Raw genomic sequence first — 57671 nt, 5'->3', positions numbered from 1 at the left:
TCCTGCTTGAACGGGATGGTGATGTTCAGGCCTTTGCCTTCACCTTGTAGAAAGTTATCCACAGCCTCAGGAAACCCGCCTTCCTCCACGCAGATCGCGTCGTAGCTCAACGCTTGTGTGGTCTGCGCGGCGAACGCGGTGTGGATCTGCGGTGATTTTGAATGCTTGATCGGGTTGCCGAATACCGCGTAGCGGTCGCTCATCTTAAACCTCCAGCCAGTTACGTGGCTTCAGGTAGCGCGCGTACAGCACCGCCTCTTCAGACCCTTCTTCCGGCTGCCAGTCGTAGCTCCAGCGTACTTCCGGCGGCAGGGACATCAGGATCGATTCGGTACGGCCACCGGACTGCAGGCCAAACAGGGTGCCACGGTCGAAGACCAGGTTGAATTCCACGTAGCGGCCGCGGCGGTGCAGCTGGAAATCACGCTGGCGTTCGCCATATTCGGTGTCTTTACGTTTTTCGATGATCGGAACAATTGCCGGCACGTACGCGTCACCAATCGAACGCATCAGGGCAAAGCTGTCGTCGAAGCCCAGTTCGTTCAGGTCGTCGAAGAACAGGCCGCCAATACCACGGGGCTCGTCACGGTGTTTGAGGTAGAAATAGTCGTCACACCACTGCTTGAAGCGCGGGTAGATCTCTTCGCCGAACGGGTCACACGCATCTTTTGCCACCTGGTGCCAGTGACGGCAATCCTCGTCATTGCCGTAGTACGGGGTCAGGTCGAAACCGCCACCGAACCACCACACCGGATCTTCACCTTCTTTCTCGGCGATAAAGAAACGCACATTGGCATGGGAGGTTGGCACGTACGGGTTGCGCGGGTGAATGACCAGGGACACACCCATCGCCTGAAAGCTGCGGCCCGCCAGTTCCGGCCGGTGTGCCGTCGCAGACCCCGGCAATTTATCGCCAAATACATGGGAGAAGTTTACGCCGCCTTTTTCGATCACCGCACCGTCGGTGATCACGCGGGTGCGGCCACCGCCTCCGGCAGCACGGTCCCAGGAGTCTTCAACAAAACGGGCTTTGCCGTCTGCCTGCTCTAACGCCTGACAAATATTGTCCTGCAGAGACATGAGGTATTCTTTTACAGCTCCAATGTCAGGTGCTGACATGGCAAACTCCTTGGGTCCTAGGATTAAAATCAGGTTCGGATCACGGATTCCGTGATCAGGTCACGAATCTGGGTTGGCTGTGCCAGTTTGCCGACATGGCCCGGCATCACCGCATCGATTCGATTCGCGAAGTAAAGATTCACTCGCAGCATATCTCTCGCAGGCTGGGCACCCGCCGGATTTGCTGAGGTAGAGACGATCGGTCCGCCAAAGCGTTTACACAACGCCTGCACCACCGGGTGATCTGACACCCGCACGGCAACACTGTTGTGCTTGCCTTTGATCCACTCGGGCACCAGATGATCGGGGTCTGGCAGCAACCAGGTCACCGGCCCCGGCCAGGTGGCTTCCACTTTCTGGCGCTGTTCCGGCTCCAAGCGGGCCAAGAGGGGTTCAATCTGGTCCAGTGAACCTGCCGCCAGGATCACCCCCTTATGGCGCGGCCGGCTTTTCAGGTGCAGCAGACGTTCCAAGGCGTCTTCGTTGAAGGGATCACAACCCACGCCCCAAACTGCCTCGGTCGGATAGGCGATCACTCCACCCTGTTGCATCGCACGGACACACTGATCAACGTGCCACGGATTTATATACTGATTGCTCGCCATTACTCTGCCGTCCCAACACTGCGTGTACCAACGTCCTGTCCACCTGTCTAAATGAGGGGCAGCCTTGAACAGCTTGGGTATCAACTCTCGGACGGTGTTTGGATAACACCGGAGATCACCGGCTACCTCTTATCAGGCCTGGACGCTGAACGGAACACTAAACGTTCAACGCACAGCTTGCAAGCCCGCTTCCGGCCAGTGCCGCAGGCTTGCTCAGGCCAGAGCAACCGGCTCCTCTACCCGTTTATGGAGCGGGTTTTCAGGTTTTGCCAATGTCAGATCCGGCAGTAACCATCACCGCTGTTTTCGATCAGGCCTTTCAGCTCCAGCGAAATCAACATTACATTGAGGTCCGCCACACCGATCCCGGTAAGGGATACCAACTGATCCATCGACACCTGCTCAAATCCCAGCGCCTGCAACAGGTTATGCTCCTGCGCCGACAGATCCACTGGCAGCGCCTTCTCTTCGACCTGCGGGGATTCGTAAGCGCCCAGCATCGGCGCCAGCTGTTCCAGAATATGGTCAACGGTTGAAACCAATTGACCACCTTCGCGGATCAATGCATGACAGCCCTGACTCAGCGGGTTATTGAGAGATCCCGGCAGGGCAAACACTTCCCGTCCCTGCTCCAGAGCCTGGCGGGCCGTAATCAACGAACCACTGCGCGGCGCAGCCTCCACCACCAGCACGCCGGCACTCAGCCCACTGATAATGCGGTTACGGCGTGGGAAGTTGTGTCCCAACGGGCCGGTTCCCGGTGGCAGTTCACTCACCCAGGCACCACCGGTCTCCAGGATCTGTGCCGCCAGCACGCTGTGCCGTGCCGGATAGAGCACATCCGCGCCGGTGCCAAACACGGCAACCGTGGGTTTATTCAGCTTAACGGCTGCCAGGTGTGCAGCACCATCGATGCCGTGGGCCATACCCGAGGTCACAATCAGCCCCGTCTTACTCAAGGCCGTGGCAAATTCACCGGAATGCATTACACCCGCGCGGCTGGCGTTACGACTGCCCACCATCGCGATCTGGGGCAGGTGCAGGACATCGACATCACCACGCACATACAGAATCGGTGGCGGATCGGTGATCTGTTTCAGCAGGGCAGGGTAGTCAGGGCTATCAAGAGTCAGCAGTTGGGTATCCGGGGTACGCAGCCACTCCCGCACCTGCAACTGCAGCTCCCGCATCGGACCGCGGTTCTGCTGGTACTGCTGCAGGTTCTGGCGTGCCAGGAAATTGAAGCCCAACCACTCCCAATCGGCGTCACTGGCCTTGAGTACCCGCTCAGGCGTCCAGCCTTCGTCCAGCAAACGTTTGATTGTCGCCGCCCCCACACGTGGCAGGGCAGATAGGGCGACCCACTCCATCGGATCACTTTGCATAATGCCTTCCTTGTTAATCGCTTGGAGCCGCTTACAGTGCGGCTCCAATCTTGTTTATTTCGTTAAGTATTCAGGGTTCTCGGATCTCGTCGCCCACGGACACCACATTGGTACTCATCATCACCAGACCGTAAGACACCTTCTCGAAGGTCTTGAATACCATCAACACCCCGGAGCGCTCAGCCGGTAGCGAGATCTTCTCCTTGGTGACCGGGTCCACCACAGTTTCCCCAGTACGGTAGATCGCAAACACATGACCGGCCTCCATCCCCTCGCGGACACCCCGGTTCAGGGCCACCACATCAAACTGGCCACCGTCATTCACCGCTCCCAGCACGGAGAGGATTTTACCGGTCAGCGCTTCCGGCGACGGTTTAGGATAGAACACAGACTGGATACGTTCCTCATCTGCCGGAATAACCCGGTCGAGGGTACGGGTTTCCAGAATAGAGCGGTTCACGTTCAGGCTGATCACATCATCATTTTCCGCTATCACGGTCACGTCGGAAACCTTGGTCAGCTCATAACCCAGCGCCTCTTCGGTATCCGGATCCACGTATTCATTGGTCGCGCGGTACACCGCCTGGCGAGGCAATTCTTCCAGCAACTCACCGCGCGCGTAGATGCGATCTCCGGCACCGGCGATCAGTCGCTGGTTCTTGCCTGCCAGTACATAAGGCGCCTGTTCGAAACGCTCGCGGTCGATGACACGGGTCTCTTCCAGGAAGCTGAGGATATCTTTCAGCGGAATCGCCGGGATGGCACGATCCAGCGGCTCAGCACGGGCGGTCGGGCTGAGCTTGCGCATACCACGACGCACTTTCAGCTTCGGTTTGCCGTTTTCCCAGACCAGGTAGATGATATCGCCAGGATAGATCAGATGCGGGTTGTGGATCTCCACATTCATATCCCAGACTTCCGGCCAGCGCCACGGACTTTCCAGAAAACGGGCAGAGATATCCCAGAGGGTATCGCCCTTCACCACCACATATTCCTGCGGCCTGTCTTCCCTGAGTTGTAATACATCCTTTCGGGCATTGGCGTGTGCTGGTGTACTTACCAGCAGCCATACAGCGGCCAGAGCGCAGAGAAACTTTTTCATTTCCGTGTCCTTTGATGTCGTGCAGCGGAAACCCGATTCACAAGATCGGGTCAAACAGCGTAACGACAATGCATTGAGCGTCGCAATCGGTATAATATGTAGCTAGTAGGTTACTAGCCGTTCACGTCTCTTTTGTGTATCGGCCGCAACCATCCCAATTTGATGATTTACGGCTATTACGAATCACTAAAATAGTAACAACCGTATCAACCCGAAGAAACGATGGCAAAACTTAACATTCTAGAATTTCCGGACCCACGTCTACGCACGGTGGCTGAACCGGTGACCGAGGTCAACGATGAGATCCGCAAGATCGTCGATGACATGTTCGAAACCATGTACGACGCACCGGGAATTGGCCTTGCCGCAACCCAGGTGGATATCCACCAGCGCATCGTTACCATGGACCTGTCGGAAGATCAGAGCGATCCGATCGTCATGATCAACCCATCCTTTGAGGTCCTGGACGACACGCCATACAAGTACCAGGAAGGTTGTCTCTCCGTACCGGGATACTACGAAGACGTGGTGCGCCCACAGCACATCCGTGTAACGGCCCTGAACCGCGACGGTGAAGAGTATAGCTTCGAAGCAGAGGATCTGCTGGCAGTCTGTGTTCAGCACGAATTGGATCACCTCAACGGTAAACTGTTCGTAGACCATATCTCTGCCCTTAAGCGCAACCGCATCCGCGGCAAGCTGGAAAAGAAACACCGTCAGGAAGCGCACGCCTAAGCGTGTTCTCTGAACTGCCCGACAACAGGTTTGCCGGACAGCTGCATATCCATGCGCAGCTGCCGTGACAAACCTGTTTTGGTTTCAGGAGTTGATAGATGTCCAAGCCACTTCGTATTGTCTTTGCCGGTACGCCGGATTTTGCTGCCTCGAGCCTGCAGGCCCTGCTTACCTCCGAGCATGAGGTGATTGCTGTGTATACCCAGCCGGACCGTCCGGCGGGTCGCGGCCGCAAGCTCACCCCAAGCCCGGTCAAGAAACTGGCCCTGGAACACGAGATTCCGGTGTACCAGCCGTTGAGCCTGAAAGGGGAAGCAGAGCAGGCCGAACTGGCAGCGCTGGACGCGGACATCATGGTGGTTGTGGCCTACGGCCTGCTGCTGCCCAAAGCGGTGTTGGATACGCCACGCCTGGGTTGTATCAACGTACACGGTTCGCTGTTGCCGCGCTGGCGTGGTGCAGCGCCGATCCACCGCGCGGTACTGGCGGGTGACGAGCTGACCGGCATCACGATCATGCAGATGGATGTAGGCCTGGATACCGGCGACATGCTGTACAAGACCGAGATGCCGATTGCTGCAGACGACACCAGCGGTGCCTTGCACGACCGCCTGGCTGAGCAGGGCGCCGAAGCCCTCGTCGCAGCCCTCGCCCTGATTAGCGAAGGCAAAGCAGAACCCGAGAAGCAGGATGACAGCCTGGCCAACTACGCCCACAAGCTGGAGAAGCAGGAGGGCGAGATCAACTGGTCCCGTTCTGCCGTAGAGATCGAGCGCCAGATCCGTGGCCTCTCTCCATGGCCGGTGGCCTACTGCGGCCTCGACGGCAAAACCCTACGTATCTGGGGTGCCAAGGCGTCCGCCGAAACCTGCGACCAGCCAGCGGGCACCGTTGCGGAAGTGACCAAGAAAACCTTGCGTATCGCCTGTGGCAAAGGCAGCCTGCTGCTGACCAAGGTACAGCTGCCGGGTGGCAAACCGCTGGATACCGCGGCTGTCCTGAACGCCAAGCGCGATCTGTTCCCTGTCGGTAAGCAACTGGACTAAGCGATGAACGTAAGACAACTGGCCGCCGAAACCCTCGAGCCACTGCTGCGCCACCAGGGTTCGCTCAATGCCATCATGCCGGCAGCGGTTACCCGCTGCCCGGAACGCGACCGCGGCCTGCTGCGCCAGCTCTGCTACGGCACAATGCGCGACATTACCCAGCTCAACCTGATCACCGCCAAACTGCTGAAGCACCCGTTCAAACCCGCAGACTTCGATATTCGTGCACTGCTGTTAGTGGGTATTTACCAACTACGTAGTCTGCGTGTACCAGCACATGCCGCGATCAACGAAACCGTTGAAGCCGCTCACGGCCTGAACAAGTCCTGGTCGGCGAAGGTCATCAACGGCGTGTTGCGCAGCTATCAGCGCCAGCAGGAATCGCTGGAGCAGATGGTCGAAAAGAGCGAGGCTGGACGCTACAACCACCCGGAGTGGTTTATCGGCAAGGTGAAGAACAACTGGCCTGATCACTGGCAGCTGATCATCGACGGCAACAACGACGATGAAGCGCCGCTGACGTTGCGCGTAAACCAGCGCAGGATCAGCCGCGACGAATTTCTGGCTATGCTGGACAAAGAGGGGATCGGTGCCAGCGCCACCCCGTTCAGCAGCCATGGCGTCATCCTGAATGAACCGTTCGACGTGGTTTCCCTACCGGGATACAGCGACGGCCTGTTCAGCGTGCAGGATGAAGCGGCCCAGCTTTCCGGTGAACTGCTCGATCTGCAGCCGGGACAGCGTGTGCTGGATGCCTGTGCGGCACCGGGCGGTAAGCTGTGCCATATCCTGGAGCAGGAACCTAATCTGGCCCATGTGGATGCCGTCGAGTTGGAAGAGCGCCGTTGTGCGCGTATCCACGACAACCTGCAACGTCTACAGCTCGAAGCAACGCTGCATATCGCCGACGCCAGCAGTGATGCTTGGTGGAGTGGCGAGGCCTATGACCGCATCCTGCTGGACGCTCCATGCTCCGCTACCGGTGTTATTCGTCGCAACCCGGATATAAAATACCTTCGCAAAGGTGAGGATATCGCCGCTCAGGCCGATATCCAGTTAAAGATATTGCAGAATCTCTGGCGGATGTTAGCGCCGGGCGGCAAGTTGCTCTACGCCACCTGCTCAATCTTCCCGCAGGAGAATGAACGCCTGATTAAACGGTTCCTTACCCAGCAGAGCGATGCACAGCATCTGCCGCTGAGCGCAGAGTGGGGTGTCAGCCGACCTTACGGCCGGCAACTGTTCCCGCAGCCTCAGGGGCACGACGGTTTCTACTATGCGCTGCTGACCAAAACAGCTAATCAGGCAGTGAGTGAATAAAGTCAGATCATGAAGATCATTATCCTCGGAGCAGGGCAGGTAGGCGGCACACTGGCAGAGAACTTGGCCAGCGAAGCCAACGATATCACCATTGTCGACACAGACACTGCCCGCCTGCGTGAACTGCAGGACCGTCTTGATATCCGTACCGTTGAGGGCAAGGCCTCGTACCCAACTGTCCTGGCCCAGTCCGGCGCCCAGGATGCCGACATGCTGATCGCGGTGACCAACTCCGACGAGGTCAACATGATCGCCTGTCAGATCAGCCAGACCCTGTTCAACACTCCCACCAAGATCGCCCGCGTACGTGAGCACGACTACCTGCAGAAGAACCACTCCATCTTCAGCCCGAAAGGGATTCCGGTAGACGTACTCATAAGTCCGGAACAGCTGGTAACGCGCCACGTCAAGCGACTGATCCAGCACCCGGGTGCTCTGCAGGTACTGGATTTTGCCGATGGCAAGGCCCAGCTGGTGGCGGTAAAAGCCTACTACGGGGGCCCGCTGGTGGGCCGCGAGATCTCCTTCCTTCGCGCCCATATGCCATCGGTGGATACCCGTGTAGCGGCAATCTTCCGTCGCGGCAGCCCGATCATCCCCAAGGGTGACACGGTTATCGAAGCGGACGACGAGGTGTTTTTCATCGCTGCCAAGCGTGATATCCGCGCAGTGATGAGTGAATTGCGTCGACTGGACCGCCCGTACAAACGAATCATGATCGCCGGTGGCGGCAACATCGGTGCCCGCCTGGCGGAGAGCATCGAAGACAGCTTCCAGGTGAAGATCATCGAGCGTAACATTCAGCGCTGCAACCAACTGGCACGCAGCCTTAACAACACCATCGTGCTGCAGGGCAGCGCCTCCGACCGCGACCTGCTGCTGGAGGAAAACATCGAGGATACCGACGTTTTCTGCGCCCTGACCAACGATGATGAGGCCAATATCATGGCCTCCATGCTGGCCAAGCGCTTGGGCGCACGTACGGTGATGACGCTGATCAACAACCCGGCCTACGTAGATCTGGTGCAGGGCGGCGCAATCGATATCGCCATCTCGCCACAGCAGACCACCATCGGTGCGTTGCTGACCCACGTGCGCCGTGGTGATGTGGCCGCGGTACACAGTCTGCGCCGCGGCGCGGCGGAAGCGCTTGAGGCCGTAGCTCACGGTGACAAACGCTCGTCCAAGGTGGTGGGGCGCACCATCGAGGAGATAAACCTGCCTCCGGGCACCACCATCGGTGCGATCGTGCGTGACGAAGAGGTGTTGATCGCCCACGACGACGTGATGGTGGAAAACGGCGACCACGTGATCCTGTTCCTGGTCGACAAGAAACGGATCGGGGAAGTCGAGCGACTCTTCCAGGTTGGCCTAGCATTCTTCTGATCAGGACGTACTGATGCACTACAAGGTGATCCTTCGCATACTTGGCATCCTGCTGATGATCTTCAGCTTTACCATGCTGCCGCCGATGCTGGTTTCCATGTACTACGAGGACAACGCCTTCATGGCGTTTGGTGCCGGTTTTGCCATCACCCTTATCACCGGCTTTCTGCTCTGGATACCGGTGTATCGGGTACGGCAGGACCTGCGAACCCGTGACGGCTTCCTGATCACCGTGCTGTTCTGGGCGGTTCTGGGTCTGTTCGGTTCGCTGCCGCTGATGCTGGCGGACAATCCGCATCTATCCTTTGTGGATGCCCTGTTTGAGTCCCTCTCAGGCCTGACCACCACCGGTGCCACGGTGATGACCGGCATCGATAACCTGCCCGAATCGATCCTCTGGTACCGCCAGCAGCTGCAATGGCTGGGAGGCATGGGGATCATCGTACTGGCCGTGGCAATTCTGCCGATGCTCGGTATCGGTGGTATGCAGCTGTACCGTGCGGAAACGCCGGGACCGGTCAAGGATTCCAAGCTGACCCCTCGAATTACCGAGACCGCCAAGGCGCTTTGGTACATCTACCTGTCACTGACCATCCTCTGTGCCTTGGGGTACTGGGCTGCAGGCATGGAGCTGTTTGACGCGGTCGGTCACAGCTTCTCCACTGTGGCGATTGGAGGCTTCTCCACCCACGACGCCAGTATCGGCTATTACGATTCCTCGATGATTGAGGCGATCGCGATCGTCTTTATGGTGCTGTCCGGCATCAACTTCAGCCTGCACTTTTTTGCCTGGAAACACCGTAGCCTGAAGCACTATTTCACCGATCCGGAGTTCCAGTTCTATCTGTCGATCCTGGCTGCGATCATCGCGCTTTCCTTTGTCGCACTGGTGGTGACCAACACCTATTCACCGGAAGATTCGCTGCGCAAGTCCGCCTTTATGGTGGTCTCCATCGCCACGACCACCGGTTTTGCTACCGCCGACTTTGCCCACTGGCCAACCATGCTGCCGTTTCTGCTGTTTGTCGCGGCCTTTGCCGGTGGCTGCGCAGGCTCCACCGGCGGTGGCATGAAAGTGATCCGTATCCTGCTGATCCTCAAGCAGGGCTACCGCGAGATCAAACGTCTGGTACACCCTAACGCGGTAATCCCGGTGAAACTGGGTAACGCGCCGATCTCCGACCGGGTACTGGAAGCGGTCTGGGGGTTCTTCTCGGTCTACCTGATTGTGTTTGTAGTCATGTTGATCGTCCTGCTGGCCACCGGCCTGGATCAGGTCACCGCCTGGTCTGCCGTGGGCGCCACCCTCAACAACCTGGGTCCGGGCCTCGGTGATGTCTCGGCCCATTATGGGGATATCAACGATACCGCCAAGTGGGTGCTGTGCTTTGCCATGCTGCTGGGCCGCCTGGAGGTATTTACTCTGCTGGTCCTGTTTACACCAACCTTCTGGCGCCGCTAACAAAGCCCCCATTGCGTTACCATGTCGGCGGGGGATCACCCGGTTTAATTCCGCGCCGGATTCAGACTAAGAGCTGAACCCGGCACGGCCCGTTGTATCCGACAACAGGCACATCCGAGCCCACAGGTTTCAGCATTCGGGAACGTTTTCATATGCCGGTCGGGGCGAGCGGTTGACTGCGCCGCCCGAGATGCGATGCTTATCCTTTTCACGTGCAGCGACGGCTCTGAATTATGGAAACTAACCCCGCTGCCAGTGCCCAATGAATATCAACTCTCTCTGAGCCAGGTCGTTCATCCGGATTAGATGGATCACCTGACCAAATTCTGGAGCTTTAACATGCGTTACACCCTCTATCTTTCCGGTGAAATTCACACAGACTGGCGCGATCAGATCAAGCGTGCCGTAGAGATGAACGGTCTGCCGGTCGAGATCCTGACTCCAAATACCGATCACGATTCCAGCGACAACTGCGGCGACGAGCTGCTGGGGGGCGAGGAGAACGCATTCTGGAAAGACCACAAGGCAGCGAAGATCAATACCATCCGCCACATGACCGCCCTGAAACGTGCGGACATCGTTGTGGTACGTTTTGGTGAGAAGTACCGTCAGTGGAACGCCGCGTTCGATGCCGGCATCGCAGTCGCCCTGGGTAAGTCTCTGATCGTAGAGCACGCCCCGGAGCTGACCCACCCGCTGAAAGAGATCGATGCAGCAGCACACGCCGTGGCCGAGAACACCGAGCAGGTAATCGAAACGCTGAAGTACCTCTGCCAGGATTACTGATCCCGCAAAAACAGGGCGGGACGCGGTAAGAGCAACACGGCAATCCGGAACGGTCTCCCGGATTGCGGTCAGCATTGTTCACGAAACGAACAGCATTGTTTCCAAATCGCACCTTGCCCTGTATGATCCCCTCGTATATTGTTGACGTAACGTCATTTAAAACTCAGTTACCGGGTCTATGAGTCCTAGATATATTGACGATGCCACGCGCGAAGCGCGTGAAGAAGAGATGATGCAGGCGGCACTGGATATTATCGCCCGGGATGGCGTGTCTGGCCTGACCATCGATAAGGTGGTGGCGCTGGTGCCGTACTCCAAAGGCACCGTGTACAACACCTTCAGCTGTAAGGAAGACCTACTGACAGCACTCTGCAACCGCAGTGTGACACACCTGTCGGACGTATTCTTCCGTGCGGTCTCCTTCGAAGGCAACAGCCGCGAGAAGATGCTGGCAATTGGAATCGGCTACATGCTCCATTCCCAGCTTAATCCAACGGAATTTATGCTGGTGATCTCTGCCAAGACGCCGTCGGTGACCGAGAAGAGCTCACAGAAACGGCAAGAGGAGCACCAAGAACTAGAAACCCAGCTGCTGGGCAAACTACTGGGTGTTATTGCCGAGGGTTTGGCTACAGGCGATCTGCAACTGGCGCCCCACCTAAGCCCGGGACAGGTCGCGTTCTCCCTCTGGGCAATGAGCTTTGGCACCATCGCGTTGCTGCAGGAGAATGTGGAACGCTGTGGCGTACGCCAGCAGATGTCCCTGGAGAAGGAGCTGTTGAACCATGTCAACCTGGTCTTGGATGGGCATCAATGGAAGCCGTATACACCCGAGCACGACTGGCATGCATCCATACAACGGATGAAAAAAACCGTCTTTGCCAAAGAGATGGCTGCACTGGAAGCACGCTGGAACGCGCTGGCTTAACAGATTTGCACAATGGAAAACGGTGGTAACGCCGTTTTTTTCACGCTGTTAAATGACGATTCGTCATCTAACAAACCTAAATTTAAAACCTAAGTTGCCATCAGAGCGACCAACCCAACAACCCCCTACGGATAGGGGACCTGGAGAAGGAAAATGAGAGACCGGCTTTTCCGCTTCGTACTGAATCATCCCGTATGGGTGATTCTGTTCACACTGATCCTGGTTTTCGGCGCTGCCAGCGGTGCCCAAAATCTGGTATTCAAGAGTGACTATCGTGTGTTCTTCAGTAAGGAGAACCCACAACTGACGGCTTTCGAGTCGATGCAGAACATCTACAGTAAAAGTGACAACGTTGCTTTTATCATCTCGCCACCTGACGGCAAGGTGTTCACCCCACGCACGCTGGGTGCGATCTACGGGCTGACCGATGAAGCCTGGCAGATCCCGTACTCCACCCGCGTTGATTCGATCACCAACTTCCAGCACACCTGGTCCGAAGAGGACGACATGATCGTCGAGGACCTGGTGCTCGATCCAGACACACTGACCGAAGCGGACATGCCACGCTTGCAGGCAATCGCCCTCGACGAGCCAAACCTGCTTAACAAACTGGTCTCACCAGACGCACACGTGACCATCGTCAACGTGACGGTTCAGTTACCGGGTAAAAACCCAGTCGTCGAAGTACCCGAGATCGTTTCCAAAGTACGCGAAATGCGTGCGCAGTTCCTGGAGCAATATCCGGATATGGAGGTACGTCTCTCCGGCATGGTGATGATGAACAACACCTTTGCCGAGTCCTCCCTGAACGATAACGCCTCTCTGGTTCCGATCATGTTTGGTGTGGTGATCGCCAGCATGATTTTCCTGCTGCGCACCTTCAGTGGGACCTTCGCCACCGTAGTCGTGATCCTGTTCTCCATTGCAGGCACCATGGGTATCGCCGGATGGAGCGGATTCTTCCTCACGGGACCGTCTGCCAGTACGCCCATCATGGTTCTGACGCTGGCTGTCGCCGATTGTGTGCACATCCTGACGACCATGTTCTACGAGATGCGTCAGGGCGTGGACAAGCGTAAGGCGATCGAGGACAGCCTGCGCATCAACTTCCAGCCAATCTTCCTGACCAGTGTAACCACCGCAGTGGGCTTCCTGAGCCTGAACTTCTCCGACTCACCACCGTTCCGCGACTTGGGCAATATGGTGGCGATGGGTGTGATGCTGGCGTTTGTATTCTCCGTAACCATCTTCCCCGCGATGCTGAAACTTCTGCCGATTAAGGTTGCGCCGATGAGTGACGAAGAACGCAACGACCTGATGCACAAACTGGGTACGTTCGTTATCCATAACCGTAAGGTACTGCTGCCGGGTATGGCAGTGGTTATGGCGGGCCTGGTGACCTTTACACCACAGAACGAACTCAACGACGATTTCGTTAAGTACTTTGATACCAGCGTGCCGTTCCGTGAGGCGACGGATTACATGCAGGACAACCTGTCGGGCATGACCACGATGGAGATCTCTATCGACAGTGAAGAGGCCAGCGGTATCAATAAACCGGCGTTCCTGAAAGCAGTAGGGGGCCTGACCGATTGGTTGCGTGCGCAGCCGGAAACCGATCACGTCAACTCCATCACCGATACGATCAAACGTCTGAACAAAAACATGCACAGCGATGACCCCAGCTATTACACATTGCCGGACGAACAGGAGCTGTCTGCCCAGTACCTGCTGCTGTACGAGATGTCATTGCCGTACGGTCTGGACCTGAACAACCAGCTGAACGTGGATAAATCCTCCACCCGCGTGATCAGCACGTTCCGCAACCTGACCAGTAACGAGCAGATCGAGATGGAAGCAAAGATCTATGCCTGGTTCGCGAAAAACGCGCCACAGTACAAAGTGGACGTTGCCAGCACCAGTCTGATGTTTGCCCATATTGGTCAACGCAACATCTACAGCATGCTGTTCGGTACGTCGGTCGCGCTGATCCTGATCTCTGTGATGCTGGGTCTGGCACTGCGCTCGGTCCGCTATGGGTTTATCAGCCTGATCCCGAACCTGGCGCCGGCCGCAATGGGCTTTGGCCTGTGGTTCGTGGTTGACGGCCAGGTGGGTCTGGCACTGTCCGTGGTTGCCGGTATGACCCTGGGTATCGTGGTGGATGACACCGTGCACTTCCTCAGCAAATACCTGTACGCCCGTCGCGAACGCGGTAAAGACAGTCAGGCTGCCGTACGTTATGCCTTTAACAGCGTGGGTCGTGCCCTGTGGGTGACCACCCTGGTCCTGGTAGCCGGCTTTATGGTGCTGGCGCAATCCAGCTTCAAGCTCAACGCCGACATGGGTCTCTTGACCGCACTGACCATCCTGATCGCACTGGTCGTCGACTTCCTGTTCCTGCCACCGCTGCTGATGAAACTGGATAACGGCGACAACGCGACTGCAACAACTGAAGACACTGATGCTGACGCCAGCACTATCACCGAAAAAAAGGGAGACACCCATGAACCTGCTAACCAACCCGTTTAAGTCTCTGCTGATCGCAACACTGGTTGCCACTCCGGTAGCAGCGCTTGCCGAAACCCCGGAAGAGAAGGGGCTGTCCATTTCGGTTGCCGCCAAGCAAAGCGACCTGGGCTGGCTGGATATGCAGGCGCAGATGAATATGGTCCTGCGCAACAAACAGGGCCAGGAGAGTGTGCGTGAGATCCGCATGAAGTCCCTGGAGGTTGAAGACGACGGCGACAAGAGCCTGTCCGTGTTCGACAAGCCACGTGATGTAAAAGGCACCGCGTTCCTGAGTTTCTCCCACCCGGTCGGTGCCGACGATCAGTGGCTGTACCTGCCCGCGTTGAAGCGCGTAAAACGTATCGCGTCGCGCAACAAATCCGGCCCGTTTATGGGGTCCGAGTTTGCGTATGAGGACCTGTCCTCCTTTGAGGTGGAGAAGTACACCTATAAGTTCCTGCGCGACGAGGCCTGTGAAGGGGGTACCTGCTACGTGGTCGAGCAGTACCCGGTCGACAAGAACTCCGGTTACACCCGGCGTGTCGTCTGGCTGGATCACGACGAGTACCGCGTCTGGAAAATCGACTTCTACGACCGCAAGGACGCACCATTGAAGACGCTGACTTACCACGGTTACAGCGAATACCTGGGTAAGCACTGGCGTCCGGATATGATGAAGATGGTCAACCACCAGACCGGCAAAAGTACGGACCTGAGCTATAACAGTTATGAGTTCAAAACCGGCCTGACCGATAAGGATTTCAACAAGAACACGCTGAAACGGGCCCGTTAATCATGGCAGATCAGAGAGTACTGCTTTCAGCACTCGTAGCAGCCGGGCTGGCAACAGCCCCGCCGCTGCAGGCTGAAACCCACTTCGAGATGTCCGGAAAGGTTGCCGCAGAGTTGCGTGGCTTCACCCAGGATGCGCAGTTTGCCGATCAGGATCACAACAGCAACCTGTCCCTGATCGCCGAACCGGAGTTTTACTGGGAGTGGAACGAGGGTATCGACAGCCTGACCTTCACACCGTACCTGCGCATGGACGAGAACGACAGCGAACGCACCCACGGTGATATTCGCGAGCTGAGCTGGGTCCACGTGGATGACGACTGGGAACTGCGTACCGGTATCCGCAAGGTCTTCTGGGGCGTGACCGAGTTCCAGCACCTGGTCGATGTGATCAACCAGACCGACGGTGTCGATGACTTCGACGGTGAGGATAAACTCGGCCAACCGATGATCAACCTGTCCCTGGTGCGTGACTGGGGTATCGTTGACCTGTTCGTCCTGCCCGGTTTCCGCGAACGTACCTTCGCCGGTCGGGAAGGGCGCCTGCGTGGTGGCCTGATCGTTGATACCGACGCTGCTGAATACGAATCCAGCGCCGAAGATAAACATATCGATACGGCGATTCGCTGGAGCCATACCGTTGGTGATTTCGATCTTGGCGCCTACTGGTTCCACGGCACCAACCGTGATCCGGAACTCCAGGTACGCACTCAGGGTGGCAACACCGTGCTCGTACCGCGCTATGTGCAGATGGATCAGATCGGTTTCGATCTGCAGGCCACCCTCGACAGCTGGTTGTGGAAGGTGGAAACCATCTGGCGTGATACTGCGACGGAAGACTACTTCGCGGCCCAGGGTGGTTTCGAATACACCTTCTACGGCATTCAGGAAAGTGCTGCCGACCTCGGTGTCCTGCTCGAATACGGTTGGGACGAGCGCGGCGAAAACGCGGCGGCCAGCATACAGAATGATCTGTTCTTTGGGGGGCGTATCACCCTGAACGATGCCGCCAGTACCGAAATGCTGGCGGGTGTGGGTTATGACCTGGAGTACGACAGCCAGAGCCTGATCGTCGAAGCCAGTCGTCGTTATGGCGACAACTGGAAAGTGAGTGTCGACGGTCGCTTCTTCAGCGCTGACGATCCTGCCGATCCGGCCTCAGCATTCGACAAGGATGACCATATCCAGCTGACCGTCGAGCGCTACTTCTAAACAATCGCTCACACTGTTCGATCCATTTCCCCTTTTAAGCCGCTCCCTCGTCGAGCGGCTTTTTATGTTTCACGTGAAACATCCCGCCGAATTCCAACGCATAGATACAAAATAAAGACCTTTGGAGCAGTGCTCTCTGCACCGCACGTCTCTGCGTTAATCGATTTTAGTGTATAATTTCCGCCTTATTTTCGGGCCAAATACATAGTTATGGTGAATTACGTGACTGACCAGGTTACCGCTGACGCAAGTACATTTCAGGGCTTGATCCTTGCCCTGCAAGAATATTGGGCAGAGAAAGGCTGTGTTGTTGTCCAGCCTCTGGATATGGAAGTGGGTGCGGGTACGTTCCACCCGGCAACCTTCCTGCGCTCAATCGGACCAGAAAGCTGGAACTCTGCCTATGTGCAGCCAAGCCGCCGTCCAACCGATGGCCGTTACGGTGAGAACCCTAACCGTCTGCAGCACTACTACCAGTTCCAGGTAGTGATGAAACCTTCCCCTGCAAACCTGCAGGAACTGTACCTGGGCTCCCTGGAGCGCATGGGCATCGACCTGGGCGTACACGACGTGCGTTTTGTGGAAGATAACTGGGAATCCCCAACACTGGGTGCCTGGGGCCTGGGTTGGGAAGTGTGGCTGAATGGCATGGAAGTGACTCAGTTCACTTACTTCCAACAGGCGGGTGGTCTGGAGTGTTACCCGGTAACCGGTGAGATCACCTACGGTCTGGAACGTATCGCAATGTACCTGCAGGGTGTGGACAGCGTGTACGATCTGGTTTGGACCAAGTCTCCGGACGGTTCCGTTGTAACGTACGGCGATGTGTTCCACCAGAACGAAGTAGAGCAGTCTACCTACAACTTCGAACACGCCGACGTACCGATGCTGTTCAAGAACTTCGACCACTACGAGTCTGAGTGTGAGAAGCTGCTGGCCCTGGAAACACCACTGCCGCTGCCAGCGTACGAGCAGGTGCTGAAAGCATCACACACCTTCAACCTGTTGGACGCGCGTCACGCAATCTCCGTGACTGAACGTCAGCGTTACATCCTGCGTGTCCGCACTCTGGCCCGTAAAGTTGCGCACGCATATTTCGACGCCCGTAAAGCCCTGGGCTTCCCGCTTGCTCAAGAAGCACTGCGCCAGGAAGTATTGGCAGCTAGCGAGGAGAGCAAGTAATGGCTACACAAGATTTCCTGTTCGAACTGGGTACAGAAGAGCTGCCACCAAAGGCACTGAAAACCCTGTCTGCTGCACTGGAAGCGGAAGCGCTGGCGGGTATCAAAGAGGTACTGGGTAAGGACGCAGGCGCTCTGCTGGCCGATGCCAAGGTAACCTCTTACGCGGCTCCGCGCCGTCTGGCACTGCTGATTGAAAATCTCGTTGCCGAAGTACCGGCTGCCGAGTTCCTGATGCAGGGTCCTCCGTCCCGCATCGCCTACGATGGCGACGGCAACCCAAGCAAGGCGCTGGAAGGTTTCGCACGTAAGTGCGGCACCGAAGTGTCTGCGTTGGAAGAGATCGACGGCAAGATGTGTTTCCGCCAGCAGACCGAAGCTAAGCCACTGCGCAGTGAGCTGGCAGAGGTGATGCACAACGCGCTGAACAAGCTGCCGATTCCTAAGCGTATGCGCTGGGGTGCATCCCGCGTCGAGTTTGTGCGTCCGGTTCAGTGGCTGGTGATGATCTTCGGTGACGAAGTCATCGACTGCGAAATGCTGGGCGTGAAGTCCGGCCGCAAGACCCGTGGTCACCGCTTCCACCACAATCGCGACATCGAGCTGATGACCGCAGCCGAGTACGCAACCACGCTGAAAGAGTCCGGTATGGTTGTGGCTGACTATCAGGCACGCCTGGAAGATATCCGCGCCCAGGTGATCGCCGAGGGCGAGAAGCTGGGTGGCGTTGCTCAGATTGACGAAGACCTGCTGGAAGAGGTTGCCTCTCTGAACGAATGGCCTGTTGCTCTGACCGGTCGTTTCGAAGAGCGCTTCCTGGACGTACCTGCACAGGCGCTGATCTCCTCTATGAAGGAGCACCAGAAGTACTTCCACCACGAAGACAAAGACGGCAACCTGATGCCGAACTTCACCACCATCTGCAACATCGTGTCCAAGGACCCGCAGCAGGTGATTGAAGGTAACGAGAAAGTTATCCGTCCACGTCTGGCTGACGCGGCCTTCTTCTTCGAGACCGACAAGAAACGTACGCTGGAATCCCGTGTAGAAGATCTGAAATCCATCGTCTTCCAGAAAGATCTGGGCACTCTGCACGATAAAGCAGAACGCATCGCAACCATCGCACAGCGTGTGGCATCCGATCTGGGTAACAGCACCGAGCAGGCAGCACGCGCCGCAATGCTGGCGAAGACCGACTTGATGTCCGACATGGTGTTCGAATTCACCGACCTGCAGGGCCTGATGGGTTACCACTACGCACTGCACGACGGTGAAGACACCGACGTTGCCAAAGCGATGGACGAGCAGTACATGCCGCGCTTCGCGGGTGACGAACTACCAGAAACCGGCGCGGGTATTGCTGTCGCGATCGCTGACCGCCTGGACACCCTGACCGGCCTGTTCGGTATCAACCAGCCACCAACCGGCTCCAAGGACCCTTTCGCACTGCGTCGTGCAGCGCTGGGTGTCCTGCGTATCATGGTTGAGCGCAACCTGGATCTGGACCTGCGTGAGCTGATCGCCGTGGCTGCCGACAGCCACAAAAATCTGCCAGCACGTGATGGACTGGAAGACAAGGTTCTGGACTTCATGCTGGAGCGTTTCCGTGCATGGTACGAGGACGAAGGCATTGCGGTAGACGTGTTCCTGTCCGTACTGGCGGTAAAACCAACCAAGCCTCTGGACTTCGACACCCGCGTTAAAGCGGTGAACCACTTCCGTACACTGGCAGAAGCCGAAGCATTGGCGGCAGCGAACAAGCGTGTATCCAACATCCTGACCAAACAGGGTGGTGCGGTTGCAGGCGAAGTGAACGAAGCGCTGCTGCAGGACGATGCAGAGAAAGCACTGGCAACAGAACTGGCCGTATTGTCTGAACGCATTCAGCCACTGTTCGCTGCCGGCGATTACCAAGCGGCACTGGAAGTGCTGGCAGGCCTACGCGGTACCGTTGATACCTTCTTCGACGATGTCATGGTTATGGCCGACGACGAAGCGGTCCGTAACAACCGTCTGGTGCTGCTGAGCAACCTGCGCAACCTGTTCCTGGGCGTAGCCGATATCTCCGTGCTGAGCTAATCCTCATTCAGCGAGTAAAAAGCCGGGCCAATGCCCGGCTTTTTTGTGCCTTAGCGCTACAAATCCAACTCGGTCGTCCAGACAAAAACCTGCCTGCCACCCCATAAAAATCAGACCTAAACTGCGATAGGTCAGATCAGTTTGACCGTTTTATGTACAAAGATTGAATTTTCTCTACAAACACGATAGTTTCCCGGCGGTAAAACTGTTTCCTTTTGGAAACTCCACGCCATGGCAGCTCATAATACAAAGCGGAACAACCACTCTGCAGGCACGCTGCTGACAAACATTTCAAGAACAGTGAGAAGACCCCTATGAAGAAGTTTCTGAAAACAGCGGTTGCAGCTGCAGCGTTGCTGACTTCTACCGTTTCGTTCTCTGCGGACAAATCCACCCTGGATAGCATCCTGGACGCGGGTGAGATGAAGGTATGTTTTGACGCGGGTTACATGCCGTTTGAGATGAAAGCGAAAAACGGCGGATTCATCGGTTTTGACGTCGATCTGGGCAAGCAGATGTCAAAAGCGATGGGTGTAAAGTTCACGCCAGTCAATACTGCATGGGATGGCATTATCCCAACGCTGCTGACGGGCAAGTGCGACATCATCATGGGTGGCATGACCATCACCGCACAGCGTAACCTGAAAGTTGCGTTCGCCGATCCTTACGTGGTGATTGGCCAGACGATCCTGTTGCGTCCTGAGCTGAAGGGCAAAATCAACTCCTACCGCGACCTGAACAGCGGCGAATACACCGTTGCGACCAAGCTGGGCACCACCGGTGAAGCAGCCGTAAAACGCATGATCGGCAAAGCCAACCTGAGCCTGTTCGAAACTCAGGCAGAGGGCGTACTGGAAGTATCCAACGACAAGGCTGACGCCTTCGTTTACGACCTGCCGTTCAACGCTCTGTACGCGAGCCAGAACCCAGAACAGGTTGCTCATCTCGACCAGCCGTTTACGTTTGAGCCTCTGGGTTGGGCAGTACGTCGTGGCGACCCTGATTTCCTGAACTTCCTGAACAACTTCCTGCGTCAGATTAAAGGTGATGGCACCTACGATCGTATCTACGCGAAGTGGTTCAAATCTGACAAGTGGCTGAAACAGGTTCAGTAATCCTGTTCTAGCTCTGACAGTGTTTGCCAGAAATGTGGTGACGCATTTCTGGCATTTTTTGTTTTAGCTTTAGCTCAATAGCTGTACTTAAAAAACCTCAATCTGGGTCAACCCTACATGCATGCAAAACAAAGAGCGTGGCTCTGGAATACCGTTTTCGTTGCTGTCCTGATCGGCCTTTGCTTCGCTGTGTATTCATCGGGCAAGCGCATCGACTACACATGGCGCTGGGATCGCGTGACGCCGTATATCATCAACACGGCCCCGGTCAGCATTAATGCCGAATACACCGGTAGCGTCGAAATTTCTTCTGATGAAACACAGCTCATTCTGACACCGGACAGCGGTCAAGATCCGATCGTCATTACCGACTTTAATGTACTCTCTGTGAGTGATGGCGACCTGGTATTTGAAGGGGATACCCTCGCTGAACAGCACGGCTGGCGAATCGGTCCAATCTTAGAGGGCCTGATCGTCACCATTGAGATCTCGTTTTACTCACTGGTGATAGCGCTGGTGCTGGGCCTGGTGATCGGCCTGATGCGAATCAGCGATAATCCGGCTGCACGCAAACTGGCGATCGTTTACATCGAGGTCATCCGCGGTACGCCGTTGTTGGTACAGATCTTTATCATGTACTTCTTCATTGGCACGGTATTGGGACTGGATCGCTTTACCTCGGGCGTGGTGGCGCTGTCCGTGTTTACCGCGGCCTACGTGGCCGAGATTATCCGCTCGGGCATTCAGTCTATTCCACCGGGGCAGATGGAAGCAGCACGCTCTTTGGGTATGAGTTACCCGAAAGCGATGATCTACGTCATCCTGCCGCAGGCATTCAAACGTACATTGCCGCCGTTGGCAGGGCAGTTTATCAACCTGATTAAGGACTCCTCCCTAGTCTCGGTCATCTCGATCACCGACCTGACGAAAGCGGGACGCGAGGTTGTCAGCGGCAGCTTCGCACCGTTTGAGGTGTGGTTTACCGTAGCACTTCTCTATCTGGCTCTTACCGGAGCATTGTCCTTGGCTATCCAGCGTTTGGAAAAGAGGTTATCCGCCAGTGACTAAACATACTGATGACATCATTATCGCGTCCAAGGTCGATAAGCATTTTGGCAAGGTGCATGCACTCAAGAACGTCTCGACAACCGTTAAGCGGGGTGAAGTGGTGGTTATTATCGGGCCGTCCGGCTCGGGTAAATCCACGTTCCTGCGCACACTGAATCAGCTTGAAGAGGTCGACAGTGGCTCGTTGATTATCGATGGGGTGGACATGTATGCACGCTCGACCAATATCAATCACCTGCGTGAAGACGTGGGTATGGTATTCCAGAGCTTTAACCTGTTCCCCCACAAAACCGCGTTGGAAAACGTTAAGCTGGCGCCGCTGAAAGTATCCAAGCGTCCTGAAAAAGAGGTGCATGAGAGCGCCAAGGAGCTGCTCTATAAAGTAGGTTTGGCTGACCGCATGCAGAACTTTCCTTCACAGCTTTCTGGCGGCCAGCAGCAGCGTGTGGCGATTGCACGTGCGTTGGCAATGAAACCCAGCATCATGCTGTTTGATGAGCCAACCTCAGCACTGGACCCTGAAATGGTGGGTGAAGTGTTGGACGTAATGAAAGAGCTGGCAGCGGAAGGGATGACGATGGTTGTCGTAACCCACGAGATGGGCTTCGCACGCGAGGTCGCAGACCGGGTGCTGTTTATGGAAGAGGGTGCGTTGTTGGTTGAAGATACGCCGGAAAACTTCTTCGACAATCCGACCCATCCACGTCTGGTTCAGTTTCTGTCGAAAGTGCTGTAACGACAAAAACGCACTGTGGCCAGCACAGTGCGTTTTCCTTCGGTCCTACTTTTCTTCCTTCTTGATCCACACCTTGGTGTCGTGGAAAACCGCACCACCGTTTGGCAACGCCGGTTCCGCACTGATCAGCGCGTTGATCCCGACACCGTCCAGGAAGGCCGCATTTGGCCAGATCCCTTCAACAATCAGCACGCCGCGACTGACACCTTCAAACGGCTTTGCCCAGACCCGTACCTGACCCAATGAGTTACCCAGCGTAACCAGATCACCTTCGGCTATGCTGTACTCTGAACAATCCTCCGGATGGATAAACAGGGTAGGACGCTGCTCCTTCTTCAACGAGCTAGCGGTTTCGGTGAAGCTGCTGTTGAGGAAGGTACGAGCGGGTGCAGTTACCAACCGGAAGGGGTGGTCTGCATCAACCTGATCGATCAGCTCCGCATGGTCGGGCAGCACCGGTAGGCGACCTTTACGATCCCCCAACGCCTTCCAGTCAGCATAGAAATGGAAACGACCATCGGCATGCCCGAAGCCATTCAGGAAGTGAGCGTCCTCGAAGCTTTCTGCCAGATCGACACCTTGAGCGGCATGCACTTCATCCGCACTCGGCAGGTCACCCTGAGCCAGTGCGTGATCCACCATCTGCAACGCATCCATCTCGAACAACTCATCGTCAATGCCCAGGCGTTGTACCAATCCCTGCACGACTTCATGATTGCTACGGCACTCGGCATGCGGATTGATAATCCGTTTACTCACCTGCAGGGACGTATGCCCACTGGCGCTGTAAAGGTCGTCATGTTCGAGAAAGGTCGTCGCGGGCAAAAGGATATCCGCCATTGCCGCGGTCTCAGTCATGATCTGCTCATGGACCACGATAAAGAGATCCTCCCGCGCGAAGCCCCGGTGCACTTTATTCAGGTCAGGTGCAACCACCATCGGGTTGGTGCTCTGGATAAATAAGGCTTTGACCTGAGGACCGTCGCCCAGGTCTTTTGGATCGCCGGTCAGCACCGGACCGATACGGGACATATCCAGTTCACGTGCAACCGAATCTGCCATCGCGGTGCCATGGAAGAACTTGCGATCCACACGTTTATAGATATCGCCGTGGCCATACAACGCGCCACCACCAAGATGCTGCCACGCGCCGGTCATCGCTGGCAGGCAGGTCACCGCATGCATGTTGGAAGCGCCATTGCGCGAACGACTCATGCCGTAGCCGACACGGATAAAGCTCTTGGCACTGGCGCCATACAAGCGTGCAAATTCGACGATCTCTTCAGCCTCAACTCCAGTGATCGCTGCTGCCCATTCCGGCGTCTTCGATTTCAGATGCGTGCGCACACCGTCGTCAAAGTCGGTGTATTTTTCCAGATAGGGCAGATCGACATTGCCATCCTCGAGTAGCTGATGCATCACCGCACACGCGAGTGCTCCGTCCGTGCCGGGACGCAACTTCAGATGAAGATCGGCTTTCGCTGCCGTTGGCGTACGGTAGGGATCAACCACCACCAGTTTGGCACCATTCCGCGTCGCTTTGGCAACATGGGTCATCACATTGATCTGAGTGTGTACCGGGTTACCGCCCCAGATCACAACCAGATCGCTCTCGGCAACCTCCTGGGTATCCACGCCTTTTTTGCTGCCGATACCTGCCTGCCAGCCCGCATTCGAAATGCCAACACAGATCGTCTCTTTCTGACGCGAGTATCCCATCGCATAGCGTAAGCGGTGTGCCGCATATTGCTGACACCACCCCATGGTACCGGCGTAGAAATAGGGCCAGATCGCTTCCGGCCCGTCCTCCTGAGCAATCACCTGGAACCGTTGCGCTATCGTATCCAGCGCTTCATCCCAACTGATCGGCTCAAATGCGTCGATGCCTACTCCCTTGGCCCCCACACGTTTCATCGGCGTGCGCAGGCGATCCGGGTTATGAACACGCTCGGCGTAACGCGCAACCTTCGCGCAGATCACACCGTCGGTATAGCTGTTTTGCTTACTCCCATGAATCCGTCCGATGGTGTTTTCATCCTTCTTTTCCACCTCAAGGGCACAGGTGGAAGGGCAATCATGGGGGCAAACAGCATAATGACGCTGCACAGCGTTCTTTTCCGTATTCATCTATTTCTCAATCAGACGGTCCTTAGCTGGACCGGATGCTCTCAGGGAACAACATGTATGTAAGTGGCATAAACGATCACATCCGCGTAGATGCCAAAGGCATTTACTTTACACCATCCTGCCGGTCGCGCCCTCCAAAGAATCTGAACATGAATATTCCACACGCCGCACAGCAGCCCGTCGCTAAATAGCGATCAAAATCACCACAAGCACAGTTAAGGTTTCACGTGAAACATTGCGTTCAACCGATGAAGAAACCTATAAAAACCGATCACATCAACCTAGATGTTTTCCTCAAAATAAAGCAATAGATCTTGGGTAACCGCGCGGCGAACGACAGACACCTCATCACCATCCACCAGCAATTCGGCAGGGATGGTTCGACTGTTGTAACTGTTACTCATCACTGCACAGTAGGCACCGGCACTAAGAAACGCCACCAGCTCCCCCTGTGCCAGAGAGGTCGTTAACGGCTCTCCGCGAGAAAAGGTATCGGTACTCTCACACACCGGTCCAACCACATCATATAACCTCTCGCCAGAGGCCTCTGCTCTCTGTTCCACCGGCACCAGTTGATGCCGAGCCTGATAAAGAGCAGGGCGCATCAGGTCGTTCATACCCGCATCCAAAATCACGAACGGCAGGGGATCTGCTTCCTTCACATACACAATACGACTGACCAACACACCGATATTAGCGCCAAGAAAGCGCCCGGGTTCAACGCTTATTGTACCGTTGAAAGAGGACGTGACCTCAGCGATGGTCTTCGCAACATGATCCAGTGCAAGTGCCTGACCGTCGCCGTAATCCACACCAAAGCCGCCGCCCAGGTCGAGATGGTTCATCGAATACCCGTCTCCAACGAGTTGCTGCGCCAGACCCACTAAACGGCTAGCAGCCAACCGATAGGGTTCGATCTCACAGATCTGCGACCCAATGTGCATCGCTAGCCCGTCGATAGAGAGGTATGGATCTTCAGCGTACTGGGCCACTAACTGGACGGCATGATCAGATTCAATACCAAATTTATTGCCTTTAGTTCCGGTGGTGATATGGGCGTGCGTATTGGCTGCCACATCTGGATTTACTCGCAAAGTTACCTTAGCGCAGATACGCATCTCAGCAGCAATACCCGCGAGCGCCGCAAGCTCTTCAGCGGACTCTACATTGATCCGTCCGACCCCCTGCAGCAGTGCATACCGCAGCTCGGCTTGTGTTTTACCTACACCGGAAAATACCATTCTGTCTCCTGGCACACCGGCACGCACGACACGCTTCAGCTCACCGGCGGATACCAGATCGACACCCAAGCCCTGAGCTGCAATCAGGGAGAGCAGGGTGAGGTTACTGTTGGCTTTCACCGCATAATGGACGTCGATACCGTAACGCCCAAAGGCATCACGACAGGTCTGCATGTTGTCGTGCAACATCGCTTTGGAGTAACAATAAAACGGCGTTTCGATCTGTTCGGCGATTTGCCGAACAGACAGCAACTCGATATGTAACTGCTGATCTCGGTAAGCAATATAGGTATTCAGCGGGGTATTCATCACAGTGCTCCTGTTGCTCGATTCAATTGACAGCGTGTGTTGCTTATCTGGAGAATTAGCTTACTGACCGGAGCGCGTTAGTTCTGCTGTCAGAACCACCAAACACGACCGTCATTCCGGCACCTTTTCCGTCGATCTGACACCGTGACGCACGTTTTACCCACTCGCAGGAATAACCGGAAGAGCAATCCGCCATGGACAAGTTTGATCAAAAGATTCTCAATCTGCTGAGTGAAAATGCACGTACCTCGGTTACCGCCATCGGCGATGAGATTGGACTATCACGCACCGCTGTGAACGAGCGTATCCGTAAGTTGGAGGAGCAAGGTACCATTCAGCGTTATACGATCGAGTTGGGCGATGCACAGGCAGAGCAAAAGGTGTGTGCGTACTTCGAGCTGACCTTCCATCCATTCGACGTTGAACGGGTTAGAACCAGCCTGCAGCAGATTCCGGAAATCCGGCAGGCGCATGCCCTGAGTGGCAATACCGACGTCCTGCTGTTTGTTGAGGCGCGTTCCATGGAGCGTCTTACCCAGGTGAGAACCCAGCTGGGCGATTTGAAGGATCTGGAGAAACTGGTCACATCTACAGCGCTACAACGGCTTGTGTAGCACTGATCGGCGTGTGCCCAAACAGCAGAGCGCGTAGCACTCAGATCAACAACCTGTGATTAATACCCCAACCTTTCGTCCGACTATAAAGAACTGTAGCTATTTCCCATGCTAAGATCGGTGACTGCCTGCGCCTGCTGTATCAAGGATTTAGCAGGATAGTAACGTATCTGCCCACCGGCACAGAGACACAACACCGGAGCAGACTTCAACGCCTACGGGAAATTCACGGAACATGGACTATTCAAATTTGGTGGTTCCTCAGGAAGTCGTCGAGAACTGGCAACGGACCGTAGACCTGATCGCCGAGCTTGCCCATATACCTGCCGCTCTGATCATGCGTGTGCACGAATGTCAGATCGAAGTGTTCGCCAGAAGCAGTAATCAAGACAACCCATACAATCCGCAGGAGCGGGCGAATCTGGGTACCGGCCTGTACTGCGAAACAGTGATCAACAGCCAGTCCCCCCTTCTGGTGCCAAACGCCCTTAACGACCCACAGTGGGACCACAACCCCGATCTACCACTGGGTATGATCTCCTACTTTGGCTTGCCACTCAGTTGGCCCAATGGCTCTCCGTTTGGCACCATCTGCATGCTGGATCGGCAAGAGAACAGCTACACCGAACAATCCCGCGAGCTCGTGTGTCGCTTTCAGCGGGCGATTGAAGGTGACCTCCAGATCATCTATCAGAAACACCGCCTGCAGCAGGCAAACGCTCAACTGGAAGCCCGGATCAAAGAACGCACCGTGCAGCTCGAAGCACTCAATGAGGAGCTCAGAAAAGAGATCGTCCGCAAGGACGCAGTAACCAGAACCCTCGAATATGTAACCCAATACGACGCCCTGACCGGATTACCGAATCAACACAGCCTGGCCAGCCAGCTTGATAACCTGCTTAAGGAAGAGGGTGGTAGCAACACTACAGTTGTTAGCCTCGGCCTTAAGAACTTCAAGTCGATCAACCACAGCTACAGCTATTACGTCGGAGACCAGTTGCTGGTTGAGCTGAGCCAACGCCTAACCCGGTTGCTTCCTCCCGACGTGTTGCTTGCCCGGGGCAACGGTGACGAGTTTATTGTGGTGGTCAGGCACCGGAGCGAAGCCTCTGACGCCGTGGAGATCATTTCACGCATTACCCAAACCACCAGCGAAGCATTCAGCGTAACGCCATACACCATCACCTTGGCGCTCAACATGGGTATCGCCACCGCACAAGCCGGTGGCGAGGATGCGATGTCGCTGATCCAGAAAGCGTCGGCGGCGATGGGTGCCGCCAAAGAAACCGGTAATTTATACGCATTTTTTGACCCCAAAACCGAATCCAGTATCAGCGAACGCTCAGCTCTAGAAACCCACCTGATCGACGCACTGGCCAACAACGAGATCAGCGTTCACTACCAGCCGCTCATGTGCCCCAAAATGCACAAGCTTCTGGGTGTCGAAGCCTTGGTACGCTGGAATAACCCGGTGCTGGGTAACGTACGTCCCGACCGTTTTATCAACCTGGCAGAGCAGAACGGTATCATTCACGAGCTGGGGGCGTTTGTAATGCGCAGCGCTATCAAGCAAGCTGCTGAGTGGAACCGGATGCTGGACGAACCGATCCGGGTCGCCATCAACATGTCACCGGTGCAGTTCCGCGACATACACCTGGCCGAGCAGATTAATAGCTACCTGCAACAATACGGTTTAGCACCGGAATTACTGGAGCTGGAAATTACAGAAGGGGTATTGCTACAGGAGTCCTACCAGACCGAACAAACCCTCGAGACCTTGCGCAAGCAGGGGGTTCGTTTCTCTCTGGATGACTTCGGTACCGGCTACTCTTCCCTCAGCTATCTGCAGAAGTACCCGTTTGATACGTTGAAGATAGACCGCAGCTTTATCGCGGATCTGGCAGAGAACAAACAGAGCAGGGAGCTGGCCCGCACCATCATCGCCATCTCCAGGAAGCTCAATCTGCATGTAATCGCGGAAGGGGTGGAAACCGAAGCGCAACACCAGTTCCTGCTCGAGGAAGGGTGTGACTGCGGTCAGGGTTATCTGTATGGACGACCGATGGCCGCAGACACATTTCAAAGTCAATGCCTGAATTTGGACACCACCGAGTCGACTGGTTAAACCCGCCTTTTTGCATCACAAAAAAAGCAGCCCTTAGGGAACCTGCGAATAAGTTCCTTTTATCGAACCAGCAAGCTGCTTTTCGCGAGATCGAGGCTTAGCTGTCTGTTTTTTATCCGTTTTTCAGCGTCTGCGGGCCTATTTTCCGGCCCGCAGACGCACTTATCCTAAGCCCTCAGCATTTGATCTACCCGAACGACATTGGCCAATGTAAAAAGCATCGCCAGTTTATTATCGTTCTTCAACATCCCCCGATAGCGAGCCTTCGTAAAGCCGAACTGGCACTTGATGATGCGAAACGGATGTTCCACCTTGGCGCGAATACTCGCCTTCAAATATTCGAGTTGAATCGGTTTTTTGTTGAGGCGAGGGTGTTTTTTCAGCTCCTTCGTCTTGCTGGGTTGCTCCGCAATGTACCAGTCGACAGCGAAGTCTTTCAGCTCTTCGCGCTTTTCCGCCCCTCGGTAACCCGAATCAGCAAATACATAGGTCTCATCGCCATGCAGCACGTGCTTCGCCTGGTTTAGATCGTGTTCGTTTGCAGCGGTTGTGGTGAAGCTATGCGTCAAACCTGTGCGTGCATCCACACCGATATGGGCTTTCATGCCAAAATACCATTGATTACCTTTCTTGGTATGGTGCATCTCAGGATCACGCGCGTTCGCTTTGTTCTTGGTCGAACTGGGCGCTTCGATAAGCGTGGCATCAATCAGCGTGCCTTCCTTGAGTAAAACACCTGCATCAACCAGCCACTGATTGATCTCTTCAAGCATCTGACGTGCCAAACCATGTCGTTCCAAGAGGTGACGGAAGTTCATAATGGTGGTGTGATCTGGGATCGGTCCCTCCAGTGAGAGGCCAGAGAACAGGCGCATGGATGTGATCTCGTACAACGCATCCTACATGGCAGGATCGCTCATGTTGTACCATTGCTGCATACAGTGGATGCGCAGCATGGTCGCCAACGGATAGGGACGTCGTCCGTTACCCGCTTTGGGGTAATGCGGCTCAATCAACGCTTCCAAGCGCGACCAAGGCATTAGCATTTCCATCCGCCCCAGAAACTTCTCTTTCCGTGTCTGGCGTCGTTTGTTCTGGTATTCGCTGTCGGCGAAGCTGAGCTGATGGTTCATGGCCTGTCCAATCCGTTGGTGTTAAGCCGGTGATTGTCTCATGCTGAGGGACTTATTCGCATGTTCCCTAGAGCGTTATGAACAAGTAAACAACCTGTACAAGAACAGGCCTACACCGAGGAATCATACGGTATGTGAAATACGATCCTGTTTAGTTGATTTCCCCGTGTCATCCTTAACCCAATCAGGTAGCATTGTTCTATTTTGCTGGTAGTACAACTCGCTAGCTCTTAGGATTCCGTTAGCATGAAAAACATGGCCGAAAAGACGTCTACTCCTATCATCACGACCTTGCCCGACGGCAAGATCTGCGACTTCATTGATGGAACCATCCGCAAAGATACACCTGAGGAATACGTCCGACAGAACATCGAACGTCGCTTGGTCAAAGAGCTCGGTTACAAGCCGGAACGAATTGCTGTTGAATTTCCAATCAAGACAGGCTCCTCAACGAAGCGAGTTGACATCGCGATTTTTCCTGAAGGTGCTCCGCATAAACAGGAGCACATCGACATAATCATTGAATGCAAACATGAGAAGACAAAGCCCTCCGACAAGAAGAACGGAGAGGAGCAACTAAAGTCGTACCTATCGTCTTGCCCGAATGCACAGTGGGGAATGTGGACAAACGGTCGCCATAAGTCAGTATTCCGCCGCATTGAAGCCGAAGGCCGCGTGCTATGGGAAGAGCCTAACGATATACCTGCGCACGACGGAAATATAGATGATACTGATCGCCCGACACGCGAGCGGTTAATGCGGTCGACCGATGACAACCTTTTATTTTCATTCCGGACCTGCCATGACCATATCTACATCACTGATGGTTTACCGAAAGATAAAGCATTCTTTGAACTATTGAAGGTCATATTTTGCAAGATTCACGACGAGCGCAACATTCCCAAACCTCTGGAGTTTTACGCGACTACGAAAGAAAAGGCGAGTAACGACGGTCGACTGACTGTTCAAAAGCGTATCGGTAAGATCTTCAACGAGGTTAAAAAACGTTATCCTACTATCTTTGAAGCGAACGATATTATTACGCTTAAACCGCGTTCTTTGGCCTATATTGTTGGTGAATTGCAGCGCTACAGCTTCCTTGATACTCATATCGATGTCAAAGGCAAAGCCTACGAGGAGCTTGTTGGGAGCAACTTACGTGGTGACCGAGGCGAGTTTTTCACTCCTCGAAACGTCCAACGTATGGCTATTCAAATGCTCGATGTAAAGCCCGGCGAGCGCATTCTGGACCCAAGTTGTGGAACCGGAGGCTTTTTGGTGATCGCCATGAATGAAGTCATCGACCGACTAAAAGGCTCATTAGTTGGATTACCTACTGGCGACGCCTACCGTCAGGTACTTAACGAGAAAATTCGTGAAACAGCCGAGAGCTCTTTCTTCGGCTTCGACATCAACCGTGAATTGGTTAAAGCCACCAAGATGAACATGGTGATGAACAACGACGGGGCTGGAAACGTCCTGCAAAACGACAGCCTTTCACACCCTCATCAGTGGGAGCCTGAATTCCGTAACCAACTTGCTAAAGCACTTGATATTGAAGCTACGGAGCTACGTAGTCCAGACAGCATAGGTTACATGGATGTGATAGCTACAAACCCTCCCTTTGGCGGTAAATTGCCGATCTCTGACCGCGAAACCTTAGAGCAGTTTGATCTAGCCCGTGTCTGGAAAAAAACTGAAAGTGGCCACTGGGAGATGACCAAAGATTTCTACAGTTCTCGTCCGCCAGAGATTCTTTTTATCGAGCGTTGCTGGCAATTCCTTAAACCAGGTGGTCGTATGGCAATCGTTTTACCTGATGGAATCCTTGGTAACCCTGACCTAGAGTACGTCCGCTATTGGATTATGGCGCATTGCCGAATCGTAGCTAGTATCGATCTGCACCCAGATACCTTTCAACCCAACAACGGCACACAAACCTCGGTGCTTCTGCTGCAGAAAAAAACCGACGACGAGCTGCGCAAGGAAGAGAAACAGGGTCAACTGGACGATTATGAAATTTTCATGGCACAAACGCTCGCCATTGGTCATGACAAACGCGGCAATATTCTTTACAAGCGTAATGATGAAGGCGAGGAAATTCTTTTGCCGCTTGAAGGTGAAGAAACCGAGTTGTATGAAGTTGGAGCAAAAGGTGACACATCGCGCCGCTTCCTTCGCCCAACAAAACAGGTAGATGACGACACCCCTGTTGTGGCAGAAGAATTTCTAGCGTGGAAACAGTCGGCGGTGCTGGGATGGTAAAGGTTGCAGGCGCAAGTGCCCACTCCAGTAACAAAACACACCTCGCTAGCCGGAGCATTGGGGTCCGTTTAGCCGAAGTAATGAATTCGGGTATGCGATTAGAAGCTTCTGCTTTCGCTCTCCAGGCCCGTCAAGCTATAGCAGAGCTGCAGACCTGCTCTCACTCACTGCAGCCACTCTTAGGTGCGTCAGGAATATGCCAAAAGGCAAGCAATGCCTTCCGGTTCGCCCGTATATACGCTTCCCCAGATAAAGGAATCCCATTTCTTTCAAGCTCAGACATTATTGGCCTCCGCCCTGAGCGTGGAAAACATCTCAGCTTGAAAACCCCACGAATAGATGCACTAAAAATCCAACCATGGGAGGTGCTCGTATCGTGTTCTGGCACCATAGGTAACGTAAGCCTAGCCTCTCCTCGCATGGCAGAGTGGGCGGTTTCGCAACACGTCATTAGGATCACTGCGCCTGATCGAGATACTGCTGGTTATGTCGCCGCTTTTTTACGTTCTAAGTGGGGGCGGTCACAACTGACTGGGATGACATATGGTTCTGTCGTTCAGCATATTGAACCTCATCATCTTGAGAGAGTGTTAATTCCTGAGCTTCCAGCTATCCGCCGTATCGCGATTGGCCGTGCTTTTGTCGACGCAGCCTCGAAACGAGATGAAGCTAATAACAAACTTGATGCCGCCAATGAAAAGATACGTGCAGCGTTAAAACTCCCTCCTCTACCTACCCCAACCGAAGGTCCGTTGTTTGGTACTATTCGGTCCTCCGACTGGGCCGGAAGGTTAGATGCTTCATTCCATAACCAACTGGCACGATGGGTAGAGCAACAGCTCCAAGCGAGCTCTATGCCCATACTCACACTTGCTGATGGAAAATTAACTACCGCTGTAAATGGTGTAACCAAGTTCCGTAAACGCGTGTACGTAAAAAAGGGAGGTATACCTCTTCTTTCTAGCAAGCAACTTTTTCAGATTGATCCAATCGAAATCAAGCGGTTGGCACGCGGTGCCCATGAGAATGATCTCGATGAAATTTGTCTTGCTGAGAACATGGTTGCCATTACTCGTTCCGGCACGATCGGCCGAGTACAGATTGTACCCAAATACATGGATGGTTGGGCAAACAGCGAGCACACCATTCGAGTAGTTGCCGTGGATGCTGAAACGGCGGGATATATCTACGCGTGGCTTGCAAGCGACTATGGACAAACACTTATAAAACGATACAGCTACGGATCTGTCATTGTCGAAATTGACCGTTTTATGGTGGGTGATATTAAGGTCCCGCTCCTCCCTGATGCTGAGCGCAAAGCTATTGCAACATTAGTTCTTGATGCTAATCGCTTACGCGATGAAGCGTGGAACCTAGAGCAAAATGCCCTCAAAATGCTAAATGACGAGATTTCTTGAATCATAGAAGAGCCATCAAACAAAATTGCCCATTTGATGGAATGGAGACAAAAAAGCAGCCATATTCGGCTGCTTTTTTATTTTATGCTCAACCGGGTTTTGAAAACTCTCAGATGTCCCCCATCTCACTCATATGAGACAGGAGATCACGTAAATGAGACGTCAGATCACGCTAGATGAGATCCGACATCGACACCGGACTTATACGTCCAGGTTCGCCACACGCAGTGCGTTGGATTCGATGAAGTTACGACGCGGTTCTACGTCGTCACCCATCAAGGTGGTGAAGAGCTGGTCGGCCGCGATTGCGTCATCGACGGTCACCTGCAGCATGCGACGTGCATCCGGATCCATGGTGGTTTCCCACAGCTGTTCCGGGTTCATCTCACCCAGACCCTTATAGCGCTGGATGGAGTGACCACGACGGGACAGGTCCAGCAGCCAGTTCAGGCCTTCTTCGAAGTCGGTGATCTCTTTCACGCGCTCGCCACGCTTCAGGTAAGCACCTGGTTCCAGCAGGGTACCCAGCGTTTCGCCCATGGTGGTGATCTGGTTGTATTCACGGGACTTGAAGAAGTCACCACCCAACACGTAGTCATGCTCAACACCGTGCTGTGTCATTACCAGCTTCGGTACAAAACGGCTGTGCTCTTTGTCCTCTTCGATACCACAACGGTACTGGATCGCGTTATCGCTAATCTCGGCCAGCTGATCATCCAGCTGATCACACCACTCGGAGACTGCGCCTTGATCGGTCAGCTGATCAGCAGACAATGCAGGCAGCGCCAGCATCGCTTTCATCGCAGCCTGTGGATAAAGTCGACCAAGACGCGCAAGGGTACGCATCACGGCACGGTAATCCTGCACCACAGTTTCCAGCTGAGAGCCACCAATACCCGGCGCATCCTGGTTAACGTGCAGGGTCGTACCATCCAGTGCGCCCTGAAGCAGGTAGTTATCCAGTGCTTCGTCGTCTTTCAGGTACTGTTCCTGCTTACCTTTTTTGATCTTGTACAACGGTGGCTGTGCAATGTAGACGTGGCCACGCTCGATCAGCTCCGGCATCTGACGGAAGAAGAAGGTCAGCAGCAGGGTACGGATGTGGGAACCGTCGACGTCCGCATCGGTCATGATGATGATGCTGTGGTAGCGCAGCTTGTCCGGGTTGTACTCTTCGCGGCCGATACCACAACCCAGTGCGGTGATCAGCGTGCCTACCTCGGCGGAGGTCAGCATTTTGTCGAAGCGTGCTTTCTCGACGTTCAGGATCTTACCTTTCAGCGGCAGGATCGCCTGGGTCTTACGCGCACGACCCTGCTTGGCAGAGCCACCCGCAGAGTCACCCTCCACCAGGTACAGTTCGGAAAGGGCTGGGTCTTTTTCCTGACAGTCGGCCAGCTTACCCGGCAGGCCCGCAATATCCAGCGCCCCTTTACGACGGGTCATTTCACGCGCTTTACGGGCCGCTTCACGGGCACGTGCAGCGTCGATCATCTTGGAGACCACCGCCTTGGCTTCCTGTGGATTTTCCTGCAGGAAGTCCGCCAGGTTTTCACCCATCAACTGCTCAACGGCGGTTTTCACCTCGGAGGACACCAGCTTGTCCTTGGTCTGGGAGGAGAACTTCGGATCCGGCACCTTCACGGAAACAATCGCGGTCAGACCTTCACGGCAGTCATCACCGGTGGTTGCCACCTTGCTGCCTTTGTTCAGGTTTTCAGACTCGATGTAGTTGTTCAGGCAGCGGGTCAGTGCGGTACGGAAACCGGACAGGTGGGTACCACCGTCACGCTGCGGAATGTTGTTGGTAAAGGTGTGGATACTTTCCTGGAAGCTGTCGTTCCACTGCATTGCCACCTCAACACCAACACCGTTTTCGTGCATCGCGGTAAAGTGGAACATGCCGTTTACGGTTGTCTTGGTGCTGTTGAGGAAATCAACAAAGGCACTCAGACCACCTTCGTACTCGAACACGTCTTCGCGGCCGCTGCGCTCATCCTTCAGCACGATGCGCACACCGGAGTTCAGGAAGGAGAGTTCACGCAGACGCTTGGCCAGGATGTCGTACTGGAAGGTGATGTTGCTGAACGTTTCAGCAGACGGGTAGAAACGCACCTGGGTACCGCTCTGGTCGGTTTCACCCACAACGGCCAGTGGTTTTTCAGGTACACCGTGGTGATACACCTGCTCATGCACCTGACCGTTACGACGTACCGTCAGACGCAATTCGGTGGAGAGGGCGTTTACTACCGAGACACCCACGCCGTGCAGACCACCGGATACCTTGTAGGAGTTATCGTCGAACTTACCCCCGGCGTGCAGCACGGTCATGATAACTTCGGCTGCGGATACGCCTTCTTCCGGATGAATATCGGTAGGGATACCACGTCCGTTATCGGCTACGGATACACTGTCGTCCTGGTGGATGACTACGTTGATCTCGCTACAATGACCAGCCAGCGCCTCATCGATGGAGTTATCTACAATCTCAAACACCATGTGATGCAAACCAGTGCCATCATCGGTGTCACCGATATACATGCCAGGGCGCTTTCTTACCGCATCAAGTCCTTTCAGGACCTTAATGCTGGAAGAATCATAATTCTGGTTATCATCGCTCATTCAACTCTCCTAACGCATTTACAGGGGCGTTACGTTTCCGTCTTTAATACTGTAATGCAGCACTTCTGTATCGGGCTGCCACTGGTGGGCCAGCGCGGTTGCGTCGACACAGGTAATAAAACACTGACTGGCCATCTGCTCCACAAACTGACAGAACAGCTGGCAGTGGGTGGCATCGAGTTCCGATGGCAAGTCGTCAATCAGGTAGATACAGGGGCGACCGGTCATCCGGTAGAAAAGAGCACCCTGTGCCAGTTTTAAGGCACTGACAGCCAGTTTTTTCTGTCCACGGGATAAACGCTCCGCGGCAGTATGACCATCAACTTTAACCCGCAGGTCGGCACGTTGTGGTCCGGCGCTGGTAAACCCCTGTCGCAGGTCACGCTCGAAATTGGCGGCCAGCAGTTCATCCAGCGGTTTTTTCAGATCCCAGCCAGGTGAGAAGCCAAGGCTGATTTTCTGACCCGGTAACAGCTTGCTGACGATCTGTTCAAACTCGGGGGTCAGCAGCTGCAGATACTCCTGTCTGAGGCGGGTGATCTGCTCGGCAAAGCCAACAAATTCATGGTCCCACGCAGCGCGCATCTGATGTCCGATCTTACCACATTTCAGCAGTGTATTGCGCTGTTTAAGTACCCGCCTGAAGCCGCGCCAGAGCTGAATAAATGCCTTATCCGCGTGGAATACACCCCAGTCGATATACTGGCGGCGAATCGAGGGGGAACCGTCCAGCAAATCAAACGTGGCGGAGTCGATCACCTGCAGCGGCACCAGCTCCGCCAGGGAGGCCAGATCGATATCACCACCGGCAAACCGCACCCGGGTTTGCCCCTCCAGATTACGTTCTACACCCAATGTTTGCAGCATGCCCTGCGCCAGTGAATCCACCTTCCCCTGAACGGTCGCGGTGCCTTCACCTGCAGTGATCAGGTGGCGTACCTTGCTGGTGCGGAACGAGCGCGCCAACCCCAACAGGTGAATCGCTTCCAGGACACTGGTTTTACCGCTGCCGTTTGGACCGGAAAAGATATTGATACGGGTCGACGGATCGATGCTGACAGACGAAAGATTACGTACAGAACGTATATTCAGGGTAGCTATGGTCATTGGGGAGTCAGGGAGGGGAACCGGCCCGGCAGTATAGCCGAACCGGTTGAAGTGCTATTACATACGCATTGGCATAACAACGTAAACACTACCGTCGTCGTCGAAGCTCTGCACCAGCGCACTGCTGTTTGGATCGGATACGGTGAAACGCACCACATCGGAGCTGATGATGGACAGTACATCCAGCAGGTAGTTAACGTTGAAGCCAATCTCCAGCGCGTCGCCCTGGTAATCCACTGCAACGGTTTCTTCCGCTTCTTCCTGCTCCGGGTTGTTGGCCATTACCTGCAGGTAACCGTCGCTCAGAGAGAGGCGTACGCCGCGGTATTTTTCGTTGGACAGGATTGCGATACGGCTGAACACCTGACGCAGTTCCTGACGATCCCCCAGCATCACCTTATCGCCGTTGCGTGGGATTACACGCTGGTAATCCGGGAACTTACCGTCCACCAGCTTGGAGGTGAAGATGAAGTCGCCCACGTGCGCACGGATGTGCGTTGCACCCACAACCAGGCGCAGGGTTTCATCACCCTGTTGCAGCAGGCGCGCCAGCTCAAGGATACCTTTACGCGGTACGATGATCTGGTGCTGTACGGAGCTGTCGACTTCCACATCGCATACGCAGGTCGCCAGACGGTGACCATCGGTCGATACGGAACGCAGCTGACCGTTGGCGATCTCCAGCAGCATACCGTTCAGGTAGTAACGAACGTCCTGCTGGGCCATGGAGAAGCCGGTTTTGTCGATCAGCTTACGCAATTGATTCTGGGTAATGGAGAGATCCAGGGTTTCCGGACCGTCTTCCACATTCGGGAACTCTGCCGCCGGCAGGGTAGACAGGGAAAAGCGGCTACGACCCGCTTTGATGATCATCTTCTGGCCGGACAGTGCCAGCTCGATGCGAGCTTCATCCGGCAGGGATTTACAGATATCCATCAGCTTACGCGCAGGTACTGTAATCGAGCCTGCCTCAGCAGGCTCATCCAGTGTTACGCGGCCAACCAGCTCGACCTCAAGGTCTGTACCGGTCAGTGACAGCTGATCTCCCTCGGCGACCAACAAAATGTTGGAGAGTACCGGCAGCGTCTGACGACGTTCAACAACACCCGCCACCAACTGCAAAGGTTTGATTAACGCTTCACGCGAAATAACAAATCTCATCGGTTTTCCACCTTAATATCGAACGGTACCACTACGCCGTGAGATGACGCAGTAAATTCTTATAATCTTCTCTGATGTCCGTATCACTTTCCCTCAGCTCCTTGATCTTACGACATCCGTGGAGCACGGTGGTGTGATCTCGTCCACCAAAGGCATCACCAATCTCCGGTAAACTGTGATTGGTGAGCTCTTTCGCCAGGCTCATAGCCACCTGACGCGGACGCGCAACGGAGCGGCTGCGACGTTTTGACAACAGATCTGCAACTTTGATCTTGTAATAGTCAGCCACCACACGCTGAATATTATCAATACTAACCTGTTTATCCTGCAAAGCCAGCAGGTCTTTAAGCGATTCTTTAATAAAAGGAATTGTGATCGCGTTACCCGTGAAATGTGCGTTGGCAATCACACGCTTAAGGGCACCTTCCAACTCACGGACATTGGAACGGATTTTCTGCGCCAGGAAGAAGGCCGCATCGTCCGGAAGGGCGACTTTTGCCTCTACCGCCTTACGCATCAGGATCGCCACTCGGGTTTCCAGCTCCGGCGGTTCGATCGCTACGGTCAGCCCCCAACCAAAGCGGGATTTCAGACGTTCCTCAACACCTTTGATCTCCTTTGGATAGCGGTCACTGGTCAGAATCATCTGCTGACCACCTTCCAACAGGGCATTAAAGGTATGGAAGAACTCCTCCTGAGAGCGTTCCTTACCGGCAAAGAACTGAATATCATCGATCAGCAACGCATCCACCGAACGGTAGTGACGTTTGAAGTCGTTGATTGCATTCAGCTGCAGCGCCTTCACCATGTCCGCCACAAAGCGCTCCGAGTGCAGGTACACGATCTTTGCGTTGGGATTGTACTTACGCATCTCGTTACCCACCGCATGCATAAGGTGGGTTTTACCGAGACCTACACCACCGTATATAAAGAGTGGGTTGTAGGAACTGCCTGGGTTGTCCGCCACCTGACGTGCTGCGGCCAGCGCCAGTTGGTTCGACTTACCTTGTACAAAGGACTCAAAAGTGAAGGAGTTGTTCAGGTTGGACTGATGACGGATACCACCTTCCACCTCGACCATACGCTCGGCAACCGGTGCCTGGGTTACCATACTGTGGGTGCTCAGGGTTGCTTCGTGACCCAGCGGCAGTTCAGGCTGAGGCACCTGGAACAGGGACTCGCTGGCTGCCGGCACGGATGCAGCAGCAGGCATGGACGCCTGGGTCGCAAAGTCGTTACCGTCCATCGAATGCTGACTGAACATGGTCGGCTGAGCCGGCTGAGGTGCCGCAACAACCGCTTCTTCAACGACGGGGGCCGGTGCAGCCACCGGTGCCGGAGCCGATGCGGGTGCCGGCGCGGCGGCAGGCTGAATCGGAGCAGGGCGCGGACGGGCAGGCATCACCGGACGCTGACGCGCCATGCGGCCACCTGCAGCCATACCACCCACATCCAACGTAACGGAGGCGCTGATATCGCCGGTCACGTCACAAACCACCTGACGGATACGCGCCAGGAACTTGTCGCTCACCCAGTCTTTAACAAAGCGGTTAGGCGCAATCAGAACCAGCTGATCGGGAGAGTCAGGCGATGCCTTCAGTGGCCGAATCCAGGTGTTGTATTGCTGAGCCGGAAACTCTTCCTGCAGGCTCTGCAAACAGCGCTCCCATAATTCCGTCGACATATATGAGGTGTCCTCTCCACTTTTTTAACGCAACCGGTTATCAACATCCGGTATCGAAGCAGCAATGTGGCTCGATTTATCCAAGAGGTAGGATTTTATCCTCAAGCCAACAACTTATCCACAAAGCTTTCCAATATTTCTGCAAATTCTTTCATGAAAGCCTGCTTCCTTCCAAGCCACACAGAATCAGCACCTGAAAGAATTTACGAGGAATTAAGCAACAAGCTTTCAACCTGATGCCCCCAACCTTAACAACAGGCTAAAATATTGTAATTATTGGACCTACATTAGTTATCAACAGAAATACAAAAACCCACCAAACTTATCCAAACAGCGTGTTTTTTGCTGATTTTTTATCCAAATAAGTCATTTTACGGTTGAAGGAGCCTTACAGTTTCCGTAGAATCCGCGGTCTAATTTTTTACCGTGCTGATACTCAGGCACCCAAAATTAACGAGTGTTAGTAGGACTACACCGATGAAAAGAACTTTCCAACCTAGCGTACTGAAACGCAAACGTACTCACGGCTTCCGTGCTCGCATGGCTACTAAAAGCGGCCGTCAGCTGATCAACCGTCGCCGTGCTAAAGGCCGTAAGCGTCTGTCCAAGTAATGGCTTCTTGAGAAGGTCTGGTTATTTGAATGACCACATTCGGATATCCCCGCGAGTTAAGGATTCTTACTGGCGGGGGCTTTCAGCGAGTCTTTGATAAAGCGGAACTGAAAGTACCAGACCAACACCTCCTTATTCTAGCCCGCCCCAACGGACTCGATCACCCTCGTATCGGGTTTGTCATTTCCAAAAAAAATGTGCGCTTAGCGGTGCAACGTAACCGTGTTCGGCGTATCATTCGCGAGTCTTTTCGCCTCAACCAGCATAAACTGCCCGCGGTTGACATTGTTGTGCTTGCACGACGTGGACTCGGCGACCTGGAATCCGAAGATCTGCACAAGTTAAGCTCCAAGTGTTGGTCGCGGCTAAGAAAAAAAGCTAAACAGCGTACAAACAAAGAAAACGGTTAACCCATGGATGTACAGCGAATCATACTGATCGCCGCAATGGCACTGATCTCTTACATGCTGGTACTGCAGTGGAACGAAGACTACGGCCAGCCTGTACCAGCGGGTGAGCAAGCAGTTACTTCTGTTTCCGCTTACAGCACTTCCTCTGCTGAAACTGATCTGCCTCAGGCAGCTGACGATACCGCCAGCGCAGACGTACCACCAACCGGTACCGCTGCCGCTAAAGCACAGCTGATCACCGTTAAGACTGACGTACTGGATGTAGTCATCGATACCAAAGGTGGCGACATCATCCAGGTTGCCCTGCCAGTGCACAAAGCGACTCTGGGAGCAGAGCAGCCGTTCGTCCTGATGGAGCAGACCAGCAACCGCACCTATGTTTCTCAGAGCGGCCTGGTTGGCAGCAACGGTCCGGATGCAAGCAAAGACGGTCGTCCTACTTACACAGTAGACGCTGCCCAGTTTGAACTGGGCGACAGTGACACGCTGGACGTAGACCTGAGCTTCACCGACAAGCACGGTGTACTGATCACCAAGCGCTACACCTTCAGCAAAGGCTCTTACAACGTTGGCCTGTCCTACATCGTGGACAACAAGTCAGAGCAGACCTGGAAAGCGAACCTGTTCGGCCAGATCAAGCGCGACCGTAGCGACGATCCAACCGTCGGCACCGATATGGGTATGAAATCGTACCTGGGTGCTGTGTTCTCCACCGCCGAAGACAACTACCAGAAAGTTAACTTCGACGACATGGATGAAAGCCCGTTCAAGGCGACTACACAAGACGGTTACGTGGCCTTCGTTCAGCATTACTTCGTGAGTGCATGGATTCCGGAAGCAGGTGCAGAGTACAGCTACAAATCCCGTAAGCTGAACGGCAACTACATCATGGGCTTCATCTCCCCTGACTTGGTTGTAGCACCGGGCGAAACCCAGACTGTAAACGCACACTTCTACGCCGGTCCGAAAGACCAGGAGCAGATGGCAGCGGCTAACGATAACCTGAAACTGACCGTCGACTACGGCTGGTTGTGGTGGATCGCATCTCCGCTGTACGCCATCCTGAAATGGATCCACAGCGTTGTGGGTAACTGGGGTCTGGCGATCATCGGTATCACCGTGCTGGTGAAAGCGGCGCTGTTCCACCTGAACGCGAAGGCGTTCAAGTCCATGGCGAAGATGCGTAAGTTTGGTCCTGAGATGCAGCGCATGAAAGAGCTGTATGGCGACGACCGCCAGAAGATGTCTCAGGAGATGATGAAGCTGTACCAGAAAGAGAAGATCAACCCACTGGGTGGCTGTCTGCCGATCGTCGCGCAGATGCCGATCTTCATCGCACTGTACTGGGTACTGATGGAATCTGTGGAGCTACGTCACGCTGAGTTCCTGTATCTGACTGACCTGTCGGTCAAAGATCCATACTTCATCCTGCCGATCATCATGGGTGCAAGTATGTTCATTCAGCAGATGCTGAACCCGACACCGCCGGACCCAATGCAGGCGAAGGTAATGAAGTTGCTTCCGATCCTCTTCACCTTCTTCTTCCTGTGGTTCCCGGCCGGTCTGACGCTGTACTGGGTCGTGAACAACATCCTGTCGATCGCACAACAGTACGTGATCAACAAACAGATCGAGGGCAGCGGCGAGACGGCTAAAGCCAAGTAACACCGCTTCCAGATAAAAAGGCCCGCAAGGGCCTTTTTGCTTTTTGATGGTACGAAACAATGACACTGATTGATCAAGACACGATTGCAGCCCAAGCCACCCCCCCTGGACGGGGCGGCGTCGGCATTATCCGGGTATCCGGAAAACAGGCCCTTACGGTGGCAAACGCGGTATTGGGGATCGAACCCCAGCCCCGTTACGCCCACTACGGCCCATTCCTCGATGGCGAGGGTAATCAGATTGATCAGGGCATTGCACTCTACTTCCCGGGGCCCAACTCCTTCACCGGGGAAGACGTGCTCGAGCTACAGGGTCACGGTGGCCCGATCATCATGGACTTTATCCTGCGCCGTACACTGGAACTGGGGTGCCGGCTGGCCCGTCCGGGTGAATTCTCTGAACGTGCCTTCCTCAACGACAAGCTGGACCTGGCCCAGGCCGAGGCAATTGCCGACCTGATCGACAGCTCATCCGAGCAGGCCGCCCGCTGTGCGTTGCGCTCGCTGCAGGGAGAGTTCTCCAACCGCATCCATGATCTGGTGGAGTCGCTGATCCAGCTGCGTATCTACGTCGAAGCCGCCATCGACTTCCCGGAAGAGGAGATCGACTTCCTGGCCGACGGCAAAGTGCAATCCGATCTGGAAGATATTCTGGACAAGGTGGGTGCTGTGCAGTCCGAAGCCCGCCAGGGCAGTTTGCTGCGTGAAGGCATGAACGTAGTGATCGCCGGTCGCCCGAATGCCGGTAAATCCAGTCTGCTTAACGCACTGGCCGGTCAGGACCGCGCCATTGTGACCGACATCGCCGGCACCACCCGTGACGTATTGCGTGAACACATCCATATCGACGGTATGCCGTTGCATATTATCGACACCGCGGGTTTGCGTGACGCACCGGATGAGGTGGAGCGGATCGGTATCGACCGCGCCTGGGAAGAGATCCGCACTGCCGACCGTGTGCTGCTGATGGTGGACAGTACCACCACCGACACCGACGACCCGGAACAGATCTGGCCGGAGTTCGTGCACCAGCTGCCGGATGCAGACAAGATCACCGTAATCCGCAACAAAGCCGACCTGAGCGGCGAAGCGATCGGCCAGCGCGAAGCGCATGGCCATACGCTGATTGCACTTTCCGCCAAGGCTAACCAAGGTGTCGATCAGCTACGCGAACACCTGAAATCCTGCATGGGCTTCAGCGCCACCACCGAAGGCGGTTTCCTGGCCCGCCGTCGCCACTTGGAAGCGTTACAGACCGCACACGATCTTCTACAAACCGGCTACGATCAGTTGGTGATGAACGGCGCGGGTGAGCTGCTGGCAGAAGACCTGCGCCAAGCCCAGCAGTCCCTCAACGAGATCACCGGTGAATTCAGCTCCGACGATCTGCTGGGCCGAATCTTCAGTTCGTTCTGTATTGGTAAGTAATAGGGGAGAGATTTCCATGGCACTCAATCTCAGCTGCCCACACTGTACTGTGACCAACCGTGTACCCGCCGAGCGCCTGGGTGACTGTCCGAAATGTGGTAAGTGCAAGCAGCCCATCTTCAGCGGTAAAGCCCAGGAACTGACGGCCAGCAATGTGAGCAGTGTGCTGAACCGTAACGACATCCCGGTGCTGGTCGATTGCTGGGCAACCTGGTGCGGTCCCTGTCAGCAGTTTGCACCGATCTTTGAGCAGGCTGCACAGAACTTCGAACCGGCTATCCGCCTGGCCAAGCTTAATACCGAAGCGGAGCAGGGGATCGCTGCTCAGTGGCAGATCCGCTCCATACCAACGTTGATATTGTTTAAACAGGGTAAAGAGGTGGCACGCATGAGCGGCGCCATGCCACTGCCTCAGCTGAAACAGTGGTTGCAGCAGCAGGGCATCTCGCTCTGAACACCTAGCACACTCATTTCAGGGGCCTGCTCCCGGCCCCGACTCCCCACTTTAGAATTCACCGGCTAATCCTCCCAATCTCTCCCATCAGTTCCTTTCAGATACCTTTGGTCCGATACTGGTAGCGGCTCTCCGCATCCTGAATAACAAAATACTCAAAAAACAAAGCCTTCTATTCATAAATATTATAGGTAAGCAAAATACCGGCGTTTTCGTGCTGAGCCTGGTACGTAGGTTCTCCCTATGCTGGGCCAGCATCCAGCAATGCTAATCTCAATCCGTGCCTTGAATGTTGATAACCATACCTGACCCGCAGGGTCATACTGACTGCCTATAGTTACTAACAGACAGACTCACTCACACGATCATCAGAAATCAGCCCCGTTTGGATAACTTCCTTCACGACCTATGCTCCACCACGGGAACAACCCTGTTCATAAGGCTGTGAATCAGTGTGAATAACAGATATTTTCACACCGGACATCAACATCTTATTTATTCTGTAAGACGCTGTTATATTTAAATATTTCAGTGTTATCTACATCACTGGAGAGTATTATTAGCTTTCGCCTTTCATTCCATCCGATTTATACAATTCACAGGAACCACATCGATATATCGGACAGACCAAACTATCCCCGGCTTGTACACAGATAACCGACAGGCTTTACCTGAGTTGTGCTTACTCACATCCATATGTGGAAAACGTGTATAACGACATGGGACTGTTATGGGGAGAATTTTGTGGGTTATTCACGATGTGCATAAAGCGCCGTTTCATTCACAACTTACCCATCAGGATACGAAGAACTTTACGGCAGCTTATAAACACAGTTCGGGCCTCTATAACTTCATGTTTTATAAAGGTTAGATAGGGTTAATCACAGAAAATGGCCTCTCCATATATAACAAACAACAACAAGATATATATATTCTTCTTTATATTTTTCTATATATAGGAAGACAGAAAGAGACCTGGCTAAATTTTGATCATTTTCTCGTTGGACAGAGAAGGGTATAATCAGTCCCCTTTTCCAGAACCAATCCCGGTTCTCCTGATTAGTATGTTCTTACGAGGTGTTGGCAAGTGGACTATCCAAGTCGCTTTGATGTCATTGTTATTGGTGGAGGTCACGCAGGTACCGAAGCTGCACTGGCTGCTGCCCGTATGGGAGCACAGACGCTTTTGCTGACCCATAACATCGAAACCTTGGGTCAGATGTCCTGCAACCCGGCCATTGGTGGTATCGGTAAAAGCCATTTGGTGAAAGAGGTTGATGCACTGGACGGTGCCATGGCCCGTGCTACCGATCTCGGTGGTATTCAGTTTCGTGTTCTGAACTCCCGAAAAGGACCTGCGGTTCGAGCCACCCGTGCCCAAGCAGACCGTATCCTCTACAAAGCGGCTATCCGTGATATTCTGGAGAACCAGCCCAACCTGCAGCTGTTTCAGCAATCAGCGGATGACCTGATTGTTGAAGGCGACACGGTAAAAGGTGTAGTGACCAATACCGGGATCCGCTTTCATGCTCAATCTGTCGTACTGACCGCCGGCACTTTCCTGGGTGGCATCATCCATGTGGGTATGGAAAATCACTCCGCCGGTCGTGCCGGTGACCCACCGTCCATTGCCCTTGCAGCCCGCCTGCGTGAGTTGCCGCTGCGTGTTGATCGTCTGAAGACAGGTACCCCCCCGCGCATTGATGCCCGCAGCGTGGATTTCTCGGTAATGCAGGAACAGCCAGGCGATACACCAACGCCGATCATGTCGTACATGGGATCCCAGAGTGACCACCCACAGCAGGTCAGCTGTTACATCACCTACACCAATGAGCAGACCCACGATATCCTGCGTTCCGGCCTGGATCGTTCCCCGCTGTATACCGGCGTAATCGGTGGTGTCGGTCCGCGTTACTGCCCATCCATCGAAGACAAGATCATGCGTTTTGCCGATAAAGACCGTCACCAGGTGTTTGTTGAGCCGGAAGGGCTGACCACCCACGAACTCTATCCAAATGGCGTATCGACCAGTCTGCCGTTTGATATCCAGCTGGCGGCGATCCGCTCCATGAAAGGGTTCGAGAATGCGCATATCACCCGTCCGGGTTACGCGATCGAATACGATTACTTCAACCCGCAGGACCTGAAACACACGCTGGAGACCAAATACATCAACGGTCTCTACTTCGCCGGTCAGATCAACGGTACCACCGGTTACGAAGAAGCGGCGGCCCAGGGCTTGTTGGCCGGCAGCAACGCGGCGGCACGTGCGCAGGAGAAAGAGCAGTGGTCACCACGCCGTGATGAGGCGTACATCGGTGTACTGGTTGATGACCTGATCACGCTGGGGACTTCTGAACCGTACCGTATGTTTACCAGCCGGGCGGAATACCGTCTGATCCTGCGTGAAGACAATGCGGACCTACGCCTGACCGAAAAAGGTCGCGAACTGGGTCTGGTCGGTGATGCGCGTTGGGCACACTTCAGTGAGAAGCGCGAAGCAATCGAGCTGGAGAAACAGCGCCTGCGTGACACCTGGGTGCAGCCGAAGTCTGAACAAGCGGCAGAGCTGAACGAAAAACTGAAAACACCATTGTCCCGCGAATATAACCTGGCGGACCTGATCAAACGTCCGGAACTGGTATACGCCGATGTCGCCAATCTGAAAGGGGAAGCGGTGAGCGATCCGCAGGTGGCTGAACAGGTGGAGATCCAGTTCAAGTACGCCGGTTACATCGACCGTCAGCGTGATGAGATCGAGCAGATGCGCCGTCAGGAGAACACCAAGCTGCCGGCCGACTTCGACTATGATCAGGTCGGCGGTCTCTCCAACGAACTGACCATGAAATTGAAAGAGGTGCGCCCGGAAACCATCGCCCAGGCGTCCCGTATTCAGGGCATCACCCCGGCGGCGATTTCGTTGCTGCTGGTATACCTGAAAAAACAGCAACTCACCAAGAAACAGGATAAGGCAGCAAGTTAATGGATCTGCAGTTACGAAACACCCTTGAGCGTGGCCTCGACCGGATGAATCTGACCCTGGAAGCGGGGCAGATTGATACCCTGATGGCTTACCTGCAGATGCTGATCAAGTGGAACAAAGCCTACAACCTGACCGCCGTGCGCGATCCGCAGGAGATGGTCAGCCGTCACCTGCTCGATAGCCTGAGTGTATTGCCGTATATCCGCAATGAAGCCCTGATCGATGTGGGCAGTGGACCAGGGCTACCGGGTATTCCGCTGGCGATCTGTCGCCCAGACCTGCAGATTACTACGCTGGACAGTAACGGTAAGAAAACCCGTTTCCAGCTGCAGGCGAAGATCGAACTGAAGCTGGATAACCTCACCGTCGTGCACGAACGTGTGGAAAAGTACCAGGTTGAACCGTTCAAGCAGGTGATTTCACGGGCCTTTGCCTCCCTGGAAGACATGATCCACTGGACCCGTCACCTCTGTGCCGAAGAGGGTGTTTTTCTTGCAATGAAAGGCCTGTATCCTGACGAAGAACTGGCAGCATTGCCGACGGACATCGTGGTCAAAGACAGCCACCGTCTGCAGGTGCCGGACACGGACGGAGAACGACATCTGTTGATCCTGGGGAGAGCCTGAGTGTGGCCAGAATACTGACAGTCACCAACCAGAAAGGTGGTGTAGGCAAGACAACGACCTGCGTAAACCTGGCAGCTTCGCTTGCCGCGACCAAGAAGCGTATATTGCTGATCGATATGGATCCGCAGGGTAACGCGACCATGGGCAGCGGCGTGGATAAGCACGGTCTGGAAAATTCCGTCTACGAACTTCTGACCGGTGATATCAGTGCTGCGGAGGCGGTGATTGAAAAGTCCCCGGCGGGATACGACCTGATCGGCTCCAACGGTGACCTGACCGCGGCGGAAGTGGAGTTGTTGCAGCTGCCACGCCGCGAATTCCGTCTTAAGATGGCGTTGAAACCGATTGAAGATCAGTATGACTTTATCCTGATCGACAACCCGCCGTCGCTCAACCTGCTGACTGTCAACGCACTTTCCGCATCCAGCGGCGTGATCATCCCGATGCAGTGTGAATATTACGCGTTGGAGGGAATCTCTGCGCTCGTGGGCACCATCGACAAGATTAACAAACGCCTCAATCCGGATCTGCGGATTGAGGGGATTCTGCGCACTATGTTTGACCCGCGCATGAGCCTGACCAAGGACGTGTCCGATCACCTGATCGAGTACTTCGGTGATAAAGTGTACCGTACGGTGATTCCACGTAACGTGCGCCTGGCAGAAGCCCCGAGTCATGGTCTGCCCGCGTTGCTGTACGATAAAAACTCCCGTGGCGCCGTGGCCTACCTGGCCCTGGCCGGCGAGTTGATTCGCCGCACCAAGCAGGAACAGAAGCAGAACAAAGAGTTACAGGAAGCATAATATGGCGAAGAAGCGTGGCTTGGGGCGCGGACTGGATGCACTGCTGTCCAGCGTAAGTGAGCTAGAAGAGGTGGCGCTGGCGCCGGAAGTGGATGCCGTTGCGAAACCGGAAAAACCGGCCTATCCCGAACTGGGAGTACACCTGATTCAGCGTGGCCGGTACCAGCCTCGACGTGACCTGGAACCCCAGGCACTGGAAGACCTGGCGAACTCCATCCGTGCCCAGGGGGTGATGCAGCCGATTGTGGTGCGTCCGATCGACAGTGAGCGTTACGAGATTATCGCCGGTGAACGCCGTTGGCGTGCCTGCCAGATGGCGGGACTGAACACCATCCCTGTCGTGATCAAGGATGTGCCGGATGAAGCCGCCATTGCCATGGCGTTGATTGAGAACATCCAGCGCGAAAACCTGAATCCGATGGAGGAAGCGATCGCCCTGCAGCGTTTGCAGCAAGAGTTCGAGCTGACCCAGCAGGAAGTGGCTGATGCCGTGGGTAAATCCCGCTCAACCGTAACCAACCTGTTGCGTCTGATGAACCTGACTGGTGATGTGCGCAAAATGCTTGAGTACGGTGACTTGGAGATGGGGCATGCCCGTGCTTTGTTGCCGTTGGATGAAGAGGCTCAGGTTGCCGCTGCACGCGAAGTATCCGGTAAAGGATTGTCGGTACGCCAGACAGAAGAGTTAGTGCGTAAGTTGCAGTCGAATGAGCAGAAAGAAGAGATCAAAAAGCCCGAGCCGGACGTTGAATTGGAGAGCTGGGCCAGCAATCTTTCCCGCAAGCTTGCGACCAAGGTCAGCATCTCTAAAAATGCGAAGGGAAAAGGCAAAATAACCATCGCCTATGATTCCAAAGAATCACTCGAAGCAATCCTGCAAAATCTACAATAGATAGTGTTTTAGACTGGGCCAATTCACCATATGTATGGTTTGGCCCTATCCCCCCTCTCCCCCTACTCAATGGGGGGGATCATACATTAGTGCAAATACTTACGAAGCCTGTTGTTTCGGCCTCTCATTGTTCATATAATCTGCAAGCTTTTCGAGAGCTACGCTCCGAAATAGGGCATCAAACAGCACTTACGATTCAGGGTTGCAGTGGCACAAGATGGGCAAACGGGGCCAAAAGCAAGGAATCCATAGCCAAGTCACTCGTAAAAAGATTTTCCGAATCTTCCTGATTCAGGCGGCAATTGCGGTTTTTGTTTCAGGCGGGCTGTTGCTGATTGATATCGTAACGGCATACTCCACATTGCTGGGGGCAGCGCTGTATCTGATCCCAAACCTCTATTTCGCCAATCGGGCATTGAAAAGCAGGCCTGGCCAGTCGCCGAATACCGCGTTGGTCGAGTTATATGCAAGTGAAATATGGAAAATGGGAATCAGCATAGTCGCGTTTGCCGCTGTGTTTATTCTGGTCGAACCTCTGAGCCCATTTTCCCTATTTGTCACTTTCATCCTGATGCAGATCTCAGGCTGGATCGCGCAGATGAATTTGAATAACCGGTTCCTGAAACTTTGACAGAGAGACACTGAGAATGGCTAGCGAAAGCGGAACTCTCACATCCTCAGAGTACATCTCCCACCACTTGACCAACCTGACGTTTGGTAAGCTGCCGGCAGGCACTACCCGTTATGATGGAACAGTGGTTGGTGACGGTGGTACCTGGACCTTTGCACACGGCAATGAAGCTGCAGAAATGGGCTTTTGGGCGATCAACGTAGACACTATGTTCTGGTCTATCGCTCTGGGCCTGATGTTTGTTTGGTTGTTCCTGAAAGTTGCGAAAAGCGTAACTGAAGGCGTACCGGGCAATGCGCAGAACTTCGTAGAAAGCATCATCGAGTTCATCGATGAGAACGTGAAAAGCATCTTCCACCACAAAAATGATCTGATCGCGCCACTGTCGCTGACCATTTTTGTCTGGATTTTCCTCATGAACGCCATGGACCTTGTGCCGGTCGATTGGATCCCATTCGTTGCATCTGAAATGGGTATCTCCTACATGAAAGTGGTACCAACCACTGACGTGAACGCGACCCTGGGTATGGCATTGTCTGTATTTGGTCTGATCATCTACTACAGCGTTAAAGAAAAAGGCGTTGGTGGATTCCTGGCTGAGCTGTCCCTGCAGCCGCTGGGTAAGTGGATGCTGCCGTTCAACCTGTTCCTGGAACTGGTTGGCCTGTTCGCGAAGCCTGTATCTCTGGCGCTGCGACTGTTCGGTAACATGTACGCTGGTGAAATGATCTTTATCCTGATTGCGCTGATGCCATTCTGGATCCAGTGGATCCTGTCTGTACCTTGGGCGATCTTCCACATTCTGGTTATTACGCTGCAGGCGTTCATCTTCATGGTCCTGACTATTGTTTACATGGCCATGGCGCATGATCACCACTAATGCGTAGCAACTGAATAGAAAAAATTTACAACTACTCTTTAAACTTTCAAAACTTAAAATTGGAGAAATCTGATGGAACAATCTTTGGTGTATCTGGCTGCTGCTCTGATGATGGGTCTGTCTGCAATCGGCGCTGCTGTTGGCATCGGTATGCTGGGCGGTAAATTCCTGGAAGGTGCTGCTCGTCAGCCTGAACTGGTTCCACTGCTGCGTTCTCAGTTCTTCATCGTAATGGGTCTGGTTGATGCGGTACCTATGATCGGTGTTGGTCTGGGCATGTACCTGCTGTTCGCTGTTTAAGACTAGTTTAAGTAGTTATTAAACGTCCCTTGGGACACCTACTTTTAATTAGCTAAACACCGCGAGAGGTAATGGCGTGAATATCAATTTAACCATCATTGGTCAGGCCATCGCGTTCGCAATTTTCGTTATCTTCTGCATGAAGTACGTGTGGCCGCCAATTACGGCTGCGCTGGCAGAACGTAAAAAGAAAATTGCTGAAGGCCTGGACGCTGCTGACCGCGCTGAACGTGACCTGCAGCTGGCGAAAGAAAAAGCCGCTGCAGATATGCGTCAGAGCAAAGAAGAAGCAGCCGCCATCATTGAACAAGCCAATAAGCGGGCAAACCAGATCATCGACGAAGCGAAAGAGCAGGCTCGTGAAGAAGCTGAGCGCGTGAAAACCGCAGCTCAGGCTGAAATCGAGCAGGAAGCTAACCGCGCTAAAGAAGCACTGCGTGCTCAGGTAGCGGTACTGGCTGTAGCTGGCGCTGAGAAGATTCTGGAAGCCTCTATTGATGAGCAGGCTCATGCACAGCTCGTTGAGAAACTGGCAGCTGAGCTTTAAGCGAGGTTTATGATGGCTGAACTCAATACAGTCGCTCGCCCATACACGAAAGCTGCTTTTGAGTATGCACTGGAACAGGGTTCCCTGGATCAGTGGTCAGAAGTTCTGGCAACCGCAAGTGCGGTTGCTCAGGATGCGACCATGAAACAGGTAATCGGTAATCCAGGACTGACAAGTACGCAAAAAGCTGACGCGTTGATCTCTGTTCTTGAAGAGAACATCGACGAAGGCAGCAAGAACTTCGTTTCTTTGCTGGCTGAAAATCAGCGTTTGCTACTGTTGCCTGAGATCAGTGCACAATTCGAGCAGCTGAAGGCAAATCAGCAGAAGTCCGTTGCTATCGACGTGACCACTGCATTTGACCTGGATGAGCAGCAGCAACAGAAACTAGCTCAGGCACTAGGCACGAAGCTGGGTCGCGAAGTATCCCTGACTACACAGGTAGACAAATCTATCCTGGGTGGCGTAGTGATCCGCGCAGACGACCTGGTTATCGATGGCTCTGTTCGCGCACGTATCGCGAAACTGGCCGAAGCTATGAATTCCTGAGTGTGAGGAATAAACATGCAGCAACTGAATCCATCTGAGATCAGCGAGATTCTGAAGAAGCGCATCGAGAAGCTGGATGTGTCTTCTGAAGCCCGTAATGAGGGCACTATCGTCAGCGTATCCGACGGTATCATTCTGATTCACGGTCTCGCTGACGTTATGTACGGGGAAATGATCGAATTCCCTGGCGGCGTTTACGGTATGGCGCTTAACCTTGAGCGCGACTCCGTAGGTGCTGTAGTTCTGGGTGACTACCAGGACCTGGTTGAAGGTATGACCGCGCGTTGTACTGGCCGAATCCTGGAAGTACCTGTTGGTACGGAACTGCTGGGTCGTGTAGTAGACGCCCTGGGTAACCCTATCGACGGTAAAGGCCCGGTAGAAACCAAACTGTTTGACGCTGTAGAGAAGGTTGCACCTGGTGTAATCGAGCGTCAGTCCGTAGACCAGCCGGTACAGACCGGTCTGAAGTCTATCGACTCCATGGTGCCAATCGGTCGTGGCCAGCGTGAGCTGATCATCGGTGACCGTCAGATTGGTAAATCTGCGATCGCTATCGACGCGATCATCAACCAGAAAGGTACCGGCGTTAAGTGTATCTACGTAGCTGTGGGTCAGAAACAGTCCACTATCGCTAACGTAGTACGTAAGCTGGAAGAGCACGGCGCGATGGATCACACCATCGTAGTTGCTGCAGGCGCTGCTGATCCAGCTGCGATGCAGTTCCTGGCTCCATACGCTGGTTGTTCCATGGGTGAATACTTCCGTGACCGCGGTGAAGATGCACTGATCGTATACGATGACCTGACTAAACAGGCATGGGCATACCGTCAGATCTCCCTGCTGTTGCGTCGTCCGCCGGGTCGTGAAGCATACCCTGGTGACGTATTCTACTTGCACTCCCGTCTGCTGGAGCGTGCTGCGCGTGTTAACGCTGACTACGTTGAGAAGTTCACTGACGGCGAAGTTAAGGGCCAGACCGGTTCCCTGACTGCACTGCCAGTAATCGAAACTCAGGGTGGTGACGTATCCGCGTTCGTACCGACCAACGTTATCTCCATCACCGACGGTCAGATCTTCTTGGAAACTGACCTGTTCAACTCTGGTGTTCGTCCTGCGATCAACGCAGGTCTGTCTGTATCCCGTGTAGGTGGTGCAGCTCAGACTAAGATCATCAAGAAACTGGGTGGTGGTGTTCGTCTGGCTCTGGCTCAGTACCGTGAACTGGCGGCATTCGCGCAGTTCGCTTCTGACCTTGACGATGCTACTCGTGCTCAGCTGGAGCACGGTCAGGCTGTAACCGAGCTGATGAAGCAGAAACAGTACTCTCCAATGTCCGTAGCTGACATGGGTCTGAGCCTGTACGCTGCCAACGAAGGTTACCTGAACGATATCGACCTGAACAAGATTCTGGATTTCGAAGCTGCGCTGATCTCTTACTTCAACGGCGAATACGCTGACCTGATGGCTAAGATCAACGAAACTGGCGGCTACAACGACGAGATCGCAGCACAGTTCAAGGCTGGTATCGAGAAGTTCAAGTCTACCCAGACTTGGTAATTACTCGCTAAGAGTAAGTGGTCTGCGCTGCATGGCAGTGCAGACCGTACACTAAGTCAAGGTTAAGAAGGCGGAACTATGGCAGTCGGAAAAGAAATTAAGACGCAAATTGCGAGCATCGGTAGTACGCGTAAGATCACCAGCGCCATGGAAATGGTTGCTGCATCTAAAATGCGTAAGGCCCAGGATCGCATGCAGTCGTCCCGCCCATACGCGCGGAGCATCCGTGGCGTAATTCAGCACCTGGCCAAGTCCAACCCTGAGTACACACACTTGTACATGCAGGAGCGTGAGACTAAACGCGTTGGTTTTATTGTGGTATCGACCGATCGCGGCCTGTGTGGTGGTTTGAACGTAAACGCTTTTAAAGCAGCTGTTTCCAGCATGAAGGAAGCTCACGACCAGAACGTCGAAATCGATGTCTGCGCGCTGGGTTCCAAAGCGGTTGCATTCTTCAAAAACTATGGTGGCAACGTTGTTGCGGCAAAAACCCATCTGGGTGACCAGCCAGAGGTTGGTGATCTGATCGGTGCCGTAAAAGTGATGCTGGATAGTTACGATGAAGGCAAGCTGGACAAGCTGTACATTGTGTCTAACGAATTCGTGAACACAATGACGCAGAAGCCGAACGTCGAACAGGTGCTTCCACTGAAGGCAGAAGACGACGATGAACGTCTTAACCATCACTGGGACTACATCTACGAGCCAGAAGCAAAAGACCTTCTGAATGGTCTGCTTCTTCGTTATATCGAGTCTCTGGTGTACCAGGCGGTGGTTGAGAATAACGCCTGTGAACAGGCAGCCCGTATGCTGGCGATGAAGAACGCAACTGACAACGCAGGCAATCTGATCGATGAACTTCAGATGGTCTACAACAAAGCGCGTCAGGCTGCGATCACTCAGGAGATTTCTGAGATCGTTGGTGGTGCTGCTGCTGTATAAGCAGTCAACAGGTTTAAAAGTTAAGAGGATCCGAACATGAGTAGCGGAACTATTGTTCAGATTATCGGTGCAGTAGTTGACGTGGAATTCCCACGTGACAATGTACCGAAGGTTTACGACGCATTGGTCGTCGGTAAAACCGGCCTGACACTGGAAGTTCAGCAGCAGCTGGGTGATGGTGTCGTACGTGCAATCGCAATGGGTCAGACCGAAGGTGTGAGCCGTGGTTGGGACGTAGAAAACACTGGTGCTCCAGTATCCGTACCTGTAGGTACTGCGACCCTGGGTCGTATCATGGATGTACTGGGTAACCCAATCGATGAGTGTGGTGAAATCGGTGAAGAAGAGCGTATGCCTATTCACCGTAAAGCACCTTCCTACGACGAACAGGCAGCTTCTAACGAGCTGCTGGAAACCGGCATCAAGGTAATCGACCTGGTATGCCCATTCGCGAAGGGTGGTAAAGTTGGTCTGTTCGGTGGTGCCGGTGTAGGTAAAACCGTAAACATGATGGAACTGATCCGTAACATCGCGATCGAGCACTCCGGCTACTCCGTATTTGCGGGTGTAGGTGAGCGTACTCGTGAAGGTAACGACTTCTACTACGAGATGAAAGAGTCCAACGTACTGGACAAAGTATCTCTGGTATACGGTCAGATGAACGAGCCTCCAGGTAACCGTCTGCGTGTAGCGCTGACTGGCCTGACTATGGCTGAGAAATTCCGTGACGAAGGCCGTGACGTACTGTTGTTCGTAGACAACATCTACCGTTACACCCTGGCGGGTACTGAGGTATCTGCACTGCTGGGTCGTATGCCTTCTGCGGTAGGTTACCAGCCAACTCTGGCGGAAGAGATGGGTGTTCTGCAGGAACGAATCACTTCCACCAAGACTGGTTCCATCACCTCTATCCAGGCGGTATACGTACCTGCGGATGACTTGACTGACCCATCCCCAGCTACGACCTTCTCCCACTTGGATGCGACCGTTGTACTGTCCCGTCAGATTGCCGAGCTGGGTATCTACCCTGCGGTAGACCCACTGGACTCCACCTCTCGTCAGCTGGATCCACTGGTAATCGGTCAGGAGCACTACGAAGTTGCTCGTAACGTACAGGGTGTATTGCAGCGTTATAAAGAGCTGAAAGACATCATCGCGATCCTGGGTATGGACGAACTGTCCGAAGAAGATAAGCAGGTAGTAGGCCGCGCACGTAAGATCCAGCGCTTCCTGTCTCAGCCATTCTTCGTAGCAGAAGTCTTCACTGGTTCTCCAGGTAAGTACGTACCGCTGAAAGAAACCATCTCTAGCTTTAAAGCGATCCTGGCGGGTGAGTACGACTCCATGCCGGAGCAGGCTTTCTACATGGTTGGCGGTATCGAAGAAGCGATCGAGAAAGCTAAGAGCCTGTAATCAGGTCCCGGCGGAAACACCTTTAAGAGGTAAACAACATGGCTATGACTGTTCATTGCGATATCGTAAGTGCTGAAGAAGAAGTATTCTCCGGCCTGATCGAATTCGTATCCGTAACAGGTAGCCTGGGTGACCTGGGTATCTACCCGGGTCACGCTCCGCTCCTGTCGGAACTGAAACCAGGCCCTGTCGAGCTGCGTAAGCAGGGCGGCGAGCAGGATATTTTTTATATCTCTGGCGGCTTCCTGGAAGTTCAGCCTCACAAGGTCACTGTACTGGCAGACACTGCTCTGCACGCAGGCGACCTGGATGAAGCTGCAGCAATGGAAGCACAGAAGCACGCTGAGCAGGCGATGGCTGATAAAACTTCCGAGTTTGAATACTCGAAAGCAGCTTCCCAGCTTGCAGAAGCAGCAGCTCAGCTGCGTACCTTGCAGCAGATTCGCCAAAAGCTCGGCCGTTAATTCGGCTGTCGCAAAGCGACTCTACCCAATTAAAAGGCGCCGACAGGCGCCTTTTTTGTGCCTGTCGTTCAGGGTTGGTTGCTTAATGACCGGTATTGGTTTGGTATTGGTTTGGTATTGGTGGTTTTTTAGCCGTTTT

Annotated in this window: 48 protein-coding genes and 1 pseudogene (1 of these 49 running past the window's edge); 37 read left to right on the top strand and 12 right to left on the bottom strand. The window is 54.2% G+C overall.

Annotated elements, in window-relative coordinates; genetic code table 11:
- The 5 genes from aroE to QKW35_RS07435 form a co-directional block, all read right to left on the bottom strand.
- Window positions 1–203: the 5' end (the start) of a shikimate dehydrogenase gene (gene aroE, locus QKW35_RS07455; RefSeq protein WP_282351963.1), read on the bottom strand. Its footprint begins 625 nt before the window's first position; the window shows 203 of its 828 coding nt (coding positions 1–203); its start codon is at window positions 201–203; its stop codon lies beyond the left edge, outside the window.
- A gap of 1 nt (window position 204) precedes the next feature.
- A complete protein-coding gene (gene hemF, locus QKW35_RS07450; RefSeq protein ID WP_282351962.1) occupies window positions 205–1119 on the bottom strand; it encodes an oxygen-dependent coproporphyrinogen oxidase in 915 nt (304 codons plus the stop codon).
- Window positions 1120–1148: 29 nt separating this feature from the next.
- Window positions 1149–1724, bottom strand: a complete 576-nt coding sequence (gene tsaC / locus QKW35_RS07445; RefSeq protein WP_282351961.1) for an L-threonylcarbamoyladenylate synthase type 1 TsaC — start codon at window positions 1722–1724, stop codon at window positions 1149–1151.
- Between the two features lie 275 nt (window positions 1725–1999).
- Window positions 2000–3109: a DNA-processing protein DprA gene (gene dprA, locus QKW35_RS07440; protein ID WP_282351960.1), complete on the bottom strand. Its 1110-nt coding sequence runs from the start codon at window positions 3107–3109 to the stop codon at window positions 2000–2002.
- A 70-nt stretch (window positions 3110–3179) separates the two neighbouring features.
- On the bottom strand, window positions 3180–4211 hold the full coding sequence (locus QKW35_RS07435) for a LysM peptidoglycan-binding domain-containing protein (RefSeq protein ID WP_282351958.1): 1032 nt from the start codon (window positions 4209–4211) through the stop codon (window positions 3180–3182).
- Between the two features lie 222 nt (window positions 4212–4433).
- On the opposite strand from QKW35_RS07435, the gene def reads away from it, so the two are divergent.
- From def to QKW35_RS07360, 15 genes are all read left to right on the top strand, one after another.
- A complete protein-coding gene (gene def / locus QKW35_RS07430; RefSeq protein WP_282351956.1) occupies window positions 4434–4946 on the top strand; it encodes a peptide deformylase in 513 nt (170 codons plus the stop codon).
- Between the two features lie 98 nt (window positions 4947–5044).
- On the top strand, window positions 5045–5992 hold the full coding sequence (fmt, locus tag QKW35_RS07425) for a methionyl-tRNA formyltransferase (protein ID WP_282351954.1): 948 nt from the start codon (window positions 5045–5047) through the stop codon (window positions 5990–5992).
- A 3-nt stretch (window positions 5993–5995) separates the two neighbouring features.
- Window positions 5996–7312 (top strand): 16S rRNA (cytosine(967)-C(5))-methyltransferase RsmB, encoded by a 1317-nt coding sequence (gene rsmB / locus QKW35_RS07420; RefSeq protein ID WP_282351952.1) that lies wholly within the window; start codon window positions 5996–5998, stop codon window positions 7310–7312.
- A 9-nt stretch (window positions 7313–7321) separates the two neighbouring features.
- Window positions 7322–8698 (top strand): Trk system potassium transporter TrkA, encoded by a 1377-nt coding sequence (gene trkA, locus QKW35_RS07415; protein WP_282351951.1) that lies wholly within the window; start codon window positions 7322–7324, stop codon window positions 8696–8698.
- A gap of 13 nt (window positions 8699–8711) precedes the next feature.
- Window positions 8712–10160, top strand: a complete 1449-nt coding sequence (locus QKW35_RS07410; protein ID WP_282351950.1) for a TrkH family potassium uptake protein — start codon at window positions 8712–8714, stop codon at window positions 10158–10160.
- A gap of 339 nt (window positions 10161–10499) precedes the next feature.
- Complete coding sequence (locus tag QKW35_RS07405; protein ID WP_282351948.1) at window positions 10500–10946, top strand: YtoQ family protein; 447 nt, start codon at window positions 10500–10502, stop codon at window positions 10944–10946.
- Window positions 10947–11124: 178 nt separating this feature from the next.
- Window positions 11125–11874, top strand: a complete 750-nt coding sequence (locus QKW35_RS07400) for a TetR/AcrR family transcriptional regulator (protein ID WP_282351946.1) — start codon at window positions 11125–11127, stop codon at window positions 11872–11874.
- 153 nt (window positions 11875–12027) lie between these two features.
- Complete coding sequence (locus tag QKW35_RS07395) at window positions 12028–14406, top strand: efflux RND transporter permease subunit (RefSeq protein WP_282351944.1); 2379 nt, start codon at window positions 12028–12030, stop codon at window positions 14404–14406.
- Window positions 14381–15178 carry an outer membrane lipoprotein-sorting protein gene (locus QKW35_RS07390; protein WP_282351941.1) on the top strand — a complete coding sequence of 266 codons (798 nt, stop codon included), beginning with the start codon at window positions 14381–14383 and terminating at the stop codon, window positions 15176–15178. The genes QKW35_RS07395 and QKW35_RS07390 overlap by 26 nt, the downstream gene beginning before the upstream one ends.
- A gap of 2 nt (window positions 15179–15180) precedes the next feature.
- Window positions 15181–16389: a hypothetical protein gene (locus QKW35_RS07385; RefSeq protein WP_282351939.1), complete on the top strand. Its 1209-nt coding sequence runs from the start codon at window positions 15181–15183 to the stop codon at window positions 16387–16389.
- Window positions 16390–16599: 210 nt separating this feature from the next.
- Window positions 16600–17571 carry a glycine--tRNA ligase subunit alpha gene (glyQ, locus tag QKW35_RS07380; protein WP_282351937.1) on the top strand — a complete coding sequence of 324 codons (972 nt, stop codon included), beginning with the start codon at window positions 16600–16602 and terminating at the stop codon, window positions 17569–17571.
- The gene (gene glyS / locus QKW35_RS07375; RefSeq protein WP_282351935.1) at window positions 17571–19649 is read left to right on the top strand and encodes a glycine--tRNA ligase subunit beta; all 2079 of its coding nucleotides are present in this window, start codon (window positions 17571–17573) and stop codon (window positions 19647–19649) included. Before glyQ ends, glyS begins: the two co-directional genes overlap by 1 nt.
- 314 nt (window positions 19650–19963) lie before the next feature.
- The gene (locus tag QKW35_RS07370; protein ID WP_282351933.1) at window positions 19964–20764 is read left to right on the top strand and encodes a transporter substrate-binding domain-containing protein; all 801 of its coding nucleotides are present in this window, start codon (window positions 19964–19966) and stop codon (window positions 20762–20764) included.
- 117 nt (window positions 20765–20881) lie between these two features.
- Window positions 20882–21832 (top strand): amino acid ABC transporter permease, encoded by a 951-nt coding sequence (locus QKW35_RS07365; RefSeq protein WP_282351931.1) that lies wholly within the window; start codon window positions 20882–20884, stop codon window positions 21830–21832.
- Window positions 21825–22568, top strand: a complete 744-nt coding sequence (locus tag QKW35_RS07360; protein WP_282351928.1) for an amino acid ABC transporter ATP-binding protein — start codon at window positions 21825–21827, stop codon at window positions 22566–22568. The genes QKW35_RS07365 and QKW35_RS07360 overlap by 8 nt, the downstream gene beginning before the upstream one ends.
- Window positions 22569–22613: 45 nt before the next feature.
- Here the strand turns inward: QKW35_RS07360 and QKW35_RS07355 are convergent, their stop codons facing one another.
- Window positions 22614–24695, bottom strand: a complete 2082-nt coding sequence (locus QKW35_RS07355; protein WP_282351926.1) for a molybdopterin oxidoreductase family protein — start codon at window positions 24693–24695, stop codon at window positions 22614–22616.
- 281 nt (window positions 24696–24976) lie between these two features.
- A complete protein-coding gene (gene lysA, locus QKW35_RS07350; RefSeq protein ID WP_282351924.1) occupies window positions 24977–26245 on the bottom strand; it encodes a diaminopimelate decarboxylase in 1269 nt (422 codons plus the stop codon).
- A 194-nt stretch (window positions 26246–26439) separates the two neighbouring features.
- Between lysA and QKW35_RS07345 the strand changes: the two genes are divergently transcribed.
- Complete coding sequence (locus QKW35_RS07345; protein WP_282351922.1) at window positions 26440–26859, top strand: Lrp/AsnC family transcriptional regulator; 420 nt, start codon at window positions 26440–26442, stop codon at window positions 26857–26859.
- A gap of 235 nt (window positions 26860–27094) precedes the next feature.
- Complete coding sequence (locus tag QKW35_RS07340; protein ID WP_282351920.1) at window positions 27095–28984, top strand: bifunctional diguanylate cyclase/phosphodiesterase; 1890 nt, start codon at window positions 27095–27097, stop codon at window positions 28982–28984.
- A gap of 167 nt (window positions 28985–29151) precedes the next feature.
- On the opposite strand, the pseudogene QKW35_RS07335 reads toward QKW35_RS07340, so the two are convergent.
- Window positions 29152–30117: pseudogene (locus QKW35_RS07335) on the bottom strand (IS5 family transposase).
- A gap of 246 nt (window positions 30118–30363) precedes the next feature.
- On the opposite strand from QKW35_RS07335, the gene QKW35_RS07330 reads away from it, so the two are divergent.
- Entirely contained in the window at window positions 30364–32382 is a 2019-nt protein-coding gene (locus tag QKW35_RS07330) for a type I restriction-modification system subunit M (RefSeq protein ID WP_282351919.1), read from the top strand.
- Window positions 32383–32801: 419 nt separating this feature from the next.
- Window positions 32802–33800, top strand: coding sequence for a restriction endonuclease subunit S domain-containing protein (locus QKW35_RS07325; protein WP_282351916.1), 999 nt, complete (start codon window positions 32802–32804; stop codon window positions 33798–33800).
- Window positions 33801–34001: 201 nt separating this feature from the next.
- Here the strand turns inward: QKW35_RS07325 and gyrB are convergent, their stop codons facing one another.
- The 4 genes from gyrB to dnaA are packed head-to-tail and all read right to left on the bottom strand — an operon-like array spanning window position 34002 to window position 40374.
- Window positions 34002–36422, bottom strand: a complete 2421-nt coding sequence (gene gyrB / locus QKW35_RS07320; RefSeq protein WP_282351913.1) for a DNA topoisomerase (ATP-hydrolyzing) subunit B — start codon at window positions 36420–36422, stop codon at window positions 34002–34004.
- Window positions 36423–36440: 18 nt separating this feature from the next.
- Complete coding sequence (gene recF / locus QKW35_RS07315) at window positions 36441–37529, bottom strand: DNA replication/repair protein RecF (RefSeq protein WP_282351911.1); 1089 nt, start codon at window positions 37527–37529, stop codon at window positions 36441–36443.
- 57 nt (window positions 37530–37586) lie between these two features.
- Window positions 37587–38690, bottom strand: a complete 1104-nt coding sequence (dnaN, locus tag QKW35_RS07310; protein ID WP_282351910.1) for a DNA polymerase III subunit beta — start codon at window positions 38688–38690, stop codon at window positions 37587–37589.
- Between the two features lie 31 nt (window positions 38691–38721).
- Window positions 38722–40374: a chromosomal replication initiator protein DnaA gene (gene dnaA / locus QKW35_RS07305; RefSeq protein ID WP_282351909.1), complete on the bottom strand. Its 1653-nt coding sequence runs from the start codon at window positions 40372–40374 to the stop codon at window positions 38722–38724.
- A 477-nt stretch (window positions 40375–40851) separates the two neighbouring features.
- Between dnaA and rpmH the strand changes: the two genes are divergently transcribed.
- From rpmH to QKW35_RS07215, 18 genes are all read left to right on the top strand, one after another.
- The gene (gene rpmH / locus QKW35_RS07300; protein WP_282351908.1) at window positions 40852–40986 is read left to right on the top strand and encodes a 50S ribosomal protein L34; all 135 of its coding nucleotides are present in this window, start codon (window positions 40852–40854) and stop codon (window positions 40984–40986) included.
- Between the two features lie 29 nt (window positions 40987–41015).
- Window positions 41016–41396 carry a ribonuclease P protein component gene (gene rnpA / locus QKW35_RS07295; RefSeq protein WP_282351907.1) on the top strand — a complete coding sequence of 127 codons (381 nt, stop codon included), beginning with the start codon at window positions 41016–41018 and terminating at the stop codon, window positions 41394–41396.
- A 3-nt stretch (window positions 41397–41399) separates the two neighbouring features.
- Window positions 41400–43061 (top strand): membrane protein insertase YidC, encoded by a 1662-nt coding sequence (gene yidC, locus QKW35_RS07290; RefSeq protein WP_282351906.1) that lies wholly within the window; start codon window positions 41400–41402, stop codon window positions 43059–43061.
- A 59-nt stretch (window positions 43062–43120) separates the two neighbouring features.
- Complete coding sequence (gene mnmE, locus QKW35_RS07285; protein ID WP_282351905.1) at window positions 43121–44488, top strand: tRNA uridine-5-carboxymethylaminomethyl(34) synthesis GTPase MnmE; 1368 nt, start codon at window positions 43121–43123, stop codon at window positions 44486–44488.
- Between the two features lie 16 nt (window positions 44489–44504).
- Window positions 44505–44942, top strand: a complete 438-nt coding sequence (gene trxC / locus QKW35_RS07280) for a thioredoxin TrxC (RefSeq protein WP_345774484.1) — start codon at window positions 44505–44507, stop codon at window positions 44940–44942.
- A gap of 1087 nt (window positions 44943–46029) precedes the next feature.
- Window positions 46030–47925: a tRNA uridine-5-carboxymethylaminomethyl(34) synthesis enzyme MnmG gene (gene mnmG, locus QKW35_RS07275; protein ID WP_282351904.1), complete on the top strand. Its 1896-nt coding sequence runs from the start codon at window positions 46030–46032 to the stop codon at window positions 47923–47925.
- The gene (gene rsmG / locus QKW35_RS07270; RefSeq protein ID WP_282351902.1) at window positions 47925–48551 is read left to right on the top strand and encodes a 16S rRNA (guanine(527)-N(7))-methyltransferase RsmG; all 627 of its coding nucleotides are present in this window, start codon (window positions 47925–47927) and stop codon (window positions 48549–48551) included. Before mnmG ends, rsmG begins: the two co-directional genes overlap by 1 nt.
- Before the next feature lie 2 nt (window positions 48552–48553).
- Complete coding sequence (locus QKW35_RS07265; protein ID WP_282351901.1) at window positions 48554–49354, top strand: ParA family protein; 801 nt, start codon at window positions 48554–48556, stop codon at window positions 49352–49354.
- Between the two features lies 1 nt (window position 49355).
- On the top strand, window positions 49356–50246 hold the full coding sequence (locus QKW35_RS07260; RefSeq protein WP_282351899.1) for a ParB/RepB/Spo0J family partition protein: 891 nt from the start codon (window positions 49356–49358) through the stop codon (window positions 50244–50246).
- Between the two features lie 217 nt (window positions 50247–50463).
- Window positions 50464–50877, top strand: coding sequence for an ATP synthase subunit I (locus QKW35_RS07255; RefSeq protein WP_282351898.1), 414 nt, complete (start codon window positions 50464–50466; stop codon window positions 50875–50877).
- Between the two features lie 16 nt (window positions 50878–50893).
- Window positions 50894–51757 (top strand): F0F1 ATP synthase subunit A, encoded by an 864-nt coding sequence (gene atpB / locus QKW35_RS07250; protein WP_282351897.1) that lies wholly within the window; start codon window positions 50894–50896, stop codon window positions 51755–51757.
- A 72-nt stretch (window positions 51758–51829) separates the two neighbouring features.
- Complete coding sequence (gene atpE, locus QKW35_RS07245) at window positions 51830–52057, top strand: F0F1 ATP synthase subunit C (protein ID WP_282351896.1); 228 nt, start codon at window positions 51830–51832, stop codon at window positions 52055–52057.
- A gap of 76 nt (window positions 52058–52133) precedes the next feature.
- Window positions 52134–52604: a F0F1 ATP synthase subunit B gene (locus tag QKW35_RS07240; RefSeq protein WP_282351894.1), complete on the top strand. Its 471-nt coding sequence runs from the start codon at window positions 52134–52136 to the stop codon at window positions 52602–52604.
- Window positions 52605–52616: 12 nt separating this feature from the next.
- Window positions 52617–53153, top strand: a complete 537-nt coding sequence (locus QKW35_RS07235) for a F0F1 ATP synthase subunit delta (RefSeq protein WP_282352194.1) — start codon at window positions 52617–52619, stop codon at window positions 53151–53153.
- 15 nt (window positions 53154–53168) lie between these two features.
- The gene (gene atpA / locus QKW35_RS07230) at window positions 53169–54713 is read left to right on the top strand and encodes a F0F1 ATP synthase subunit alpha (protein WP_282351892.1); all 1545 of its coding nucleotides are present in this window, start codon (window positions 53169–53171) and stop codon (window positions 54711–54713) included.
- Between the two features lie 78 nt (window positions 54714–54791).
- The gene (atpG, locus tag QKW35_RS07225) at window positions 54792–55655 is read left to right on the top strand and encodes a F0F1 ATP synthase subunit gamma (RefSeq protein WP_282351891.1); all 864 of its coding nucleotides are present in this window, start codon (window positions 54792–54794) and stop codon (window positions 55653–55655) included.
- Window positions 55656–55691: 36 nt separating this feature from the next.
- Window positions 55692–57068, top strand: a complete 1377-nt coding sequence (atpD, locus tag QKW35_RS07220; protein WP_282351889.1) for a F0F1 ATP synthase subunit beta — start codon at window positions 55692–55694, stop codon at window positions 57066–57068.
- Between the two features lie 38 nt (window positions 57069–57106).
- The gene (locus tag QKW35_RS07215) at window positions 57107–57532 is read left to right on the top strand and encodes a F0F1 ATP synthase subunit epsilon (protein WP_282351887.1); all 426 of its coding nucleotides are present in this window, start codon (window positions 57107–57109) and stop codon (window positions 57530–57532) included.
- Window positions 57533–57671: the final 139 nt, after the last annotated feature.

Source organism: Pontibacterium granulatum (genome assembly GCF_029961155.1).
Taxonomy (GTDB): domain Bacteria; phylum Pseudomonadota; class Gammaproteobacteria; order Pseudomonadales; family Balneatricaceae; genus Pontibacterium; species Pontibacterium granulatum.
This window is presented reverse-complemented; position numbering and strand designations above follow the sequence as displayed.

Coding starts and splice junctions, on each gene's coding strand:
- QKW35_RS07365 (WP_282351931.1), top strand. CDS start 20,882: ATGCATGCAAAACAAAGAGCGTGGCTCTGGAATACCGTTTTCGTTGCT.
- QKW35_RS07235 (WP_282352194.1), top strand. CDS start 52,617: ATGGCTGAACTCAATACAGTCGCTCGCCCATACACGAAAGCTGCTTTT.
- QKW35_RS07435 (WP_282351958.1), bottom strand. CDS start 4,211: ATGAAAAAGTTTCTCTGCGCTCTGGCCGCTGTATGGCTGCTGGTAAGT.
- QKW35_RS07370 (WP_282351933.1), top strand. CDS start 19,964: ATGAAGAAGTTTCTGAAAACAGCGGTTGCAGCTGCAGCGTTGCTGACT.
- hemF (WP_282351962.1), bottom strand. CDS start 1,119: ATGTCAGCACCTGACATTGGAGCTGTAAAAGAATACCTCATGTCTCTG.
- QKW35_RS07325 (WP_282351916.1), top strand. CDS start 32,802: ATGGCAGAGTGGGCGGTTTCGCAACACGTCATTAGGATCACTGCGCCT.
- dnaA (WP_282351909.1), bottom strand. CDS start 40,374: ATGTCGACGGAATTATGGGAGCGCTGTTTGCAGAGCCTGCAGGAAGAG.
- glyS (WP_282351935.1), top strand. CDS start 17,571: ATGGCTACACAAGATTTCCTGTTCGAACTGGGTACAGAAGAGCTGCCA.
- yidC (WP_282351906.1), top strand. CDS start 41,400: ATGGATGTACAGCGAATCATACTGATCGCCGCAATGGCACTGATCTCT.
- atpA (WP_282351892.1), top strand. CDS start 53,169: ATGCAGCAACTGAATCCATCTGAGATCAGCGAGATTCTGAAGAAGCGC.
- QKW35_RS07390 (WP_282351941.1), top strand. CDS start 14,381: ATGAACCTGCTAACCAACCCGTTTAAGTCTCTGCTGATCGCAACACTG.
- lysA (WP_282351924.1), bottom strand. CDS start 26,245: ATGAATACCCCGCTGAATACCTATATTGCTTACCGAGATCAGCAGTTA.
- def (WP_282351956.1), top strand. CDS start 4,434: ATGGCAAAACTTAACATTCTAGAATTTCCGGACCCACGTCTACGCACG.
- QKW35_RS07340 (WP_282351920.1), top strand. CDS start 27,095: ATGGACTATTCAAATTTGGTGGTTCCTCAGGAAGTCGTCGAGAACTGG.
- trxC (WP_345774484.1), top strand. CDS start 44,505: ATGGCACTCAATCTCAGCTGCCCACACTGTACTGTGACCAACCGTGTA.
- rsmG (WP_282351902.1), top strand. CDS start 47,925: ATGGATCTGCAGTTACGAAACACCCTTGAGCGTGGCCTCGACCGGATG.
- trkA (WP_282351951.1), top strand. CDS start 7,322: ATGAAGATCATTATCCTCGGAGCAGGGCAGGTAGGCGGCACACTGGCA.
- rsmB (WP_282351952.1), top strand. CDS start 5,996: ATGAACGTAAGACAACTGGCCGCCGAAACCCTCGAGCCACTGCTGCGC.
- QKW35_RS07400 (WP_282351946.1), top strand. CDS start 11,125: ATGAGTCCTAGATATATTGACGATGCCACGCGCGAAGCGCGTGAAGAA.
- QKW35_RS07395 (WP_282351944.1), top strand. CDS start 12,028: ATGAGAGACCGGCTTTTCCGCTTCGTACTGAATCATCCCGTATGGGTG.
- QKW35_RS07215 (WP_282351887.1), top strand. CDS start 57,107: ATGGCTATGACTGTTCATTGCGATATCGTAAGTGCTGAAGAAGAAGTA.
- atpB (WP_282351897.1), top strand. CDS start 50,894: ATGGCTAGCGAAAGCGGAACTCTCACATCCTCAGAGTACATCTCCCAC.
- fmt (WP_282351954.1), top strand. CDS start 5,045: ATGTCCAAGCCACTTCGTATTGTCTTTGCCGGTACGCCGGATTTTGCT.
- QKW35_RS07255 (WP_282351898.1), top strand. CDS start 50,464: ATGGGCAAACGGGGCCAAAAGCAAGGAATCCATAGCCAAGTCACTCGT.
- rpmH (WP_282351908.1), top strand. CDS start 40,852: ATGAAAAGAACTTTCCAACCTAGCGTACTGAAACGCAAACGTACTCAC.
- dprA (WP_282351960.1), bottom strand. CDS start 3,109: ATGCAAAGTGATCCGATGGAGTGGGTCGCCCTATCTGCCCTGCCACGT.
- rnpA (WP_282351907.1), top strand. CDS start 41,016: ATGACCACATTCGGATATCCCCGCGAGTTAAGGATTCTTACTGGCGGG.
- QKW35_RS07330 (WP_282351919.1), top strand. CDS start 30,364: ATGAAAAACATGGCCGAAAAGACGTCTACTCCTATCATCACGACCTTG.
- QKW35_RS07355 (WP_282351926.1), bottom strand. CDS start 24,695: ATGAATACGGAAAAGAACGCTGTGCAGCGTCATTATGCTGTTTGCCCC.
- atpD (WP_282351889.1), top strand. CDS start 55,692: ATGAGTAGCGGAACTATTGTTCAGATTATCGGTGCAGTAGTTGACGTG.
- recF (WP_282351911.1), bottom strand. CDS start 37,529: ATGACCATAGCTACCCTGAATATACGTTCTGTACGTAATCTTTCGTCT.
- atpG (WP_282351891.1), top strand. CDS start 54,792: ATGGCAGTCGGAAAAGAAATTAAGACGCAAATTGCGAGCATCGGTAGT.
- glyQ (WP_282351937.1), top strand. CDS start 16,600: ATGGTGAATTACGTGACTGACCAGGTTACCGCTGACGCAAGTACATTT.
- atpE (WP_282351896.1), top strand. CDS start 51,830: ATGGAACAATCTTTGGTGTATCTGGCTGCTGCTCTGATGATGGGTCTG.
- gyrB (WP_282351913.1), bottom strand. CDS start 36,422: ATGAGCGATGATAACCAGAATTATGATTCTTCCAGCATTAAGGTCCTG.
- mnmE (WP_282351905.1), top strand. CDS start 43,121: ATGACACTGATTGATCAAGACACGATTGCAGCCCAAGCCACCCCCCCT.
- QKW35_RS07345 (WP_282351922.1), top strand. CDS start 26,440: ATGGACAAGTTTGATCAAAAGATTCTCAATCTGCTGAGTGAAAATGCA.
- dnaN (WP_282351910.1), bottom strand. CDS start 38,690: ATGAGATTTGTTATTTCGCGTGAAGCGTTAATCAAACCTTTGCAGTTG.
- QKW35_RS07260 (WP_282351899.1), top strand. CDS start 49,356: ATGGCGAAGAAGCGTGGCTTGGGGCGCGGACTGGATGCACTGCTGTCC.
- QKW35_RS07385 (WP_282351939.1), top strand. CDS start 15,181: ATGGCAGATCAGAGAGTACTGCTTTCAGCACTCGTAGCAGCCGGGCTG.
- tsaC (WP_282351961.1), bottom strand. CDS start 1,724: ATGGCGAGCAATCAGTATATAAATCCGTGGCACGTTGATCAGTGTGTC.
- QKW35_RS07405 (WP_282351948.1), top strand. CDS start 10,500: ATGCGTTACACCCTCTATCTTTCCGGTGAAATTCACACAGACTGGCGC.
- QKW35_RS07410 (WP_282351950.1), top strand. CDS start 8,712: ATGCACTACAAGGTGATCCTTCGCATACTTGGCATCCTGCTGATGATC.